Source organism: Micromonospora sp. CP22, from assembly GCF_009712475.1.
In the GTDB taxonomy this organism is placed as follows: Bacteria; Actinomycetota; Actinomycetes; order Mycobacteriales; family Micromonosporaceae; genus Micromonospora.
This window is the reverse complement of the sequence record NZ_VCJO01000005.1, coordinates 304,008-360,406: the sequence shown is the minus strand read 5'-3', so window position 1 is coordinate 360,406 and position 56,399 is coordinate 304,008. Positions and strand designations below refer to the sequence as shown.

The 56,399-nt window shown below is 71.1% G+C and carries 55 protein-coding genes and 1 tRNA gene; 23 read left to right on the top strand and 33 right to left on the bottom strand.

The window, feature by feature from the left end; genetic code table 11:
• Positions 1-141 precede the first annotated feature (141 nt).
• The 4 genes from FF096_RS12475 to pdxH all read right to left on the bottom strand — a co-directional run bounded on the left by FF096_RS12475 (position 142) and on the right by pdxH (position 3,763).
• Entirely contained in the window at positions 142-744 is a 603-nt protein-coding gene (locus FF096_RS12475) for a nitroreductase family protein (RefSeq protein ID WP_309223191.1), read from the bottom strand.
• A gap of 72 nt (positions 745-816) precedes the next feature.
• Positions 817-1,746, bottom strand: coding sequence for an aldose 1-epimerase family protein (locus FF096_RS12470; RefSeq protein ID WP_155217466.1), 930 nt, complete (start codon positions 1,744-1,746; stop codon positions 817-819).
• 11 nt (positions 1,747-1,757) lie between these two features.
• A complete protein-coding gene (locus FF096_RS12465; RefSeq protein WP_309223171.1) occupies positions 1,758-3,098 on the bottom strand; it encodes an MFS transporter in 1,341 nt (446 codons plus the stop codon).
• Complete coding sequence (pdxH, locus tag FF096_RS12460) at positions 3,095-3,763, bottom strand: pyridoxamine 5'-phosphate oxidase (RefSeq protein WP_155217464.1); 669 nt, start codon at positions 3,761-3,763, stop codon at positions 3,095-3,097. The genes FF096_RS12465 and pdxH overlap by 4 nt, the downstream gene beginning before the upstream one ends.
• A gap of 239 nt (positions 3,764-4,002) precedes the next feature.
• Between pdxH and FF096_RS12455 the strand changes: the two genes are divergently transcribed.
• The 3 genes from FF096_RS12455 (at position 4,003) to sepH (ending at position 7,956) form a co-directional block, all read left to right on the top strand.
• A complete protein-coding gene (locus FF096_RS12455; protein WP_155217463.1) occupies positions 4,003-5,109 on the top strand; it encodes a citrate synthase 2 in 1,107 nt (368 codons plus the stop codon).
• A 329-nt stretch (positions 5,110-5,438) separates the two neighbouring features.
• On the top strand, positions 5,439-6,566 hold the full coding sequence (gene serC / locus FF096_RS12450; protein WP_309223170.1) for a phosphoserine transaminase: 1,128 nt from the start codon (positions 5,439-5,441) through the stop codon (positions 6,564-6,566).
• A 307-nt stretch (positions 6,567-6,873) separates the two neighbouring features.
• Complete coding sequence (gene sepH / locus FF096_RS12445) at positions 6,874-7,956, top strand: septation protein SepH (RefSeq protein WP_155217459.1); 1,083 nt, start codon at positions 6,874-6,876, stop codon at positions 7,954-7,956.
• Here sepH and thpR read toward each other — a convergent pair.
• The 5 genes from thpR to FF096_RS12420 all read right to left on the bottom strand — a co-directional run bounded on the left by thpR (position 7,948) and on the right by FF096_RS12420 (position 12,577).
• On the bottom strand, positions 7,948-8,577 hold the full coding sequence (gene thpR / locus FF096_RS12440; RefSeq protein WP_309223169.1) for an RNA 2',3'-cyclic phosphodiesterase: 630 nt from the start codon (positions 8,575-8,577) through the stop codon (positions 7,948-7,950). The genes sepH and thpR overlap by 9 nt on opposite strands.
• Before the next feature lie 17 nt (positions 8,578-8,594).
• Positions 8,595-9,092 carry a hypothetical protein gene (locus FF096_RS12435; RefSeq protein ID WP_309223168.1) on the bottom strand — a complete coding sequence of 166 codons (498 nt, stop codon included), beginning with the start codon at positions 9,090-9,092 and terminating at the stop codon, positions 8,595-8,597.
• A gap of 64 nt (positions 9,093-9,156) precedes the next feature.
• The gene (locus FF096_RS12430) at positions 9,157-10,434 is read right to left on the bottom strand and encodes an MFS transporter (protein WP_309223167.1); all 1,278 of its coding nucleotides are present in this window, start codon (positions 10,432-10,434) and stop codon (positions 9,157-9,159) included.
• 81 nt (positions 10,435-10,515) lie between these two features.
• On the bottom strand, positions 10,516-10,965 hold the full coding sequence (locus FF096_RS12425) for a MarR family transcriptional regulator (RefSeq protein ID WP_309223166.1): 450 nt from the start codon (positions 10,963-10,965) through the stop codon (positions 10,516-10,518).
• Between the two features lie 133 nt (positions 10,966-11,098).
• Positions 11,099-12,577 carry an NCS2 family permease gene (locus tag FF096_RS12420; RefSeq protein ID WP_155217455.1) on the bottom strand — a complete coding sequence of 493 codons (1,479 nt, stop codon included), beginning with the start codon at positions 12,575-12,577 and terminating at the stop codon, positions 11,099-11,101.
• Positions 12,578-12,666: 89 nt separating this feature from the next.
• On the opposite strand from FF096_RS12420, the gene FF096_RS12415 reads away from it, so the two are divergent.
• A complete protein-coding gene (locus tag FF096_RS12415) occupies positions 12,667-12,909 on the top strand; it encodes a DUF2530 domain-containing protein (protein WP_309223165.1) in 243 nt (80 codons plus the stop codon).
• A 22-nt stretch (positions 12,910-12,931) separates the two neighbouring features.
• Here the strand turns inward: FF096_RS12415 and FF096_RS12410 are convergent, their stop codons facing one another.
• On the bottom strand, positions 12,932-13,768 hold the full coding sequence (locus FF096_RS12410; RefSeq protein WP_155217451.1) for a DUF3027 domain-containing protein: 837 nt from the start codon (positions 13,766-13,768) through the stop codon (positions 12,932-12,934).
• 87 nt (positions 13,769-13,855) lie between these two features.
• Between FF096_RS12410 and FF096_RS12405 the strand changes: the two genes are divergently transcribed.
• The 3 genes from FF096_RS12405 to FF096_RS12395 all read left to right on the top strand — a co-directional run bounded on the left by FF096_RS12405 (position 13,856) and on the right by FF096_RS12395 (position 17,121).
• On the top strand, positions 13,856-15,472 hold the full coding sequence (locus FF096_RS12405) for an MFS transporter (RefSeq protein WP_155217449.1): 1,617 nt from the start codon (positions 13,856-13,858) through the stop codon (positions 15,470-15,472).
• Positions 15,469-16,119 carry a futalosine hydrolase gene (locus FF096_RS12400; RefSeq protein ID WP_309223164.1) on the top strand — a complete coding sequence of 217 codons (651 nt, stop codon included), beginning with the start codon at positions 15,469-15,471 and terminating at the stop codon, positions 16,117-16,119. The genes FF096_RS12405 and FF096_RS12400 overlap by 4 nt, the downstream gene beginning before the upstream one ends.
• A gap of 153 nt (positions 16,120-16,272) precedes the next feature.
• Entirely contained in the window at positions 16,273-17,121 is an 849-nt protein-coding gene (locus FF096_RS12395) for a 1,4-dihydroxy-6-naphthoate synthase (RefSeq protein ID WP_309223163.1), read from the top strand.
• On the opposite strand, the gene FF096_RS12390 is transcribed toward FF096_RS12395, so the two are convergent.
• Together FF096_RS12390 and FF096_RS12385 are read right to left on the bottom strand one after the other, a co-directional pair.
• Entirely contained in the window at positions 17,082-17,468 is a 387-nt protein-coding gene (locus tag FF096_RS12390; protein WP_309223162.1) for a cold shock domain-containing protein, read from the bottom strand. The two genes, FF096_RS12395 and FF096_RS12390, sit on opposite strands and share 40 nt — an antisense overlap.
• Before the next feature lie 31 nt (positions 17,469-17,499).
• Positions 17,500-18,120: an HAD family hydrolase gene (locus tag FF096_RS12385; protein WP_155217447.1), complete on the bottom strand. Its 621-nt coding sequence runs from the start codon at positions 18,118-18,120 to the stop codon at positions 17,500-17,502.
• Positions 18,121-18,203: 83 nt separating this feature from the next.
• Between FF096_RS12385 and FF096_RS12380 the strand changes: the two genes are divergently transcribed.
• Positions 18,204-20,672, top strand: coding sequence for a helicase-associated domain-containing protein (locus tag FF096_RS12380; protein WP_155217445.1), 2,469 nt, complete (start codon positions 18,204-18,206; stop codon positions 20,670-20,672).
• 13 nt (positions 20,673-20,685) lie between these two features.
• Here FF096_RS12380 and FF096_RS12375 read toward each other — a convergent pair whose 3' ends face one another.
• Complete coding sequence (locus tag FF096_RS12375; RefSeq protein WP_155217443.1) at positions 20,686-20,925, bottom strand: hypothetical protein; 240 nt, start codon at positions 20,923-20,925, stop codon at positions 20,686-20,688.
• 467 nt (positions 20,926-21,392) lie between these two features.
• Between FF096_RS12375 and FF096_RS12370 the strand changes: the two genes are divergently transcribed.
• The gene (locus FF096_RS12370; RefSeq protein ID WP_309223161.1) at positions 21,393-23,072 is read left to right on the top strand and encodes a DNA repair helicase XPB; all 1,680 of its coding nucleotides are present in this window, start codon (positions 21,393-21,395) and stop codon (positions 23,070-23,072) included.
• A gap of 177 nt (positions 23,073-23,249) precedes the next feature.
• Here the strand turns inward: FF096_RS12370 and FF096_RS12365 are convergent, their stop codons facing one another.
• From FF096_RS12365 to ligD (FF096_RS12345), 5 genes are all read right to left on the bottom strand, one after another.
• Positions 23,250-23,969 (bottom strand): PaeR7I family type II restriction endonuclease, encoded by a 720-nt coding sequence (locus FF096_RS12365; RefSeq protein WP_155217441.1) that lies wholly within the window; start codon positions 23,967-23,969, stop codon positions 23,250-23,252.
• A complete protein-coding gene (locus FF096_RS12360; RefSeq protein WP_309223160.1) occupies positions 23,950-25,698 on the bottom strand; it encodes an Eco57I restriction-modification methylase domain-containing protein in 1,749 nt (582 codons plus the stop codon). Before FF096_RS12360 ends, FF096_RS12365 begins: the two co-directional genes overlap by 20 nt.
• A gap of 227 nt (positions 25,699-25,925) precedes the next feature.
• Positions 25,926-26,678 carry a TIGR03089 family protein gene (locus tag FF096_RS12355; protein ID WP_155217439.1) on the bottom strand — a complete coding sequence of 251 codons (753 nt, stop codon included), beginning with the start codon at positions 26,676-26,678 and terminating at the stop codon, positions 25,926-25,928.
• Between the two features lie 60 nt (positions 26,679-26,738).
• Positions 26,739-27,668, bottom strand: coding sequence for a non-homologous end-joining DNA ligase (gene ligD / locus FF096_RS12350; RefSeq protein ID WP_155217437.1), 930 nt, complete (start codon positions 27,666-27,668; stop codon positions 26,739-26,741).
• Positions 27,658-28,599: a non-homologous end-joining DNA ligase gene (gene ligD / locus FF096_RS12345; protein ID WP_309223159.1), complete on the bottom strand. Its 942-nt coding sequence runs from the start codon at positions 28,597-28,599 to the stop codon at positions 27,658-27,660. The genes ligD (FF096_RS12350) and ligD (FF096_RS12345) overlap by 11 nt, the downstream gene beginning before the upstream one ends.
• An 85-nt stretch (positions 28,600-28,684) precedes the next feature.
• On the opposite strand from ligD (FF096_RS12345), the gene FF096_RS12340 reads away from it, so the two are divergent.
• From FF096_RS12340 to FF096_RS12320, 5 genes are all read left to right on the top strand, one after another.
• Positions 28,685-29,683 (top strand): Ku protein, encoded by a 999-nt coding sequence (locus FF096_RS12340; RefSeq protein ID WP_155217435.1) that lies wholly within the window; start codon positions 28,685-28,687, stop codon positions 29,681-29,683.
• A gap of 200 nt (positions 29,684-29,883) precedes the next feature.
• On the top strand, positions 29,884-30,510 hold the full coding sequence (locus tag FF096_RS12335; RefSeq protein ID WP_309223158.1) for an FKBP-type peptidyl-prolyl cis-trans isomerase: 627 nt from the start codon (positions 29,884-29,886) through the stop codon (positions 30,508-30,510).
• A gap of 213 nt (positions 30,511-30,723) precedes the next feature.
• Entirely contained in the window at positions 30,724-31,548 is an 825-nt protein-coding gene (locus tag FF096_RS12330) for a hypothetical protein (RefSeq protein WP_155217716.1), read from the top strand.
• 78 nt (positions 31,549-31,626) lie between these two features.
• The gene (locus tag FF096_RS12325) at positions 31,627-32,283 is read left to right on the top strand and encodes an HAD family phosphatase (protein WP_309223157.1); all 657 of its coding nucleotides are present in this window, start codon (positions 31,627-31,629) and stop codon (positions 32,281-32,283) included.
• A gap of 41 nt (positions 32,284-32,324) precedes the next feature.
• Positions 32,325-33,335, top strand: coding sequence for an NADPH:quinone reductase (locus FF096_RS12320; protein ID WP_155217433.1), 1,011 nt, complete (start codon positions 32,325-32,327; stop codon positions 33,333-33,335).
• A 189-nt stretch (positions 33,336-33,524) separates the two neighbouring features.
• Here FF096_RS12320 and FF096_RS12315 read toward each other — a convergent pair whose 3' ends face one another.
• Positions 33,525-35,159, bottom strand: a complete 1,635-nt coding sequence (locus FF096_RS12315) for a fatty acid--CoA ligase (protein ID WP_196222520.1) — start codon at positions 35,157-35,159, stop codon at positions 33,525-33,527.
• A gap of 70 nt (positions 35,160-35,229) precedes the next feature.
• Here FF096_RS12315 and FF096_RS12310 point away from each other — a divergent pair, with 70 nt between their 5' ends.
• The gene (locus tag FF096_RS12310) at positions 35,230-35,721 is read left to right on the top strand and encodes an NUDIX domain-containing protein (RefSeq protein WP_309223156.1); all 492 of its coding nucleotides are present in this window, start codon (positions 35,230-35,232) and stop codon (positions 35,719-35,721) included.
• 50 nt (positions 35,722-35,771) lie between these two features.
• Here FF096_RS12310 and FF096_RS12305 read toward each other — a convergent pair whose 3' ends face one another.
• On the bottom strand, positions 35,772-36,320 hold the full coding sequence (locus tag FF096_RS12305) for a type 1 glutamine amidotransferase domain-containing protein (RefSeq protein WP_155217429.1): 549 nt from the start codon (positions 36,318-36,320) through the stop codon (positions 35,772-35,774).
• Between the two features lie 146 nt (positions 36,321-36,466).
• Here FF096_RS12305 and rfaE2 point away from each other — a divergent pair, with 146 nt between their 5' ends.
• Positions 36,467-38,386 (top strand): D-glycero-beta-D-manno-heptose 1-phosphate adenylyltransferase, encoded by a 1,920-nt coding sequence (gene rfaE2 / locus FF096_RS12300; protein ID WP_155217427.1) that lies wholly within the window; start codon positions 36,467-36,469, stop codon positions 38,384-38,386.
• Positions 38,383-39,249, top strand: coding sequence for a glycosyltransferase family A protein (locus FF096_RS12295; protein WP_309223155.1), 867 nt, complete (start codon positions 38,383-38,385; stop codon positions 39,247-39,249). The genes rfaE2 and FF096_RS12295 overlap by 4 nt, the downstream gene beginning before the upstream one ends.
• Before the next feature lie 68 nt (positions 39,250-39,317).
• Here the strand turns inward: FF096_RS12295 and FF096_RS12290 are convergent, their stop codons facing one another.
• Genes FF096_RS12290 through FF096_RS12280 form a run of 3 tightly spaced genes read right to left on the bottom strand, consistent with a single transcriptional unit; the run spans position 39,318 to position 41,466 of the window.
• Positions 39,318-40,421 (bottom strand): glycosyltransferase family 9 protein, encoded by a 1,104-nt coding sequence (locus FF096_RS12290; RefSeq protein ID WP_309223154.1) that lies wholly within the window; start codon positions 40,419-40,421, stop codon positions 39,318-39,320.
• A gap of 8 nt (positions 40,422-40,429) precedes the next feature.
• A complete protein-coding gene (locus tag FF096_RS12285) occupies positions 40,430-40,963 on the bottom strand; it encodes an Hsp20/alpha crystallin family protein (protein ID WP_155217425.1) in 534 nt (177 codons plus the stop codon).
• Positions 40,960-41,466, bottom strand: coding sequence for a DUF2231 domain-containing protein (locus FF096_RS12280; protein WP_155217423.1), 507 nt, complete (start codon positions 41,464-41,466; stop codon positions 40,960-40,962). Before FF096_RS12280 ends, FF096_RS12285 begins: the two co-directional genes overlap by 4 nt.
• Positions 41,467-41,692: 226 nt before the next feature.
• Between FF096_RS12280 and FF096_RS12275 the strand changes: the two genes are divergently transcribed.
• Positions 41,693-42,175: a hypothetical protein gene (locus FF096_RS12275; protein ID WP_230462527.1), complete on the top strand. Its 483-nt coding sequence runs from the start codon at positions 41,693-41,695 to the stop codon at positions 42,173-42,175.
• A 25-nt stretch (positions 42,176-42,200) separates the two neighbouring features.
• Here the strand turns inward: FF096_RS12275 and FF096_RS12270 are convergent, their stop codons facing one another.
• The 3 genes from FF096_RS12270 to FF096_RS12260 form a co-directional block, all read right to left on the bottom strand.
• Positions 42,201-42,884: a GPP34 family phosphoprotein gene (locus tag FF096_RS12270; protein WP_309223153.1), complete on the bottom strand. Its 684-nt coding sequence runs from the start codon at positions 42,882-42,884 to the stop codon at positions 42,201-42,203.
• 81 nt (positions 42,885-42,965) lie between these two features.
• A complete protein-coding gene (locus FF096_RS12265) occupies positions 42,966-43,685 on the bottom strand; it encodes a hypothetical protein (RefSeq protein ID WP_230462526.1) in 720 nt (239 codons plus the stop codon).
• Positions 43,686-43,707: 22 nt separating this feature from the next.
• The gene (locus FF096_RS12260; RefSeq protein ID WP_155217421.1) at positions 43,708-44,589 is read right to left on the bottom strand and encodes an ABC transporter ATP-binding protein; all 882 of its coding nucleotides are present in this window, start codon (positions 44,587-44,589) and stop codon (positions 43,708-43,710) included.
• A 174-nt stretch (positions 44,590-44,763) separates the two neighbouring features.
• Between FF096_RS12260 and FF096_RS12255 the strand changes: the two genes are divergently transcribed.
• The 4 genes from FF096_RS12255 to FF096_RS12240 all read left to right on the top strand — a co-directional run bounded on the left by FF096_RS12255 (position 44,764) and on the right by FF096_RS12240 (position 47,997).
• Positions 44,764-45,852, top strand: coding sequence for a sensor histidine kinase (locus tag FF096_RS12255; RefSeq protein ID WP_230462525.1), 1,089 nt, complete (start codon positions 44,764-44,766; stop codon positions 45,850-45,852).
• Positions 45,849-46,451 carry a response regulator transcription factor gene (locus FF096_RS12250; RefSeq protein ID WP_155217417.1) on the top strand — a complete coding sequence of 201 codons (603 nt, stop codon included), beginning with the start codon at positions 45,849-45,851 and terminating at the stop codon, positions 46,449-46,451. Before FF096_RS12255 ends, FF096_RS12250 begins: the two co-directional genes overlap by 4 nt.
• A 213-nt stretch (positions 46,452-46,664) precedes the next feature.
• Positions 46,665-47,168, top strand: coding sequence for a DinB family protein (locus FF096_RS12245; RefSeq protein WP_309223152.1), 504 nt, complete (start codon positions 46,665-46,667; stop codon positions 47,166-47,168).
• Between the two features lie 202 nt (positions 47,169-47,370).
• Positions 47,371-47,997, top strand: coding sequence for an NADPH-dependent FMN reductase (locus FF096_RS12240; RefSeq protein ID WP_155217415.1), 627 nt, complete (start codon positions 47,371-47,373; stop codon positions 47,995-47,997).
• 291 nt (positions 47,998-48,288) lie between these two features.
• Here FF096_RS12240 and FF096_RS12235 read toward each other — a convergent pair.
• A tRNA-Thr gene (locus FF096_RS12235) sits at positions 48,289-48,362 on the bottom strand.
• A 128-nt stretch (positions 48,363-48,490) separates the two neighbouring features.
• On the opposite strand from FF096_RS12235, the gene FF096_RS12230 reads away from it, so the two are divergent.
• The gene (locus FF096_RS12230; RefSeq protein ID WP_155217413.1) at positions 48,491-50,278 is read left to right on the top strand and encodes a metallophosphoesterase; all 1,788 of its coding nucleotides are present in this window, start codon (positions 48,491-48,493) and stop codon (positions 50,276-50,278) included.
• A 61-nt stretch (positions 50,279-50,339) separates the two neighbouring features.
• Here FF096_RS12230 and FF096_RS12225 read toward each other — a convergent pair whose 3' ends face one another.
• From FF096_RS12225 to tmk, 6 genes are all read right to left on the bottom strand, one after another.
• Positions 50,340-51,188 carry a regulatory iron-sulfur-containing complex subunit RicT gene (locus FF096_RS12225; protein ID WP_155217411.1) on the bottom strand — a complete coding sequence of 283 codons (849 nt, stop codon included), beginning with the start codon at positions 51,186-51,188 and terminating at the stop codon, positions 50,340-50,342.
• A 65-nt stretch (positions 51,189-51,253) separates the two neighbouring features.
• The gene (locus FF096_RS12220; protein ID WP_230462524.1) at positions 51,254-51,952 is read right to left on the bottom strand and encodes a hypothetical protein; all 699 of its coding nucleotides are present in this window, start codon (positions 51,950-51,952) and stop codon (positions 51,254-51,256) included.
• Positions 51,952-52,257 carry a hypothetical protein gene (locus FF096_RS12215; RefSeq protein WP_155217409.1) on the bottom strand — a complete coding sequence of 102 codons (306 nt, stop codon included), beginning with the start codon at positions 52,255-52,257 and terminating at the stop codon, positions 51,952-51,954. The genes FF096_RS12220 and FF096_RS12215 overlap by 1 nt, the downstream gene beginning before the upstream one ends.
• A gap of 1 nt (position 52,258) precedes the next feature.
• On the bottom strand, positions 52,259-52,588 hold the full coding sequence (locus tag FF096_RS12210) for a YbaB/EbfC family nucleoid-associated protein (protein ID WP_155217407.1): 330 nt from the start codon (positions 52,586-52,588) through the stop codon (positions 52,259-52,261).
• A 153-nt stretch (positions 52,589-52,741) separates the two neighbouring features.
• A complete protein-coding gene (locus FF096_RS12205) occupies positions 52,742-53,956 on the bottom strand; it encodes a DNA polymerase III subunit delta' (RefSeq protein ID WP_155217405.1) in 1,215 nt (404 codons plus the stop codon).
• The gene (gene tmk / locus FF096_RS12200) at positions 53,956-56,043 is read right to left on the bottom strand and encodes a dTMP kinase (RefSeq protein WP_309223190.1); all 2,088 of its coding nucleotides are present in this window, start codon (positions 56,041-56,043) and stop codon (positions 53,956-53,958) included. The genes FF096_RS12205 and tmk overlap by 1 nt, the downstream gene beginning before the upstream one ends.
• Between the last annotated feature and the right edge of the window lie 356 nt (positions 56,044-56,399).

The following is a 56,399-nucleotide window of genomic DNA, read 5'->3' as shown; positions in this document are numbered from 1 at the left end:
CGCGTCGCGGCACAGCGCCGCGACCTGCGGCGCCGATGACCGTGCCAGCGTAGCCGGACCTCGCACCCCACGTTCTGCTCCCTGATGCCAGTTTCACCACCGGTCGTCCGGTTCTCAACCGGACGAAACCACCGGTTCGGGTCAGCTCCACCGCCCTCGCCGGACAACCTCACTCACCGGACGGCGACCCCGACGCAGCGATGGTGACCGGTGGTCGGGGGCCCGATAACCGATAGTGAGGGCACCGATCGGGTGGTACGCCTCCGGCACGCCGAACGCCGCCCGGTAGGAATCCAACCGTTGCGGCGGGATGCCGAAGAAGCAGGAGCCGAGCCCCTCGTCCACTGCGGTGAGCATCATCAGCAGCGCGGCGAAGCCGGTGTCGACGTACCAGTAGGGCACCGGCCAGCGATCCGTGGACCGGTCCGCCCAGCCCTTGTCCGGCTCCGCGTACCGCTCAAGGTAGACCGAGCGGTTGGCGTGCGGCACCACGATCAGCGGTGCCCGACGCATCCCGGCGAGCCACCGCCCCCGGCCGCCGCCCTCGGGGGTACTGGCCGACCAGAACAGCTCCCGGTCCTCCGGCGACTCCAGCACCAGGAAGCCCCAGCCCTGCGAGAACCCGGCCGACGGGGCCCGCACCGCGTGGTCCAGCAGCCGCTCCAGCACCTCCGGCGGGACCGGTCGGTCCGGGTCGTAGTTGCGCACCATCCGGCGTCGCCGGACCACCTCCGCGAACTCCACCGCTTCCTCCACACTGCCCACCCGGCCGGTCGCCCGGGTGCCGTTGCCCACCCGGGCGGTGGCCCGGAGTACTCAGACGCCGGGTTGGATGCCCCATTCGCCGCGCCAGGTGTCGCCCGGGGCCAGGGTGATGAGGTCCCGGCCGGACCGGAACGCGTCCGGCGGGCAGGTCATCGGCTCCACCGCCACCGAGCGGCGGAACCGCTCGCCGGTCAGCGTGTCACCGGTGTACACCTGCCACCAGCCGAACTGCTCGTCGGCCCAGAGCCGCAGCCCGGTCGAGGTGTCCGGCCCGGTCAGCGTCACCGAAGAGCCGCCGTCGGCGTCCCGGATCACCTGCCCGAAGGCGAGATCCAGCACCGCTTCACCGATGCGGCGCGGCTCGGTGTAGTCGTACTCGGTGCCGGCCACCGCAGCCGCGCCGACCGGCAGCAACCGACCGTCCAACACCAACCGGGTCCGGCCGGGCACCCGCAGCGCGATGTCCTCCACCGGCACCCCCGGCAGCTGCAGGTACGGGTGGACGGAGAAGCCGAAGGGCACCGCCTCGGTGCCGATGTTGGTCACCTCGTGCTCGGCGCGCAGCCCGTCGGCGCCCACACTCCACCGGGTACGCAGCCGCAACGGCCACGGGTACCCGGGCTGCGGCAGCAGGTCCAAGCCGACCGTGACCTCGTCCGGTCGCTGCGCGATCAGGTGCCAGGAGGCCCAGTTCACCAGGCCGTGGATGGCGTTGTGCCGCTCCGGTTCGGTCAGGTTCAACTGCCTCGACTGACCGTTGAAGGTGTAGACGCCGTCGCGGATCCGGTTCGGCCAGGGCGCGAGCACCTGCCCCGCAGAGCCCGGGCACATCTCGTCGGTGGCGTACCCGTCGAGATGCTCGACCCCGTCCTGACGATAGGCGCGGAGCCCGCCACCCACCTCGACGATGACCGCCTCGTGACCGGCGGCTGAGATACTCCACTGCGCTCCCGACAGGGGAAGCGGATCACGGCTGTCCATGTCGCCAGACCCTAGCCGCCGATGCCGTCCTTCGCTGGACGCGGTCCGTCGCTGTCCTGAGGTCCGGACCTGTCCTCCCCGGTCGGCGGGCGGTAGCGGGCCAGCGCCGGGAAGGCCACGGCGAGCAACACCGCGAGCAGCGCCGCCGCGATACCGCCACCGACCCAGGCCACCCCGCTGCCGAACCCGGTCGCCATCGCCCCGGCCCGCAGATCGCCCAGGCGCGGACCACCGGCCACCACGACGGTGTTGACGCCCTGGAGTCGACCCCGCATCCGGTCCGGTGCGTAGATCAGCAACATCGACTGCCGTAGCACGGCGCTGACCAGGTCCGCCGCACCGGCGACGGCGAGCAGCAGCACCATGAGCCACAGTTGTCGGGCCAGTCCCGCCGCCGCGATGGCGAGCCCCCAGCCCACCACGGCCACCACCAGCACCAGGCCCTGCCGACGGAGCCGGCTGATCCAACCGGAGGTGAGCCCACCGAGCATCGCGCCGATCGCGATGGCGCTGAACAGCCAACCCACCGCCCCGTCCCCGCCGAACCGCTCCTGCGCCACCTCGGGGAAGAGCGCCCGGGGCATCGCCAGGATCATCGCGATCAGGTCGATGGCGAAGGACAGCAGCAGCACCGGCGTGGTGGCGAGGTAACGGAAACCGTCCACCACGCCGCGCAGCCCGCCCCGGCGCGCCTCGCCGTCGACACTCGACTCGGGCGGCATCGCCGGGAGCCGGACGGTGGCCACCACCAGCGCGGTGAAGAGCACCGCGTCCATCGCGTACGCGATCGGCAGGCCCCGGTCGGTCCCGAAGGCCGCGAAGATCAGCCCGGCGGCCAGCGGCCCGACCACCGACGCGCCCGTGAAGGTCGTGTAGTTGAGGGTGGCGCCGGCCGGCACGAGTTCCATCGGCAGCAGTCGGGGCAGGATCGCGCTGCGCGCCGGTGAGCTGATCGCGAACGCGATCGAGTGGAGGGTGACCAACGCCAGCAGCAGCACCGGGCTACCGATGTCGAACAGTGCGTGCCCGAGCAGCCCGAGCATCGACGCCCAGAGCAGCGCCGAGCCGCCGAGCAGCACCCGCCGCCGGTCCCAGGCGTCGGCCACCGCCCCGCCCCAGAGCCCGAAGACCAGCAACGGCACGAAACCGGCGACCCCGAGCAGGCCGACCCAGAGCGAGTCCCGGGTCAGCGCGTACATCTCCACCGGGACGGCGACTGCGGTCAGCTGAAAACCGAACATCGCCACGGTGTTGCCGAACCACATCCGCCGGTACGCCGGCACCCGCAGCGGACGCAGGTCGATCGCCCAGCGGCGCTGCTCGCGCTGCCGGTTGGCTGTGTCGACGGTCACGGAGCCAACCGCTCCACACGCCAGTCCGCGCCGGTACGCCGGAACCGCAGCCGGTCGTGCAGCCGACTCGCCCGGCCCTGCCAGAACTCGACCGAGTCGGGGCGCACCCGCAGCCCGCCCCAGTACGGCGGCGCGGGGATCGGGTCGACGTCGGCGAACCGCTCCGCAGCGGCCCGGTACGCGTCGTCGAGGGCGGCCCGGTCCGGCAGCACCGACGACTGGGCGCTGGCCCAGGCCCCCAGCTGCGAGCCTCGCGGGCGACTGGCGAAGTACGCCTCCGTCTCCGCCCGGTCGACGCGTTCCACCCGTCCGGCGACGATCACCTGCCGCTGCATCGGGAACCAGGGAAAGAGCAGGCTGGCGTACGGGTTGGCGGCCACCTCGACGCCCTTGCGGGAGTCGTAGTTGGTGAACAGGACGAAACCCTCCGGGTCGTACCCCTTGAGCAGCACCGTCCGCGCGCTCGGCCGCCCGGCGACGTCGGCGGTGCCGAAGACCATGGCGTTCGGCTCGGGCAGCTCGGCGGCCACCGCGTCGGCGAACCACCTGTCGAACTGGGTGTGCCAGTCGGCGGCCAGTTCGCTCTCCGTCAGACCGGAATCGGCGGCGTACTCGTGCCGCATCCCGGCCGGTACCGGTGTGTCCCCCATCACGTCCCCGCTCATGTCCCGTCGGGCCGATAAGCGCCCGGCGACCAGCCCGTCCGGCCCAGTCTTATCGGTGTACGGAGGGGCCCGGCAAGCGGGATGTCGCCAGCAGCACATCGACAGCGTCTCGCGTACCCGGTCACCAGCAGGCAAGATGTCACGAACACATCCCTGAGGGTCGCCTAAGGCGCTCACCCGGCCGGGGCCGGGACACCGAGCCCGGGCGGGCGCACCGACCACACACCAGGAGTAGTGAGATGGCCGACTTCAAACCCGGACTTGAGGGCGTCGTAGCCTTCGAAACCGAGATCGCCGAGCCCGACCGCGAGGGCGGTGCGCTGCGGTATCGCGGGGTCGACATCGAGGACCTGATCGGCCAGGTCTCCTTCGGCAATGTCTGGGCGTTGCTGGTGGACGGCCGCTTCGGCCCGGGCCTGCCCCCAGCCGAGCCGTTCCCGGTGCCGGTGCACTCCGGCGACATCCGGGTCGACGTGCAGTCCGCCGTCGCCATGCTCGCCCCGTACTGGGGCCTACAGCAGATGCTGGACATCTCCGACGAGCAGGCCCGCGAGGACCTCGCCCGGGTGTCGGTGACGGCGCTCTCCTTCGTCGCCCAGTCCGCTCGCGGCCTCGGGCTGCCGGCGGTGCCGCAGAAGGAGATCGACAAGGCGGAGACGATCGTCGAGCGCTTCATGAAGCGGTGGCGCGGTGAGCCCGACCCCCGGCATGTCAAGGCTGTCGACGCGTACTTCATCTCGGCCGCCGAGCACGGCCTGAACGCCTCCACCTTCACCGCCCGGATCGTCGCCTCCACCGGCGCGGACGCCGCCGCCTGCATCTCCTCGGGCATCGGCGCGCTCTCCGGCCCCCTGCACGGCGGCGCTCCGTCGCGGGTGCTGAGCATGCTGGAGGCGGTCGAGCGCAGCGGTGACGCGGAGGGATACGTCCGGGGGGTCCTCGACCGGGGTGAGCGGCTGATGGGCTTCGGCCACCGGGTCTACCGGGCCGAGGACCCGCGCGCCCGGGTGCTCCGTCGCACCGCCAAGGAACTCGGTGCCCCGCGCTTCGAGGTCGCCGAGGCCCTGGAGCGGGCCGCCCTCGCCGAGTTGCAGGCCCGCCGGCCGGACCGGGTGCTCGCCACCAACGTCGAGTTCTGGTCGGCCGTGGTGCTCGACTTCGCCGAGGTGCCAGCGCACATGTTCACCTCCATGTTCACCTGTGCCCGGATGGGCGGCTGGAGCGCCCACATCCTGGAGCAGAAGAAGCTCCAGCGGCTGGTACGCCCCTCGGCCCGCTACGTGGGTCCGGGCACCCGCAAGCCGCACGAGGTCGACGGCTGGGACGCCGTCCCGCACGACGTCTGAGGTGTAAGGAAGGGCACCTTTATAACGCCTGCGGTATAGGAAGGTGCCCTTCCTTACATCCACCCGCCGACCCGAGCCGGCTGCCGGGGCGGCGGGCGGGTAACGGGTGGCGGCGGATGTGGGCGACGCCACGGGCTGTGGCGGACGCCTCACGGTTCAGGGTGGGACCAGCACCCGGACCGGCCGTGACTGGTGCGAGGATGAAGTCCGGCAGCGCTGCCGGACGGGCTTTGACCCGGCAACGCCGTGCGACTACGCACGCGCCCGCCATCGGTCCACGCCCATTCTGCTCACCCGGGCACCGACCATGCGGAAGGATCTTGAACACCGTGGCTGACGCACCGACCATCCGGATTCCCGACGAGATCAAGCCCGCCGACGGCCGATTCGGCTGCGGGCCGTCCAAGGTCCGTCCGGCGGCGGTCTCCGCGCTCGCCGAGGTGGCCACCAGCTACCTGGGCACCTCGCACCGGCAGAAGACCGTCCGCGACCAGGTGGCGCGGCTGCGCTCGGGCATCGCTGAGTTCTTCTCCCTCCCCGAGGGCTACGAGGTGGTCATCGGCAACGGTGGCACCACCGCCTTCTGGGAGGTCGCCACGTTCGGGCTGATCCGCGACCGGGCCCAGTTCGCCAGCTTCGGCGAGTTCGGCGCGAAGTTCGCCAAGGCCGTCAAGGATGCTCCCTTCCTGGGCGAGCCGACGATCCGCAAGTCCGACGCGGGCAGCGCACCGACCCTGGTCGCCGAGGCCGGCGTGGACGTCTACGCCACCCCGCACAACGAGACCTCGACCGGTGTGGCGGTGCCGATCGAGCGGGTGGCCGGTGCCGACCCCGGCTCGCTGCTGCTGGTCGACGCCACCTCCGGTGCCGGTGGGCTTGAGGTCAACGTCGGTGAGACCGACGTGTACTACTTCGCTCCGCAGAAGTGCTTCGGCTCCGACGGCGGGCTCTGGCTGGCCCTGATGTCGCCCGCCGCGCTGGAGCGGGCCGCCGCGATCAAGGGCTCGGGGCGGTACATTCCGGCGTTCCTCGACCTGGTCACCGCGATCGACAACTCGCGGCTGGAGCAGACGTACAACACCCCGGCGCTGGCGACCATCTTCCTCGCCGCCGAGCAGACCGACTGGATGAACTCCCAGGGCGGTCTGGCCTGGGCGGCCAAGCGCACCGCCGAGAGTGCCGCGATCATCTACGGCTGGGCCGAGCGCTCCGCCGTCGCCACGCCGTTCGTCACCGACCCGGCGCTGCGCTCCAACGTGGTCGCCACCATCGACTTCGCCGACGGGGTGGACGCCACCGCGATCGCCAAGGCACTGCGCGCCAACGGCATCGTCGACACCGAGCCGTACCGCAAGCTGGGCCGCAACCAGCTGCGGGTCGCGCTCTTCCCGGCCGTGGAGCCGGCCGACGTCGAGGCGCTGACCGCGTCCATCGACTACGTCGTCGAGCGGCTGTAGTACCGCCGACAGTCGTCGCGGCCCGGGTCCGGCATCCCGATCGGGTGCCGGGCCCGGCCGGACGAACGTCGGGGATGGACCTCCGGTACCCCGGGGACCGGGGCGACACCGCAGCACGTCGGCCTGTGCGCCACACCACTGTCCGCCGTCGACAGCTGACCCGCCGAACAGCGGCGGAGCAGCGGATCTGCCGCTTACCCGGGCGTGGCGTCTCCCACCCGGGGACGGATGGGCGTACCGTGGAGCGCAACGCCCCGGGTGGTCGGCTCGTGGCGTACGGCCAGCGAAGCGGGACGGAGGCAACGCGATGCGCCCAGTACGCTTCGTCGCCCTCTCCGAGGACGGCCAGGCCCTGGTGCTCGCCGACGAGGTTGGGCGACTGCTCGCCCTGCCGTTGGACGAGCGGGTCGCCGGAGCGCTGCAAGCCGAGCCGGGCACGCCCACGCTCGCGGTGGCAGCCGCCACCGCCGACCCGGTGCCCTCCCTGTCTCCTCGGGACATCCAGGCCCGAATCCGCTCCGGCGAGTCCGCTGAGGACGTCGCCCGGATCGCCGGCGTCCCGGTCGACCGGGTGCTCCGCTACGCCGGGCCGGTGCTCCAGGAGCGTGCGATGCTCGCCCAGCACGCGCGGCGGACCCGGCTCAAGGGTGCCGAGAAGCCGACGCCGCTGGCCGAGGTGGTGAACGGTCGGCTCGCGCAGCACGGGATCGACACCGAGAAGATCTCCTGGGACGCGTGGCGTCGCGACGACGGCACCTGGCGGATCGTCGCCACCTGGCCGTCTGGCAAGGCCACCGCCCAGGCGGCCTGGGATCTGGACAAGACCCGGCAGACGGTCACCCCGCACGACGACATGGCGCAATACCTATGCGCCGAGCGTCCGACACCGATCCTCGGTCAGGAACCAGCACCGGAGCGGGGCGGCCACGCCCTGCCCGGCCCGTCGCGTGGCGAGCCAAGCCGGGGTGGGCACGGGCTGCCGTCGCCCGCCGAGCCGGGGCGCTCGGGTCGTGACCCGATCCGGGCCGGTCGTGACGCCCTGCTCGCCTCCCTCGACCGGCCGCTGGGTTCGACCTCGGGGCGCGGTCTCGAATCGCGCTCGCCGGCCGCGCTCGCGGGTGGTTCGGAGTCGCAGCGTCAGCGGGCGGTGTCCGGGGGTGCTGCGGCGCTGCTCGGGGGTGGCCAGGGTTCGGCCTTCGACGACGACGCGGACGCACCCAAGGAGGTTCCGGCCGTGCCCTCGCTGGCGGTGCTGCGGCCCCGCCGGACGAACGCGCCGACCGGTGGTGCCACCGAGTCCAGCGAGGCCGGCGGCAAGCCGCGCAAGCGGCTCCCCAGCTGGGACGACGTCCTCTTCGGCAGCGGCCCGGCGGCGCGCGAGTCATCCTGACCCGTGGCCGCCACGGCCAGCCGTCGGCCTTCCAAGCGGCCAGGCGGCGAGCCGGTGGTAACGCGACGGGGATCCGGGTCGGCTCTGCGCCAGCACCAGTTCCGTTGCTGGCCAGGGCGGCCCGAGGTAGCTGTCGAGTGCCGCCAGGTCCGTCTCGATGTCGTCGTGCGTCATCCGGTCACCGGGGCGGGCGATGGTCAGGTGCGGGCGGAAGGGCTTGTCGTCGTACGGTACCCGGGCCGTGGCCAGTGCGGCGCGTACGACATCAGCCAGCGCCACCAGGCCGGAGACGTCGCCGCGTACGTCGACCCAGAGCACGGTGCCACGGCCCCAGCCGAACCGGCCGCCGCCACCCAGCCGCAGGACGGGTGGGCCGCCCTGTCCCGCCGCCACCACGGCACGCGCACCGTCGACAGCGAGCCCGAGGGCCTGCCGTACGTCGCTCAGCCGCGCCGGATCGACCTCACCGAGGAAGGCGAGCGTGAGGTGGGCATGGGTCGGATCGGCCAGCCGTACGTTGGTGCCGGCCGCCGAGGCCGCCGCCAGGCGTAACCCGGCCACCCGCGCGGTCAGGTGCGCGATGGCCTCGGCCGGCGGGTAGATCGCGGTGAAGAGTCGCACCTGTCACAGGATGACAGTCAGCGGTTCCGTTCGGGTTGCTCGGGGCGGTTGACCGGCAGCCGTAGCCCGGCCGCGTCCAACTCGGCCTCGATCCGCACCCGTTCGATCTGTCGGTCGAGGCCGGTCAACTCGGCGAGATGTTCGCTGATGCCCAAGGCCCGGCAGGCCAGGCTGAGCCGGTGGTCGTACGCGTCGAGTACCTCGCTGTGCCACAGGACTGATCGGCTGCCACCGACCCGGTCCCGACGCAGACACCGCAGGTCGGCGGCGATCTGCTCCAGTGGTCGCCGGTCGGTGCGGTCGAACGCCTCGAGGTCGATTCGCCCGGCGATCGCCTCCGCGTCGGCGGCCTCGTCCAGCCGGGCGATCAGACGCCGCTCCTGACGCTGTCTTCGGCGCCCGCCGGTCAGTCGGTCGACGACCCCGTCGATGCCGATGGCCAGCGCGATCAGCACCGGCACGAAGACCACGGCGACGAGCGCCAGAGCCAGCAGCAGTACGCGTAGGACCTCCACCCGTTGAAGCTATGCCGATGCGCAGCGTAACGTCACCGAGTTTTCGTATCCGGCCGCGCCCGGCTCACACCTCGGTGACGTAGAAGCGGGGCAGCGGAAGGACCTGGAACCGCAGCCGGGCTCCGGCCCGGCGCAGTTGCCAGGCCAACGCGAGCAGTGCGGTGGTCAGCGAGAGCAGGCCACCGGCCCAGATGCTGGCTCCGGCGCCGAAGGTCTCCGCGACCCAGCCGATGATCGGTGCGCCGACCGGATTGGTACCCAGGAAGACCAGCACCCACAGGGCCATCACCCGGCCCCGGAACGCGGCGTCGGTGCCGAGCTGCACCCGCTGGTTCGCGGCCTGGGCGAAGTAGACCATGAAGAAGCCGGTCAGCGGCAGCAGGGCGACCACCATCCAGTACGCCGGGGCGAGCCCGACGAGCGTGCCGAAGGTGGCGCAGCCGATCGCGGCACCCAGCACCAACCAGACCGAGGGTCGGCTACGCCGTCCGGTCCCGGCCAGCGCACCGATCAGCGCGCCGACCGCCAGCGTGGTGCTGAACAGGCCGAACGACGCCGCTCCGGTGTTGAAAACGGTCTTCGCCAGGGCCGCGAGCGTCAACTGGAAGTTGAACAACGACATCCCGATCACCGACATCACCACCATCGGCAGCAGGAGGTCGGGGCGGCGACCGACGTAGCGCAGCCCGTCGAGCACGGTCGCGGCGGCCCGTTCGTCCCGTGATGGCAGCGGATCCCGATGCAGTTCGGCCGGACGCATCCGGATCACCGTGACCAGCGGTGCGATCGAGCTGAGCGCGGTGAACAGGAAGACCGGCCCGACGTCGAAGACGGCGATGGCCAGACCCGCCACGGCCGGACCGACGATCCGGGCCGAGTTGAACACGGCCGCGTTGAGCGAGAGCGCGTTGGGCAGCAGCGACATGCCGACCAGTTCGGAGACGAACGCCTGCCGCACCGGGGTCTCCACCGCGTTGGCCACACCGAGCAGCGCGGCGAAGACGAAGACGTGCCAGAGCTGAACCAGGCCGGTGAGCACCAGCACGCTCATCGCCAGCGACAGCACGGTCCAGAACGCGTTGGCGATGAACAGGAGCATCCGCTTGTCGTACCGGTCGGCGAGCCGGCCGGAGAGCAGCGTGAGCAGCAGCACCGGGGTGAACTGGAGCGCGACGACCACGCCGAGCGCGGTCGCCGAGTCACCGGAAAGCTCGAGGACCAGCCAGTCCTGGGCGATGAACATCATCCAGACACCGATCAACTTGACCAGTTGCCCGAATGCGAAAAGCCGATAGTTGCGGACCTGTAACGACTGGAACATCGTGCTCAGCCTTGCCTGCACTCTTGGTGCGCCTCCTCGCGGTCGTACGCGTCGTCAACGACGGACGGCACGGCGCGGGGCGCACACCATGTGTGCGCGGCGTCAGGCGTGGGAGATTCTCTGCAGGATCTCCGCAGCTTGGTGCAGCGTCTTCCGGTCTGTGTCGCTCAACTCGGCCAGCCTGCGGGCCAGCCACTCGTCCCGGACCCGCTCGAACTGGTCGAGCACGGCCCGTCCTCCCTCGGTCGTCGCGAGGATGACCTGCCGACCGTCGGTCGGGTGTGGAGTGCGTTGCACGAGGCCACGCTCCTCCAGCTTCGCGACGATCTTCGTCATCGTCGGTGGCTGGACCCGTTCGACGTCGGCGAGTTCCCGCGGCGTGAGCGCGCCCGCCAGCCGAAGGCTGGTGAGCGCGGACAGTTGGGTGACCGTGAGGTCACCAACCGGTCGGGCCTGTCGAACCCGCCGGTTCAACCGGGTGATCGCATCACGCAGCTGAAGGGCCAGCTGCGCCGGTGGCATGCTCTGAGCCGTCACCGTCCGCTCCGTCACGATAGTTAGCCTAACTAAGTAGCTGACCGAACCGCAGCTGATATGAGCATGCTCACCCTGACGTTTCCCCTGCTCCGGGCCGGGCGCGCCGATCTGCGTTCGGTGGATCACACACGCCCGGCCCGGTGACAAGTCAGAAGAGCAGCGCCTCGATCGGACCGCGAAGGAAGTACACCACGAACAGCGCCGCCACCGCGTACAGCAGCGGGTGAACCTCCCGCGACTTGCCCTTGGCCAGCTTGACCACCACGTACACGATCAGGCCGGCTCCGATCCCGTTGGAGATCGAGTAGGTGAACGGCATCAACACGATGGTGAGGAAGGCCGGGATGGCGATCTCGTAGTCGGACCAGTCGATGGTCCGCACCGCCGTCATCATCAGGAAGCCGACCACCACCAGCGCCACGGACGCCGCCTCGAACGGTACGACCACCACCAACGGCGCCAGGAACATGGCCAGCAGGAAGAGCACGCCGGTGACCAGGTTGGCCACCCCGGTCCGGGCGCCCTCCGCGACACCGGCGGCACTCTCGATGTACGACGTGTTGCTGGAGACGCTGGCCGCACCACCACTGGCCGCCGCGATCGAGTCGACCAGCAGGATCTCCTTGGTGCGCGGCGGGGTGCCCTCCTCGTCGAGCATGCCGCCCTCCTGACCGACGGCGACCATCGTGCCCATCGTGTCGAAGAAGTCGGTGATGAGCAGGGTGAAGATGAACATCAGCACGACCAGCCAACTGGCCCGCTCCCACGAGCCCAGCACGTTGAACTGCCCGAGCAGGGACAGGTCAGGCACGTCGACCGGGTTGCTCGGCAGCGTCGGGACGTTCAGCGACCAGCCCTTCGGGTTCGGCGCACCGTCGACGAAGGACGGGCCGATGTTGCCCACCGCCTCCACCACCATGGCCAGCGCCGTGGAGGCGAGGATGCCGACCAGGATCGCGCCCTTCACCCGGCGTACCACCAGCACCAGGGTCACCAGCAGGCCCACCACGAAGACCAGCATCGGCCAGCTGACCAGCTTGCCGCCGATGCCGAGGCCGACCGGGACGGTGGTGTTCGCCTCGTCCGGGATCCGCCGGACGAACCCGGCGTCCACCAGACCGATGATGGTGAGGAACAGGCCGATGCCGACCCCGATCGCCGTCTTCAGCTGGGTGGGCACCGAGCGGAACACGGCGGTACGCAGCCCGGTCAGCACCAGCACCGCGATGATCAGACCTTCGATCACCACCAGGCCCATCGCGTCGGCCCAGGTCATCTCGGGGGCGATCTCGTACGCCACCAGAGCGTTGACGCCGAGGCCAGCAGCGACCGCCAAGGGGAACCGGCCGACCACGCCCATCAGGATGGTCATCAGACCCGCGACCAGAGCGGTGGCCGCCGCGATCGCGGGAATCGGCAGGGTGTTGCCGTCTCCGTCGACGGCGCCGCCGAGGATGAGCGGATTGAGCACCACGATGTACGCCATCGTGAAGAAGGTGGCCAGGCCACCGCGTAGCTCGCGGGTGAGCGTGGAGCCGCGGGCTGTGATCTCGAAGTATCGGTCGAAGCCGTTGCGTGGCTGACCGGAGCCGGGTGGCGTGCCGTTATCGGGCGGCGCTACTGCCATCAGGAACCTCACAGCGAATCATCGGGTTGTCGCGCGCATCGTCGCAGATGGCCGGCCTGGCAGGAAACGGGGTCACGTACCCTGGTCAGGTGTCCGCCCCACCACCCCGCCCCGAGCCGCTCGACCCGCCGATGGTGCCGTTCGCCCTCGCCGGGATGGCGATCTGGGCCGTCACCGGGCTGGTGTTGCTGATCTTCCGCGAATGGCTGGTCGCCCACGGTCACGAGAACTGGCTCTGGGTCTGCCTGGCCGGATTCCTGTGGGGTTTCCCCGGTTTGGCGGTCATGATGCGGCACGACGCCAATCGCCGCCGCCGTCGCGGCACCGCCTGAACCGGCGGCAACGGCCCCACGATCAGGAGTGGCCGTACGGCTCCGCCGGCTCGCCGTCTTCGACGGACCCGGGCGCCCGGCTGACCGGCACCGGCTCCACCGCGCTGTCGTCGTAGACGGTGGGCATCTCGTCGACCGCCGTGTCCACCTCGACCAACGTCTCCGAGTGGGCGCCGCAGCCGTGGTCGGCGCTGACCACCCGGCCGTCGTCGGGCGCGTAGAAGTTGCCGCAGACGCCGAAGCACTGCCGCAGCTTGCCGGCGAGCGGCAGGTAGAAACCGCAGGTGCCGCAGCGGGCGGCGGCGGGCGCGGAGGTGGAGATCGGCGCCGAGGGGCCGTGATCGCCGTCGTACCAGCGCTGAGCCGTCTCGATCCGCCCCTCCCGCGACATGACCCGGGTCCGACCCAGCCCCAACTCCCAGGCGGTCTCCTCGACCGCCGGGTCGTCGGAGAGCAGGTAGCCGGGTTGCAGGCGCTCGTCGTCCGACGGGGTCGGCAGCAGATCGCCGGGGCCCAGGTCACCGGGCTTCAACCGCTCCTGCCAGGGCAGCCAGCCCGGGGCGAGCAACGCGTCCGGCCCGGGTAGCAGGACGGTCTCGCAGATCGTCACCGTCCGGCTGCGCGGCACCCGGGTCACGGTGACCGCCCACCGCCAACCGCGGTAACCGGCCAGCCGGCACTCGAAGTAGTGGGTGACGAGACGGTCACCCTCGGCCACGGCCTGGAGGTGATCGCCGACGTCGTCGGGGCCCACCTCGGTGATGCCGGCGCGGGCCACCTCGACGGCGGCGGCGCAGACCTGGTCAAGGCGAGCGGCACGAGCGGAGACGGGCCTGGTCACCCGACCATTGTTCCCCATCGGGTGGGCCGCCTGTGAGGCACTCCCCAGAGGTGTTCTCGGCCGGTGGCGCAGCATCGCCCGAGCCGATGGTTCAGGATGGGTGCCATGCCGCTGTTCTCCCGCGCTGAGCGGTCCCTCCTCGGGCGGACCGTCGGCACCGGCATCCGCGCCACCCGGCTGATGCTGCGTGGCTCACTGACCAGCGGTCGATGGGTGACCCGCAGTGCCGCTCGGGCCCGGGCCAGGGGCGCGGGCGGCGAGACCGGCATGGTCCGCCTGTTCGACCTGCACGCGGTCTCCTGCGCCGGTGACACGCTGATCGCCATCGGGCTGGCCGGGACGATCTTCTTCAACGTGCCGCTCGGCGAGGCACGGAGCAAGGTCGCGCTCTACCTGCTGGTGACCATGGTGCCCTTCGCCATGCTCGCTCCGGTGGTCGGGCCACTGCTCGACCACTTCCGGCACGGTCGGCGGTACGCGTTGGCCACGACCATGCTGGGGCGGGCGTTCCTGGCCTGGATGATCTCCGACTACATCCACGGCTTCGGGCTGTACCCGGCCGCCTTCGGGGTGCTGGCGCTGTCCCGGGCGTACGGGGTGGCACGTTCCGCCGCCGTACCCCGGCTGCTGCCGGAAGGGCTCGGCCTGTCCCAGGTCGGTGCGCGGGCCAGCGTCTATGGCACGGTCGCCGGGGCGCTGGTCGCCCCGATCGGGCTGGCTGCGTTCTGGTTCGGCCCGCAGTGGCCGTTGCGGGTCGCGTCAGTGATCTTCCTGGTCGGCATGGTGATCTCCCTCCGGCTGCCGCCGAAGGCCGATTCCGAACCGCCGGAACGGGTGCCGCGACCCCTGCGAGCGCTGCGTCGGGCCACGGACGACCGGCCACTGGGCCGGGGGCGGCCCGCCGGACGCCTGGTGATCTCGACGCTGGTCGGCGCGGCCACGTTACGCGCGATCTACGGCTTCCTGCTGCTGTTCCTGGCCTTCACCATCAAGGCCGGTGACCTGACCACCGTGGTGTTCGGCCGGGACCTCGGTGACGAGGGAGCACTCGGCCTGGTCGGGGGCGCGCTGGCCATCGGCACCTTCCTCGCCACCGCGATCGGCACCCGGCTGCGCATCCACCGGCCCGCCGCCCTCCAGTCCAGCGGCATCGTGATCGTCGCCGGGGTGGCCGTACTCACCGTGGTGAACTTCTCGCTGCCGATGGTCGCCCTGCTCTGCGTGGTGGCGGCCATGATGAGCGGCATCGCCAAGCTGGCCGTGGACGCCTCGATCCAGGAGCGCATCTCGGAACGCCTTCGGGCCAGCTCCTTCGCCCACTCCGAGACCGTGCTGATGCTCGCCTTCGTCGCCGGTGGCGGGCTGGGGCTCGTACCCTTCGACGGCCGGATCGGCATCGCCGTCGCCGCTGCCGTCGGCGCGCTCGCCGCCGCTCGCGGCCTGGTGATGGCTCGGCGACTGCGCGCCGAGCGGCTGCGTGGACGGCCGCTGACCGACGACGAGTTGCACGCCGAGAAACAGGCCGAGGAGGAAGCGGCCGACGAGGACCACGTCGCCGAGGCCACCCCCATGTCGCCGGCCCCCGTCCAGGGTGGCCGGGACCCTGAGGAATCGGAGATGGCACCGCCCGGCTTCCACATCTACCGCCCCTCCTCGACGGTCACCGGTTCCGCTGGCGGCGAAGACGAGACGCGGCGCAGTTCACCGGGCCCACTGTCGTGAGCGGTCTGCTCGTGGTGACCGCGGTACCGGCCGAGGCGGAGGCGATCCAGGCCGGGCTCGCCGACCCGGCCGTCGCGGTGCTGCCGGTGGGGGTCGGCCCGGCGGTCGCCGGTGCGGCGACCGCCCGTTTGCTGGCGCTCGCCGAGTTGGCCGGCCGCCCGTACCGGGCAGTGGTCAGTGCGGGGGTCGCCGGTGGCTTCACCGATCGGGTCGCCGTCGGCGACACCGTGATCGGCACCCGGGCCGTCGCCGCCGACCTGGGCGCGGAGTCACCCGAGGGCTTCATTCCGATCGACGAACTCGGTATGCCGGCTGAGCTACTCGGCGGCGGTCCGGCCCTCGACGCCGACCCGGCGTTGCTGGACGCCCTGCGCACGGCGCTGCCGACCGCGACCGTGGGGCCGGTGCTGACGGTCAGCACCGTCACCGGCACCACCGCCGGCACCGACGAACTGGTCCGGCGCTACCCCGACGCGGTGGCCGAGGCCATGGAGGGATACGGCGTCGCGGTCGCCGCCAGCCAGGCCGGAGTGCCCTTCGTCGAGCTGCGCACCGTCTCGAACCCGATCGGCCCCCGCGACCGCGCGGCCTGGCGGTTGCGCGACGCCCTCACCGCCCTCACCGCCGCCGCCGTCGCCCTACGCTGACCCGCCGACCCATCCAAGATCCGCGCAACTTCGGCGATGTTGCTGGCTCAGGCCGAGCTGAGGCAGCAACATCCGGGAAGTTGTCCGGATCTTGGATGGGGTGGGGGGTGGCGTGCTGGGGGCGGGTCAGGTGGGCCGGGCTACGGTGGGGGGGTGGCGCTCTCGCTGGCGATCTCGCCCTGCCCCAACGACACGTTCGCCTTCCACGCCCTGGTGCACGGACAGGTGCCCGGCGCACCGCCAGTCGAGGTGACGTACGCCGACGTCGACGTCACCAACACGGCCGCCGAGCGTGGCGCTTTCGACCTGGTGAAGGTCAGCTACGCGGCGCTGCCGTGGCTGCTGGAGAAATACCACCTGCTGCCCTGCGGGGGCGCCTTGGGTCGGGGGTGCGGCCCGTTGGTACTCACCCGGGCCGGTCACGGCGGCGCGCCGGACCGGGCCGACCTCACCGACGCCACCGTGGCGGTCCCCGGCGACCGGACCACGGCCTACCTGCTGTTCCGGCTGTGGGCGGCCGGACGGACACCGCGCCGCATCGAGGTGGTCCCGTTTCACGAGATCATGCCGGGCGTCGCCGCTGGGCGGTACGACGCCGGCCTGGTGATCCACGAGGCCCGGTTCACCTACCCACGGCACGGTCTCACCGCCCTGGTCGACCTGGGCGAGTGGTGGGAGTCCGACACCGGCCTGCCGATCCCGCTCGGTGCCATCCTGGCCCGTCGGGGCGTGGTCGACCCGCACCAGGCCGCCGATTGGATCCGGGACTCCGTCCAGCGGGCCTGGGCCGACCCGGCGGCCAGCCGGGCGTACGTGCTGGAGCACGCCCAGGAGATGGAGCCCGACGTGGTGGACCGGCACATCGGTCTCTACGTCAACGAGTTCACCGCGGACCTGGGTGACGCGGGTCTCGCTGCCGTCGAGGCGCTGCTCGGCCGGGCCGCCGACGCCGGGCTCGTGCCTCAGACCTCCAGCTCGCGGGCGACCGCGTGGACCAGCTGAGCGATCTTCTGCGCGGTCCGGCGGTCCGGGAAGCGACCCCGACGCAGGTCGGGCTGAACCTTCGCCTCCAGCACCTTGATCATGTCTTCCACCAGGCCGTGCAGCTCCTCGGCGGGACGGCGGCGCAGCTCCGCCACGGACGGCGGCGCATCCAGGAGCTTCACCCCCATCGCCTGCGCGCCTCGCCGGCTGTCCACCACGCTGAAGTCGACCCGTTGGCCGCCCTTGAGATCGGTGACCCCCACCGGTAGCGCGCCCTTCGGCAGGAACACGTCGCCACCCTCGTCACTGGTGACGAACCCGTATCCCTTGGCCGCGTCGTACCACTTCACTCGACCCGTAGGCACCTGAGAACCTCTGCTTCGCTTGAACCGTCTACTACCTCAAGGCTAGCCGGATCATCCCGTCGAGCGCCGCTGGGAATCCGGTGAGATCCGCCAGCACCACCGCCGCCCCGGCGGAGCGCAGTTCATCCGCCGAACATGGGCCCGTGGCCACCGCGATTCCGGGCACCCCGGCCGCCTCGGCGGCCACCATGTCCGCCACATGGTCGCCGACGTAGTGGGTCGCCCCGTGTGCCCGCAACGCGGTCGCCTTCTCCTCGGCGAACAGGTCACCGGCCAACTCGTCCACGACCAGCCCCAGATGGTCCAGATGCAGCCGCGCCAACCTACCGATCTTCGAGGTGACCACCAGCACCCGGCCGCCCCGCTCGCGGACCGCGGCGAGCGCCGCCTCCGCACCGGGCAACGGCACGGTCGGCGTGATCGCGTACGCCGGGTACAACTCGCGGTAGACCGACACCGCCTCCTCGACCTGCTCCGGCGGGAACCACCGGGCGATCTCGGTACGCAGCGGCGGGCCGAGCCGGGACACGGCGGCGTCGGCGTCGACGGGTACGCCGGTCCGCTCGGTCAGGGCGCGGTAGGTAGCGGCGATACCGGGGCGCGAGTCGACGAGCGTCATGTCAAGGTCGAATCCGACGGTCAGCGAGGACATGTGGGAAAGCTACCCGGCCAGCCGGAGCGGCCGGGACGTCCGATGGGCGAGAGTGGCCCCCACCGGGCTAGCGTGGAACGACGATGAGCACCTCACTCGCCGACCACCTGCGGTCGCTGTCCGACGAGTCCCTCGCCGCGCTCCTCCAGCTGCGGCCCGACCTCGTCGTGCCGGTCCCCGCCGACGTGGCCGCCCTCGCCATCCGGGCACAGTCCCGCGTCTCGGTGTCGCGCGCCCTCGACGGGCTGGACCAGTTCACGCTCCAGATCCTGGACGCCGCCCGGTTGACCCGTGACCCGGCCGACGGCACCACCTCGGTCGACGGGGTGCTCGCCCTGGCCACCGCCGGGCCCAACCCGCCCGCGCCCACCACCATCCGGGCCGCCGTCGACCGGCTACGCGCCCGGTTCCTGCTGTACGGCCCGGACAACGCCCTGCGACTCGTCGGTGGCATCGACGAGATCTCGCCGTACCCCGCGGGCCTCGGCCGACCGGCGACGGAGCTGGACGCGCGCACGGCGGCGCTCTGCGCGGACCCGGCGAAGCTGCGGCGGACGCTGCTGTCCGCGCCACCGTCGGCCCGGGCGATCCTGGACCGGCTGGCCGCCGGTCCGCCGGTCGGCAGCGTGCCGCCCGGCGCGTTGCAGGCACCGGCGATCGGCGCGGACGACGACCTGCCGCCGGACGACACCAACGGCGGGGCACCGACCGGGTCGCCGGTGCGCTGGCTGGTCGACCATCGGCTGCTGGTGCGGGTCTCCGGCGGTAAGAACGGCACCAACGGGATGGTCGAGCTGCCCCGGGAGGTCGGGCTGCTGCTGCGCCGGGAGACCGGGCCGCTGGGGCCGCTGCGCAGCAGCCCACCCCAGGTCACGGCCACTGTGCGCGAGCCGAAGGCAGCCGACTCCGCCGGAGCCGGGCAGACCATGGAGGTGGTACGTCACACCGAGGCGCTGCTGGAGCAGTTGGCCGCCGAACCAGCGCTGGTGCTGCGCTCCGGCGGGATCGGCGTGCGGGACCTGCGCCGGCTGGTGCGGGCCACCGGGCTGGACGAGCCGACCGCCGCGCTGCTGCTGGAGGTGGCGTACGCGGCCGGGCTGGCCGGTGAGCTGGAGTTGCCCGGCGTCGCCGGGCGTTACGGTGCCGACCAGCAGGTGCTGCCCACCGCCGGGTACGAGGTGTGGCGGGCCGGGTCACTGGCCCAGCGCTGGGAGCAGTTGGCCCGGGCCTGGCTGACCATGACCCGACAGGTCGGACTGGTCGGCCAGCGGGACGACCGGGACCGCCCGATCACCGTGCTGTCGGCGGAGGCGGAACGGGCCGGTGCACCCGCCGCCCGGCAGGCGGTGCTCGGCGTACTCGCGGATCTGGAACCGGCCAGCGCCCCCAGCGTCGACGAGGTGCTGGCGCTGCTGGACTGGCGAGCGCCGCGCCGCAGCCGTGGCCGGGAGAACGCACACCGGGAGGTGCTGGCCGAGGCGGCCACGCTGGGAGTGACCGGGCTGGGTGCGCTCACCTCGTACGGGCGGCTGCTGCTGGCCGAGGCGACGGCGGGCGAGGAAGGCGCGACGGACGACCCGCTGGGTCTCCGGGCCGACGCCGAGGACGGCGGCAGTGCGGTCCGGGTGCTGGACACGCTGCTGCCCGCCCCGGTGGACCACTTCCTCGTCCAGGCCGACCTGACCGTGGTGGTACCCGGGCCTCCGGAGCCGGCGCTCGCCGCCGAACTGGAGCTGATCGCCGAACCGGAGTCGGCAGGCGGGGCGAGCGTGCACCGGATCACCACGGCCAGTGTGCGGCGCGCCCTGGACGCCGGCTACTCCGCCGACGACCTCCAGGAACTGTTCCGTCGCCGGTCCCGCACCCCGATCCCGCAGGGTTTGACGTACCTGGTCGACGACGTTGCCCGCAAGCACGGCGGTCTGCGGATCGGCTCCGCCGGGGCGTACCTGCGCAGCGACGACGAGGCTCTGCTGGCCGAGGTGCTGGCCGACCGGCGGGTCGAGGCGTTGACGCTACGGCGGCTCGCGCCGACCGTGCTGGTGACCCCGTTCCAGGCCAATCGGCTGATCAGCGTGCTACGGGAGGCCGGGTACGCCCCGGTGGCCGAGGATGCCACCGGCTCGACGGTGCTCACCAAACCGAAGACCCGACGGGCACCGGCCAGGGTGACCGGGGCCACCCGGACCCTCGACCCGCTCGCCACGCCACGTCTGCCACTGCCGCGCCTGCTCGGCGTGGTGGAGCAGATCCGGCGCGGCGACGCGGCGGCACGGGCCGCGCGACGGGCCCCGGCGGTGGTGCGGGGAGCGTCGCCGGACGGTCCGGTGTCCGCGCACAGTCACCAGGACGCCATCGCCGTGCTGCAACAGGCGGTACGGGACAAGGCGCTGGTCTGGGTCGGCTACGTCGACGCGCACGGGGCGACCGCGTCCCGCCTGGTGCGGCCGGTCTCGCTCGGCGCGGGCTACCTGCGCGCCGAGGACGAACGCACCGAGATGCTGCACACCTTCGCGCTGCACCGGATCACCGCGGCGGTGCTGGAGAAGTAGGGCTCGGCCGCGCTCAGCGGCGGCTGCGCCGTACCGACCCGACGATCGCCACCAGCAACAGCAGGGCGAACCCGGTGCCGGCGGCCTCACCGACCGAGTCGACGAAGCCCTGCTGGAGCACCAGCCAGCCGAAGAGGAACCATCCGAACAGGACGACACCGACGATCGCGTACGCGATCACCGTGGCGGTGGAGACGGGCTCGGTCGACTCTGCCTGCTCGCGCTCGGGGACAACTTCCTGGTCAACAGTCATCTACCCTCCCCCGTACGATCCGTGCCTGGACGTCAAGGGTGTCATTCTCGACGGCTGTCGACCAGCACCGTCACGTACCGATCCGGCTCGGATCCACCCGCCGGGCCGCCGGTAAGGGGTTCGCCGGTACGGCCCGGGGCGCGCCGCTCGCCCCCGTTGGCTTGCCCACGGCGACGGGAAGGGCCCCCGCTTCCTGGCCCGTCGGACCGTGGATCGAACGCGCTACGCACCGGAACCGACCGGCATGACGACCGCGAGGACGTACGGTGGCCCGTCCGCGACTGACCGACCGTCGACCTCGACAGCTCGTCCCCTACTGCTAGACGCACATGACTACCAGCAAGGTTGCGCAAAAGTGAGCACATTCTTGGCAACTGCCACCGCGTGCAACACTGGATGGTCGCCCGGTGCCAGGTCAGCTGCGTGCTCAGGCGGCCGGATCAGCCGTACGGACGAGAGGATTCGGCGTGAGTGGTGGACCCCTTATCGTGCAGTCGGACAAGACCCTCCTGCTGGAGATCGATCACCCCGACGCACAGTCCTGCCGGATGGCCATCGCCCCCTTCGCCGAGTTGGAGCGCTCGCCCGAGCACGTGCACACGTACCGGCTGACGCCGCTCGGGCTGTGGAACGCCCGCGCCGCCGGCCACGACGCCGAGGGCGTGGTGGACGCCCTGCTCAAATATTCGCGGTATCCGGTGCCGCACGCGCTGCTGGTCGACGTGGCCGAGACCATGGACCGCTACGGTCGCCTCCAGCTCGCCAACGACCCGGCGCACGGTCTCGTCCTGCGCGCCCTGGACCGGGTGGTGCTCGTCGAGGTGGCCAAGAGCAAGAAGCTCGCCGGGATGCTCGGCAACCGCATCGACGACGACACCATCGCGGTGCACCCGTCCGAGCGGGGGCGGCTCAAGCAGGCCCTGCTGAAGCTCGGCTGGCCGGCGGAGGACCTCGCCGGATACGTCGACGGGGAGGCGCACCCGATCGAGCTGGCCGAGGCCGGCAAGGACGGCGGAAAGCCGTGGACGCTGCGGTCGTACCAGCGGGAGGCGGTCGAGGCGTTCTGGGCCGGCGGATCGGGCGTGGTGGTGCTGCCCTGTGGCGCCGGTAAGACGTTGGTGGGGGCGGCGGCGATGGCCGAGGCGAAGGCCACCACGCTGATCCTGGTCACCAACACGGTGGCGGGGCGGCAGTGGAAGCGGGAGTTGATCGCCCGTACCTCGCTGACCGAGGAGGAGATCGGCGAGTACTCGGGCGAGCGCAAGGAGATCCGCCCGGTCACCATCGCCACCTACCAGGTGCTGACCTCGCGTAAGAAGGGTGTCTTCACCCACCTGGACCTGTTCGGCGCCCGCGACTGGGGCCTGGTCGTCTACGACGAGGTGCACCTGCTGCCCGCGCCGATCTTCCGCTTCACCGCCGACCTCCAGGCCCGCCGCCGGTTGGGCCTGACCGCCACCCTGGTCCGCGAGGACGGCCGGGAGGGCGACGTGTTCAGCCTGATCGGCCCGAAGCGGTACGACGCGCCCTGGAAGGACATCGAGTCGCAGGGCTGGATCGCCCCCGCCGAGTGTGTCGAGGTGCGGGTCACCCTGACCGACGCCGAACGGATGTCGTACGCGACAGCCGAGGCGGAGGAGCGGTACCGGATGGCGGCCACCGCCCGCACCAAGCTGCCGGTGGTACGCGCCCTGGTCGACCGGCATCCGGACGAGCAGACGCTGGTCATCGGCGCGTACATCGACCAGCTGCACCAGCTGGGGGAATACCTGGACGCCCCGATCGTGCAGGGCTCCACCACCAACAAGGAGCGTGAACGCCTCTTCGACGCGTTCCGCACCGGGGAAATCCGCACGCTGGTGATCTCGAAGGTGGGGAACTTCTCCATCGATCTGCCGGAGGCGGCGGTGGCGATCCAGGTCTCCGGCACGTTCGGCTCCCGCCAGGAGGAGGCGCAGCGCCTGGGGCGGGTGCTGCGCCCGAAGGCCGACGGTCGGCAGGCGCACTTCTACACCGTGGTCTCCCGGGACACCATCGACACCGAGTACGCCGCCCACCGGCAGCGCTTCCTCGCCGAGCAGGGGTACGCGTACACCATCGTCGACGCCGACGACGTCCTCGGCCCGACGCTGCCCACGGTCGACTGAGCGACGCTTTGGTCGACCCGACAGCGGTCTCTCTCCGCCGCCGTTATCCGGCATCAGGCTCCGGCTACGGGTCCGGGCTTATGCCGCCACGAGTGTCGTCGGCGTGTTTGAGCAACCTGGTGATGCGTGGGCGGTGTCCACGCCATCCCAACACCGCCACATTCCGCATAGGTGGGTTCAGTTGAGCCTCGGCCGGGGTACGCCGACCTTCTCGATGCGGGCGGCGATGGATCCGACGAAGGCGACGAACCCGATCTCCGGGTCGGGTTGGCGGATGGGTGCGTCCGGCTCCCGTGAAGATGTAACGAGGCACGTGGCGTCGTACAATCCTGCGTCTATCAACCGCTTGCAGAGGATCGCGTAACGGTCCAGGTAAGAGGTGTCGGAGAAGACAGGGTCGATAGGCAACGTACCGCTCCTTGGTTTGCCCTTGCGCGTCGACCCGTTCGCCTCTTCGACCAGGAGCACGTAGCCGAGCCACGGCCGCAGCCGGCCGAGTAAACCATGCTCATAGGCTCGCCACAGATCGACGGCGCTACCGATCGCCTCCTCGTTGCGGTTGTTGAAGTTGTTGCCGAAAGACGGGCCGACATGCGACTTCAGCTCGATGGCCGCAACCAGCTCCTCCTCGTGAAGCACGACGAGGTCCCACTGCTTTGTGGGCCGGAAATAGCCGGGCAGCTCGATGCCGGACTTGCAACGCACCGCGTCGGGCGGGAAACCAGCATCGCGGAAGACGTTCGCCAGCAGTTCAGTCAGAGCGTCGAGATGCGCACCACCGGTGACTGCGCCACGTCCTCCGGTATCGGCTCTGCCCGACAGCAGCTTCTTCGCGGCCTGCGACTCTCGAACCACCCAGGAGCTACGGATTGCCTCCTCAAACGCCCGCTGGTCCATCGATCAGGTCTCCCGGCTCGTCGATCCCGTACACCCGTAGGGCAACCTCCGTCGCCGCCCGGCTGTTCCGCTTGTCGAAGGCGGCGGCGAGCGCAGCCCGGTCCGCAGCGGAGATGGCCTCGGGTCGGGGTACGCGGATCCGGCGCAGATACTGGGCTTGGAATCGAAGGGTGCCGCCACGCATTTTAACGGCGTAAGCCTCCACGAAGGCTTGTGCGACACGAGAAAGCAGGAGTCCACCTAGGACCCGGAGATCCCAGGTGTCGGAAACGATGTAGTACAAGTTGTGGTGCGGATAGCAGCCACCCTCGTCCAGGACGGGATGCATGGCGTTCTTCATGTCGGGAAACAGCAGTTTCGGACGCTCGATGAGGGAGTGGTCGACCTTGTCGATCGTCCGGTACCAGTGGGCGGGTTGTTTGCCGGCAACGTGCCGCCGTTTGAGGGCCGCCGCGTGCCTCTGGTAGTAGGCCCGCAGGCGAGGCAGGGCATCCAGGTCGACGAGTTGCCCGTCCGTATTCCACGGGTTGACCAGGTAGTGACCGGACCATCGCAGGGTTCCCGATGTCGTGTCACGCACCATCGACAGCGGCAGCAGCCGCTCCGGCTCGACGTCCGCGTCGGTGGTGATGAAGACGCTGTCGGCACCGGTCGCTACCCCGATTCCGACCCGAGTGCCGGTCGCCGCGTCTTGCAGCGGCGGAAAGCGGTCGTTCAGGTCCTCGATCAGCGCCAGCCGTGAGGGCGACCCTGCCGGCCAGGAGTCGCCGCCGTCGAACCAGTGGGGTAGCCGTGCAATCTCGTACCGGTCGTCCGCCCCCGGCCTCGACTCCCGATCGGCGACCCACTTCAACAACTCCGGGGCATCCGGAGCCGCGAAGCCTCGCCGGGCATCGGCCACCACTGCCGCACCCTGGGAGGCATGCCGAAGCACGGTGATCGCTGGATAGGCGGAGACCTGCTCCTCGAACGCGTCGACATCGTGCATGGTGACCGTCACGTCGACGCTGTAGCCGGCAGCAATAAGCTCTCGCAACTGCCGCCCGTACTGGTTGCGCATCCACCGGTCGGCGCAGATGAACGCCAGCACCCCGCCCGGCTTCAGGGAACGCAGCCCCCGCTCGTAGAAACCGACATACAGATCCGACCTGCCGGTCATCGTCGGGCACGCGGCGCGGTAGGCCAGCATGCGGTCCGCCGGCACATCCTCCAACCGGACGTACGGCGGATTGCCCACCACCAGATCGACACCGACATCGACGTACGCATCCAGCAGGTAGTCACCCTGCCGTACCCATGCCGTTGCCACCTCGCGGGCCTCGGGTAGCGGCCAGCCGTCCTCGACGAACACGTCCCGGGCGACCTGGCGGCTCGCCGCCACGTTGGGCGCCAGCAGGTCGAAGGCACGCACCGCGTGCTTCGCGTCCAGCAGAGACCGGTCATGCTTGCGACACGAAGCACTGACCCGGGCAGCCATCGAGGCCAGAAAAGCTCCCGCCCCGCAGGCCGGCTCGACCGCCACCAGCAATGCAAGATCACGATCAGCGGTGTACCCGGCTAGGTCCAAAATCAGATCCACCACCCAACGGCGAGTGAAAACCTCGCCGTGCTCGACGGATTCCACCGGAATCGCCGTCGGCGGCGCAAGGATCTCACCGAGCATGAGCTGCCCTGTCTGCCGCGCCACCGCACTCACGCAGCGAGCATAGGGCACCCCGCCGACAGTCACCCCACCAGCACGCTGCGAGAACCTGGCCCGAAGTGGCACGACGCACCCCGAAGGGTATCGGAGCTCAGGACTGGATCGCTCCGCCCGAATGCATCGAAGGACGCGTCCACGCTCACCAGGGCGCACGTCATGAGCACCTCGACAACAAGGGGCAAAGCAGCCATGCGAGCCGCCGTCGACCTGATCAACAGGGTCGACGAGGGATGACGGACCGGATGCCTGGTGGGTCAGAGGATCCGGGTCACCTGCTCGGCGGCGGCGACCGCGTCCCGGTCGGCGGGGTCGAGGTTGGCACAGAGCACCACCGACGCACCGGCCGCCAGTGGCGCGAGCAACCATTTCAGCGGCTGATCGTGCTCGGCGACGTCGACCAGCAGCCGGTCGCCGACCCGCAGGTCGAGCTGCTCGGCGACGACCTGGGCCACCTGACCCCACTCGTGGTAGGTGGTGCCGTCCGGGCTGGCCGGGTCGGTGGCCCGCAGCGTGGGGCGGTCGGCCGGGGCGGCACCGTGCCGCAGCACCTCCACCGACCAGTCGAGCCAACCGGCCGGCACGGCGGCCAGCGGCTCCGGCCCGGCGCCGACGAGGTAACGGTGCAGCCCGTCGGGTACGTCCTCCAACCAGTCGTCGAGCCGTTCCGGGGTGACCAGGACAACGTCGTACGGTCGATCGCCGCCGGGCTCCAGCACCGGCAGCCCGGCGGTGGCGCGCGGCCGGAACGAAACCTCCAGCCCGACCGCCCAGGCGCCCAGCAGAGCCGCAGCGGTACGGCAGTGCGGCGGCAGCAGCACCGCCACCCGGCTGCCCGGTGTCAGGCCGCAACCGTCCCGCAGCAGCCCGGCGGCCCGCGCCGACCATTCGCCCAGCTCGGCGGCGGTCACCTGATGGCGGTGTCCGCTCCGGTGGTCGAGGTAGGTGATCAGTGGCTGATCCCGCTCGGCAGGGCGGACGGCGGAGAGCACGGGCAGCTCGACAGGCATGGAAACTGTCCTACCTCCCTGCTGCCCGTACTGTCGAGCGGGCCGGCGTGTCGCTGCCGTTCACCGTCGTGTCGGTGCGCGCGGCGGCAGTTCGGGGCCGCCGTCGAGGAGCGGGGCGAGGAGGTCGCCGTGCTCGTCGACGCGGGCGAGGACCTCGGTGGCGGTGTACGGCTTCGTCGCCGGCCGTTCACCTGCCGCACCGGCGGCGACCTCGTCCCAGGTCAGCGGCGTCGACACCGACGGGAGGGGTTGCGCGCGCAGTGAGTACGGCGCGACCGTGGTCTTCGCCGCGCTGTTCTGGCTCCAGTCGATGAAGATCTTTCCGGAGCGCAGGTTCTTCGCCATCTTGGATACGATCAGCTTCGGGTGTCCGCGCTCCAACTCCTGGGCGACGCCGCGCGCGTAGTCGGAGACGTCGTCGGCGGACTGGGTGCCGGAGATGGGGCAGCAGAGCTGCATGCCCTTCTTGCCGGAGGTCTTCGGGTAGGCGTCCAGGCCGTCGGCGGCCAGCCGGTCCCGCAGCAGCAGCGCCACCTGGCAGCACTGCTTCAGCGCGGCCGGGGCCCCCGGATCGAGGTCGACCACCATCAGGTCGGGATGCGCACCGATCTTCCACTGCGGGGTGTGCAGTTCCAGCGCGGCGAGGTTGGCCAGCCAGACCAGGGTGGGCAGGTCGTCGGCGACCACGTAGTCGATGGTCTCCCGCCCCTTGCTCGATCCGGGGGCGGGCAGCGTCTCGGTGCGTACCCACTCGGGGGTGGCGGCGGGGGCGTTCTTCTCGAAGAACGAGTTGCCGTCCACGCCGTTGGGGTAGCGGATCCGGGTCAGGGCACGATCCGCCAGGTGCGGCAGCAGCACCGGGGAGATGCGGGTGTAGTAGTCGATCACCTCGCCCTTGGTGAAGCCCGCCTGCGGATAGAGCACCTTGTCGAGGTTGGAAAGCTCCAGCGTGCGGCCCTGCACCTCGACCTGGACCCGGTCAGCTGGCATCGTCGACCTCCTCGGCCGGTTTGTCCGGGCGGATCCGCAGGAGCCGGGGGAAGCGCAGTCGCCCGTCCGGGGTGCGCTGGCCGTACTTGACCTCCACCACCACCCGGGGAGTTACCCAGATCGCGCCCCGGGCATCCTCGCGTGGCACATCTCCGGAGAACGGCGAGGCGGTGGTGCGCAGCGGCTCCAGCTCACGCAGCAACTCCCGCTCCAGGGCCGCCCCGATGCCGCCACCGACCCGACCACGGTAGACGAGTCGGCCGTCGGGGCCGGGCACGCCGACCAGCAGCCCGCCGATCTTCCGGGCCCCGGGTCGCCAGCCGCCGACGACGAAGTCGCCGGTCACCTCCAGTTTGACCTTCACCCAGTCCGGTGAACGCACCCCCGGCCGGTAGGTCGACTCGACACGCTTGGCCATCACCCCTTCGAGCCCGTGCTCACCCGCCGCCTCGTAGGTGGCCGGGCCGTCGTAGAAGACCGGGGGCACCGCCCACCGCGCCGCGCCCAGCCCCAGGCCGTCGAGGGTCTCCCGACGCCGGGCGTACGGCCAGCCGGTGAGGTCCTGCCCGGCCAGCCGCAACACGTCGAAGATCATGTACGTGACCGGGACGGTGGCCGCCAGCCGGGCCGCCTTCGCGGCGTTGCGCACGTGCATCCGCTCCGCCAGTGCGGTGAACGACGGCCGCCCGGCCTGGTCGAACAGCACCACCTCGCCGTCGATCAGGGCGTCGTCGACCTGCTCCCCGAGCGGGATCAACTCGGGATAGGCGGTGGTGATCTCCACCCCGGAGCGGGCGTACAGGCGCGGCCGTCCGGCGGCGATGTCCGCCAGGGCGCGTACGCCGTCCCACTTGAACTCGTACGCCCACCCGGGACCGGTCGGAAGCTGCCCGGTCACCGCGAGCATCGGCTTGAACGGCGCGCCGGGCACAGAACGACTGTAGTAGCAGGCAGAACACCTCGCGCCCGGTTCGCTGTGATGCGAGCATGGTCGATACCGGGGAAGGGAGCGCAGCATGCGGGCCATCTGGAAAGGTGCCGTGTCGTTCGGCCTGGTCTCGATCGCGGTCAAGCTGTACTCCGCAACCGAGGAGAAGGACATCCGTTTCCACCAGGTGCACCGGGCCGACGGCGGGCGCATCCGGTACAAGCGCACCTGTCAGGTCTGCGGCGAGGAGGTCAGCTACGACGACATCGCCAAGGGCTACGACCTCGGCGGCGGCGAGATGGTCATCCTCACCGACGAGGATTTCGCCGAACTGCCGTTGAGCACCTCCCACGCGATCGATGTGCTGGAGTTCGTGCCGGCCGAGCAGGTCGACCCGATCCTCTACAACAAGGCGTACTTCCTGGAGCCGGAGGGCACCGCGACCAAGCCGTACCTGCTGTTACGGAACGCGCTGACCGACTCGGAGCGGGTGGCGATCGTCAAGGTGGCGCTGCGCCAGCGGGAGCAGTTGGCCACCCTGCGGGTACGCGACGGCGTGCTGCTGCTGAACACGATGCTCTGGCCCGACGAGATTCGGAAGCCGGATTTCGGGTTCCTCGACGAGGATCTGAAGATTCGGCCGCCGGAGTTGGCGATGGCCACCTCGCTGATCGATTCCATGGCCGGAGACTTCCATCCGGACGAGTTCACCGACGACTACCGGGCGGCGTTGCAGGAGGTCATCGACGCGAAGGTGGAGGGCCGCGAGGTGGTCCAGCCGGAGGAGGCGGAGGAGGCCCCCGCCGCCGCGGTCGACCTGATGGCCGCACTCAAGGCGTCCGTGGAGCGGGCGCGGGCGGCCCGCGGCGAGGCACCGGCCGGTGGGGGCGCGGAGCCCACCCCGATCTCGTCGGCGCGCTCGGCCCAGAAGAAGGCGGCGGAGAAGAAGGCCGCCAAGACACCGGCCAAGAAGGCGCCCGCGAAGAAGCCCGCGGAGAAGAAGACCACCGCCAAGAAGGCCCAACCGGCCAAGAAGACCGCGGAGAAGAAAACCACCAAGAAGGCCACTCCGCGCAAGTCCGCTTAATCCCGGCGATTCCCTACCTCGGCCCGCGCGAACACGACTCCCGGCGGCCCCGGAGTGACCCGGACGTCACGATCGACGCGACCACCGCCTATCCGTGGGCCATCGATGGTCGGAAGTGCGTCCGATACCAGGTACCGTGTGTCGGCGACGGCTGCCCGTGGCCGGACCACCCCCACACCTCTCAGCAGGGAGTCGAGGACGTGAGCGAGCAGGAGACCAAGTCGCGGCGTCGACTGGCCGAGCAGTTGGCGGCTCAGAAGGCAGCGGAGGCGAAGCGCCGTCGGCAGGCCTGGGCCGGCGCGTTCGCCGCGATCGCAGTCGTGGCGGTGCTGATCACCGTGTTCGTGATGGTGGGCCAGCGCGGTGGTGACGAAGCCCCCGAGCAGGCCGCCGGCACGCCGTCCACTCCCACGGAGACCGCCAACGAGCCACCCGCGCCGCAGTTGCCGGAGGGCGCGGACCCGGCCCTGGGCAGCAAGCCGACCGTCACCGGCGGCGAGGGCAAGCTGGCCAAGCTGACGGTGACCCCGCTGATCGAGGGCACCGGGCCGAAGGTCCAGGCCGGTCAGTCGATCACCACCAACTACGTCGGGGTGTTCTACGAGAGCGGCGAGGAGTTCGACTCCTCATGGGAGCGCGGGCAGCCGGCCACCTTCCCGATCGGGGTCGGGCAGGTCATCCCCGGCTGGGACAAGGGCCTGGTGGGTGTGACGGTGGGCAGCCGGGTGCAGCTCGACATCCCGGCCGAGGACGCGTACGGAGAGGGTGGCGGCGGCCGTCCGGCGGGCCCGCTGCGCTTCGTGGTGGACGTGCTCGGCGCCGAGTGACGCTCGACCCGAGGCCTCCGTGGCCCGTGGCCTCCGTGGCCCGAGGCCGGGGTGCCAGAAACATCGATGCCGTTCACCACAGATGGCTTCCGGACGGTCACCGACCGGCAGTAGGTTCGACCGGCGTCCCGGGCATCGACCCGGGCGCTGGTCGAAGCGAACGCGGAGGTGCACGTGACGGCAGAGGACGCCGAGGGGCGGACCGCCCGGTCGATGTGGACGCACTACGAACCGGTGCACGCCGTCACCTATTTCCATCCGCGCGCCCGTGCCGCCTACGAGGCGGTCGGGCTGCGCGGCTACTGGCGAGGATACTTCGCCGGTCGAGCCGCCCCGCTCGGGCCGACCGGTCCGGCTCCGGTGATCGCCGCCTTCTACAGCTTCGCCCCGCACATGGTGAGCCGGGCGCTGCCAGCGGTGTGGCAACTGGCCGAACCGGACCAGGCGCTGCGTGCCCGGCTGACCGGGGCGGTGCAGGCACTCGCCGAGTTGACCTACGAGCTGCCGGAACGGCACCTCGTGGAGGCCGCCGACCTGCTTGAGGCGGCGACCGACGGGCTCGCGACGGCCGGTCGGGTGCTCGGGGCGGCGAATGCGGCACTGCCGCGCGGTGAGTACCCGCTCGCCCGGCTCTGGCAGGCCGCCACGACGCTGCGCGAGCATCGGGGCGACGGGCACGTGGCGGCACTGGTCGCCGCCGACCTCGACCCGGTGGAGACGCTGGCCTGGCGGGTCGCGGTCGACATGTCCCCGGCCAACCTGCTCGGCCGGGGCTGGTCGGAGCAGGAGTGGGCGCAGGCTCGGGAGCGGCTGACCGCCCGTGGTTGGCTGGACGCCGACGAACAGCCGACCGAGCATGGGCGGGCTGCCTTCCAGGCGATCGAGGACGCCACCGACCTCGCCGCCGCCCGCCCCTGGGTGGCGCTCGGCCCCGACCGGACGCGTCGCCTGCGCGAGCTGCTCGACCCGATCGCCCGCGCCGCCCACACCGTGATCCCGCCGGGCAGCCCCATCGGCCTCCCACCCCTGACAAGTTGACCAAGAAGTTTTCGTCATTTTTGATCGCTGTCCCCGACGCAAACTTCTTGATCAACGCGGGCGGGGGAGGATGGGGGTGTGACGGTGGACGGGGTGGTTTTCGACCTTGACGGTGTGATCGTCGATTCCGAGCCGGTGTGGGAGGAGGTTCGGCGGGCGTACGTCGCCGAACACGGCGGCGTCTGGCAGGACGACACCCAACGCCGCTTGATGGGGATGAGCACCGGCGAGTGGGCCCGGTACCTCAGCGACGAGTTGGGGGTACGGCGCACCGCCGACCAGGTCGCCGCCGAGGTGGTCGAGGAGATGGCCCGCCGGTACGCCGCCCGGGTGCCGGTGATCGACGGCGCGGTCGACGTGGTCCGCAGGCTGGCCGAGCGGTGGCCGCTGGGGTTGGCCAGTTCCTCGCCGACCCGGCTGATCGCTGCGGCGCTGGCCGCCACCGACCTCACCGACGCCTTCCGCACCACCCTGTCGACCGAGGAGACCGAGCGGGGCAAGCCGGCACCGGACGTCTACCTGACCGTGGCGCGGCGGCTCGACCTCGACCCGACGCGCTGCGTGGCGGTGGAGGACTCCTCCAACGGAGTGCGTTCGGCGGCTGCCGCGCAGATGGCGGTGGTGGCGGTGCCACACGGGGCGTACCCGCTGGATGCCGACGCTCGACGGCTGGCCGCGACGGTGCTGGAGTCGATCGACGAGTTGACCCCGGAGGTCGTCGACCGGCTGGGCTGAACCGCCACCGGACGGTCTCCGGCCCGCCTACGGTCGGTGGCATGAAGGCGATCGTGTACGAGCGCACCGGTGACCCTTCCGTGCTCCAGTTGGTCGAGCGGCCGGTGCCGCAGCCCGGTCCGGGTGAGGTGCTGGTGCGGATCGCGGTGGCCGGGGTGAATCCGACGGACTGGAAGTCGCGGCGGCAGGGCCCACTGCCGGCCGGTTGGCAGACGCCCGGCCAGGACGGCGCCGGGGTGATCGAGGCGGTCGGCACCGGCGTCGACGAGGAGTTGATCGGCGAGCGGGTCTGGCTCTGGGAGGCCGCCTGGCAGCGTCCCTGGGGCACCGCCGCCGAGTACACCGTGGTGCCGGTCCGTCAGGCGGTACGCCTCGGCGGCGCCTCCTTCGAACTGGGGGCCTGCCTGGGCATTCCGTTCCTGACCGCGCACCGGTGCCTGACCGCCGGGGAGTATCTGCCGAAGAGCCTGCGCCCGGGTGCGCTCAGCGACCACACGGTGCTGGTGCAGGGCGGAGCCGGTGCGGTGGGCAACGCGGCGATCCAACTGGCGGCCTGGGCCGACGCCTGCGTGATCGCCACGGTGAGCAGCCCCGAGAAGGCTCAGCTGGCTGCGGCGGCCGGTGCCACGGCGGTCTTCGACTACCGCGCACAGGACGTGGTGGAGGAGGTCCGCAAGATCGCACCCGACGGGGTGCACGGGATCGTGGAGGTCTCGCCCGCGCGTAACGTCGCCACCGACGTCCAGTTGCTGCGCCCGGGTGGGGTGGTCTGCGTCTACGCCGACGACGGTGGCGACGAGGTGACGTTGCCGATCCGCCCGCTGATGGCACCGAATGCCCGCTGGCAGTTCGTGCTGGTCTACACCATGCCGAAGGCCGCCAAGGCGCAGGCGTTGGTGGACGTCGCGGCGGCTGCCGCACAGGGCGGGATCCGGGTGGGTGAGGAGGCCGGTCTGCCGTTGCACTGCTACCCGCTGTCGGCGACCGCCGACGCGCATCAGGCGGTGGAGGACGCGGCGGTGGGCAAGGTGCTGCTCAACGCCGCCGGCTAGGCAGGCGGTTTGACCTGGGAGTTTTTCGCCGTCCGCCGGACAGAGGCGAACAAGTTTCGCAATACTGGCTTTGCGGGTCGCCCCGCAAAGGAACGGGCGGCCCCGGCGCGGTGCGAACGCCGGGGCCGCCCACCGGAGAGAGGTCTATGCAGGCCACTACTCCCAATGGCGATGATGCGCCGAAAAACGTTACGGCGTGGCCAGTTCCCGCACATCCAGGTCACCCTCGGCGTATCGGGCGCGCACCACCTTCTTGTCGAACTTGCCGACACTGGTCTTCGGCACCGCCTCGATGAACGCCCACCGCTCCGGCAACTGCCAGCGCGCCACCGACCCGGCCAGGAAGTCGCGCAGCTCCTCCGGGGTCGCCGAAGCGCCCTCCCGGAGCACCACCGTCGCCAGCGGCCGTTCGTCCCACCGCTGGTCCGGTACGCCCACCACGCAGGCCTCCAGCACCGCCGGATGGGCCATCAACGCGTTCTCCAACTCCACCGAGGAGATCCACTCGCCACCGGACTTGATCACGTCCTTGGCGCGGTCGGTGAGGGTGATGTACCCGTCCGCCGAGAGGGTCCCCACGTCCCCGGTCCGCAGCCAGCCGTCGCGGAACTTCTCCGGGTCCGGCGCGTCGTCACCGACGTACCGCTCGGTGACCCACGGCCCACGGACCTCCAACTCGCCGACGGAGGTGCCGTCGGCGGGCAGCGGCTCCCCGGCCGGACCCACGATGCGGGCCCGCACCCCCGCCGGCACCCGACCCTGTGTGTAGCGGTAGCGCCAGGCGTCCTCCCCGACCGCTCCGGCCGGTGGGCGTGCCACCGAACCCAGCGGCGACATCTCGGTCATCCCCCACGCGTGGATCACGTCGATGCCGTGTCGCTCGTCGAACGCGTGCATCAACGACGGCGGACAGGCCGACCCACCGACGATCACCTCCTTGAGCGAGGAGACGTCGGTGCCACTCTGGTCCAGGTACGCCAGCAGGTCGGTCCAGATGGTCGGCACCGCCCCGGCCAGGGTCGGCCGCTCGGCGGCGATCATCTCGGCGATCGGCGCGGCCTGGAGGAAGCGGTCCGGCATCACCAGCGACGCGCCGGAGAGGAAGGCCGCGAACGGCAGCCCCCACGACATGGCGTGGAACATCGGCACGATGGCCAACTCGCGGTCGGTCGGTGCCAGCCCGAACCCCTCCGGCAGGCAGATCTGCAACGAGTGCAGGTAGATCGAGCGGTGCGAGTAGGCGACGCCCTTGGGGTTGCCGGTGGTGCCGGAGGTGTAGCAGAGGGCGGCGGCGTCGCGCTCGTCCACCTCAGGCCAGTCGTACGTCTCCGGCCGCCCGGCCAGCAGCGCGTCCCAGTGGTGCACGGTGATCCGGTCACCGGCCGCCGCGACCAGCGGTGCGGAGTCGCCGCCACCGACCACCACCACGTGCCGCACGCTGGTCATGGCGCCGAGGGACTTCGCCAGCAGCGGGATCAGCGTCGAGTCGACCAGCACCACCCGGTCCTCGGCGTGGTTGGCGATGTAGGCGACCTGGTCGGGGAAAAGCCGGATGTTCAGCGTGTGCAGCACCGCGCCCATGCTGGGCACGGCGAAGTACGCCACCAGATGCTCGGTGTTGTTCCACATGAAGGTGGCGACCCGCTCGTCACCGGTCACCCCGCACTCCGCCCGCAGGGCGTGGGCGAGCCGGGCGGCGTCTCGGCCGACCTCCGCGTACGTGCTGCGTCGTGACTCGGCGCCGGTCCACGTCACCACCTCGGCCGTGCCGTGCACGGTGGCGCCGTGTTCGAGGATCCGGGAGACCTGAAGGGGGGCGTCCATCATCGTGCTACGCATGGGTAACAAAGTAGTGTCGCCGGTCACACGTTGGGAACCCCCGTAAATTGTCCGGGTGAGCATCTCCTGGGCTGATTCGTACGTCGGGCAACTGCGTGCCCTGGCCGGCGACCGGACGCTGATGTTCGTCGGTGCGCGGGCCGTGGTGCGGGACAACTCGGCACGTGTCCTGCTGATCCGCCGCTCCGACAACGGCCAGTGGGCGCTGCCCGCGGGCGCGATGGAACTGGGCGAGTCGATCGCGGACTGCGCCGTGCGGGAGGTACGCGAGGAGACCGGGCTACGGGCGCTGCGGGTGAGCGCCTTCGCGCTCTACACCGGCCCGGACCGTACCCACACCAACATGTACGGCCACACCTACCAGATCTTCACCACCGCGTTCCGGGTCGAGGAGTGGGACGGTCGGCTGACCAGGGTCACCGACGAGACCATCGACGCGGGCTTCTTCCACCGCGAGGCGTTGCCCCAGCCGCTCTCGGCCAGCGTTCCGGAAACCCTGGCCGACCTCGACGTCTTCGAGCAGACCAACCGCCTGATCCTGAAGTGACGCCGCAGCCGCCGGTGGCTTCACCCAGGCGGGCGAAGCCACCGGAGGACTCAGTGCCGTCCCTCGGCGAACTCCTCGACGATCTTGGCGCAGAAGGCCGGCAGGTCGTCGGGCTTGCGGCTGCTGACCAACCCGTTGTCGGTCACCACCTCCTCGTCGACCCACTGCGCACCGGCGTTTACCAGATCGGTGCGTAGGCTGGGCCAACTGGTGATCCGGCGACCCCGCACCACGTCCGCCTCGACCAGCGTCCACGGGCCGTGGCAGATCACCCCGACCGGCTTACCGGCATCGAAGAAGGACCGCACGAACCGGACCGCGTCGGCGTCGGCACGCAGGAAGTCCGGATTGGCCACCCCGCCGGGCAGCACCAGCGCGTCGTACCGCGCGGGGTCCGCGTCGGCGGCGCTGACATCCACCTCGTACGTGGTGGACGGGTCGAGGTGCTCGAAGGAGGTGATCTTTCCGGGCTTGATCGACACCAGTTCGACGGTCGCGCCGGCCTGCTCGACGGCCTGACGCGGCTGCACGTACTCGACCTCCTCCACACCGTCGGCGGCCAGGAAGGCGACCCGCTTACCCTGCAACGTCGCTGCCATCTCGTACTCCTCTCCGGGGGTTCGTCCACAACCGTTCCCGCCGCCGACGTCACGAAACGCGGCGCGGCGGTGGCCCACCGCACGTCGCGGCCAGCAGGTGCCCGGTCGGCAGGTTTGACCCCGCCGACCGGAGGGGAACCGCCGGCATGGCACGAGCAGCAGCGGAACAGGTCCGGCTCGCCGACGTCGTGCAGAGCTGGCTCGGGCGTCCGGTCCTGGTGATCGGCGACGCCATGCTCGACGAGTGGCGGTTCGCCGACTCCGACCGGTTGTGCCGGGAGGCCCCCGCCCCGGTCCTCACCCTGCGTCGCCGCATCTCGGCGGCGGGCGGCGCCGCCAACACCGCCGTCAACATCGCCACCCTGGGCGGACGCTCGGTGCTGGTGGCACCCGTCGGCGCCGACGCCGCCGGTGACGAGTTGCACGACTGTCTCGACCGGGCCGGAGTCTGGGACCGTACCGTCAGCCAACCCGGACGCCCGACGCCGGTGAAACGCCGAATGCTGGCCGACGACCAGATCCTGCTGCGGGAGGACTCCGGCGACCCGGACGACCCGCTCAGCGACGTGGGAGTGGACTGCCTGCTGACCGCCCTGGACTGCGCGAGCGAGGAACTGCGGGCGGCCAGTGGAGGCGAAGTCCCCGCCCTGGTGGTCTGCGACTACGGCCTCGGTGCGCTGCCCGCGCCGGTCCGCGCCTGGCTGGTCGAGAACCGGCACCGGTACGCCACGGTCGCGCTCGACGCCCACGACCTCGCCGACTGGCGAGGGCTCGCGCCCACCGTGGTGACGCCGAGTTTCGCGGAGGCCACCCGGCTGCTCGCCCACGCGGGCACCGTCGCGTCGACCACGCAGCCGGTCGCTCCCGCCGACCCGGCCGGTGCCACCGCCTCGCCGACCGACGACAGCACGCCGACCGATGGCCATGAGCTGCACCTGGAACATCCCGAGGTCGACCCGGCCGACGGGCCCTCCGAACTGACCGTGGGAACCGCCCCCGGCGGGGCCGGGATGCGGCGTACCGACGGGCCCATCGGTGAACCCACCCCCGGCGAGAGCCGGGTGGCGCTGACCCGCGACGGGCTCAGCGTGACCGGCACCGGGGTGACCGTGAACGCCGAGGCGGGGGCGGGCGTGGACCGGGCCGTGCTGGCCGAGTCCCGGCTCGCCGAACTGCGCGCCCACACCGGCGCGGACGTGGTGGCGGTGACCCTGGACACCGAAGGGGCGGTGGTCGGCGGTGCCGACGGTACGCCCGCCCGCAGCCACAGCACACCCGTGCCGGCCAGCCACACCGTCGGCGCCGGTGACGCGTACCTGGCGGCGATGACCCTCGCGTTGGCCGCCGACGCTCCGTTGTCCACCGCCGCCCAACTGGCCCAGCTCGCCGCGACGAGCACCGTCGCCGGCACCGGCACCTGCGTCTGCCGCCGCGAGGACCTGCTGGCCGCGCTGGGCCGCCCGACACCCGACGGCCGGCAGGTGCTGGTCGACACCCGGTCCCTGACCGAGATCGTCGCCGAGCACCGGCGAGCCGGACGCTCCATCGTGTTCACCAACGGCTGCTTCGACGTGCTGCACCGGGGGCACGTGCGGTACCTGGAACAGGCCCGCGCGCTCGGCGACCTGCTGGTGGTGGCGGTCAACTCGGACGGCAGCGTACGCCGGTTGAAGGGAGCCGACCGGCCGGTGAACCCGATCGAGGACCGCACCGCCCTGCTCGCCGCGCTGGCCTGCGTCGACCACGTGGTGGTGTTCGAGGAGGACTCGCCAGCCACCCTGATCGAGGCCGTCCGGCCGGACATCTACGTCAAGGGCGGCGACTATCCGCCCGAGTTGGTGCCGGAGGCACCGCTGGTGCAGCGGCTGGGCGGCCAGGTACGCACCCTGGGATACGTGCCGGACCGCTCCACCTCGGCCATCATCGACCGGATCCGCGCCCACGGTCAGGACGGCGTGACCGGTACGGAAACCGGGCCGACGGTGCCCGCGTCCGGGGTGCAGATCCCCGGCACGACAACCACGACCGGTGCGGACACGCCACCGCTGACCGGCAAGGCACCGTGAACCGACCCCTCGACGCCGGTACGCCCGCGCAGTTCCGCGTAGACCGACAGGTCGACGTGCTCGTCCCCACCCGCAACCGCCCCACCGAACTCGCCGTCACCCTCGCCGGGCTCGCCGCCCAGGAGGGGGTGCCGGGGTTCGGTGTGGTGGTCAGTGACCAGTCCGACGGCGAACCCGGGTACGCCCACCCGGCGGCGGCCACCATGGTCCGGGCGCTGCGGCACCGAGGACATCCGGTGCTGCTGACCCGGCGGCTGCCCCGACGAGGGCTCGCCGAACACCGCAACTTCCTGCTCACCCACTCCGCCGCCCGGTACGTGCTCTTCCTCGACGACGACGTCTGGTTGGAACCGGGGACACTGCGCCGAATGGTGACCGCCATCGACGAGCTGGGCTGCGGCTTCGTCGGCAACGCGGTGCACGGGCTGTCCTACCTGCACGACGTACGGCCGGAAACGCACCGGCACTACCAGGAGTGGGTGGGTCGGCCCACGCCGGAACGGATCCGACCGAGCACCCCCGAATGGGACCGGGCACAGATCCACTCCGCGGCGAACCTGCTGCACGTGACCGCGTCGCTGCGCCTGACGGCGGGCGAGTGGCGGGCGTACCGGGTCTCTTGGGTCGGCGGCTGTGTGCTCTACGACCGGGCCAAGCTGGTCGACTCCGGCGGCTTCGACTTCTGGCAGCGGGTGCCGACCCGGCATCAGGGCGAGGACGTCGCCGCACAGCTCGCCGTGCTGGCGCGCCACGGTGGTGCCGGCGTACTGCCCAGCGGCGCGTACCACCTGGAGTCACCGACCACCGTCACCGAACGCGACGTGGAGGCGTGGGAGGTCGTCCTCGCCGACCCGGACGCCTGAGCACGCGGGCGCGTTGGTTAGCAAGGGCCCCTTCCTATACACCAGGCGTTAACAAGGTGCCCTTCCTTTCAACGGAGCAGGAGTTCGCGGGCGGCTTCGAGCACCTCGGCCAGCGGCACGTCGGTGACGAAGGAGTCGCGGTGCGGGCAGTCGCCGTCACCCGGGCGGTGCGGGTAGATGCCGGGGGTGCAGTCCACGCCGCAGACCGGGCAGTGCACCGTCCACGAGGTGATCGGCCGGTGCCGTCCACGCAGGACGGGAGCGGTGGTGATCAGGTTGCCGACCCAGAAGACGCCGACGGTGGGGGTGCCGACGGCAGCCGCGAGATGCAGCGGGCCGGTGTCGTTGGAGACCACCAGCTCACAGCCCGCGTAACAGGCGGCCAGCCCACCCAGGCTGAGCGTGCCCACCTGCGGCCGGACCGGCACACCGGCGGTCGCCACGACCTGGTCGACCACGTCCTGCTCGGCAGGGGTGCCGGTGACCAGGATTTCGTACCCGTCGGCGTGCAGCGTCCGGGCCACCTGCCCGAAGCGGTCGGCGGGCCACCGACGACGGGTGTCGGTCGCGCCGGGATGCAGGGCCACCCGGGGCCGTTGCGGCTCGCCGAGCACCGTCCGCGCCTCGGCCCGGTCGGCGTCGGTGACCGTGAGCCTCGGGGTGATCGTGGTGGCGGCGGCACCCACCAGAGCCACCGTCTCCAGGTAGCGGATCACCTCGTGCTGGTAGTAGACGTAGCGCAGCCAGCGGTCCAGCGGCGGCGCGTCCTCGGCCCGCAGGCCCGCGGTGACCCGGGCGCCGAGCGCCGCCACCAGCGGGTTGGAGTTGGCACCGCCGCCGTGCAGTTGCAGCGCCAGGTCGAAGCGTTCCGCGCGGGCGGCGGCCAGGAAGTCGACCATGCTGGACTCGGACTCACCCGAGGTCGCCGTCCGGATCCCCGGGGCGGGCGGCACCACCAGAACCCGGTCCACCGGGCCCGGCCGATCGCGCCACAGCTGCGCGTGCCAGGGCGCGCCGAGCAACACGATCTCCGCCCGGGGGTACGCGGCCCGCAGCGCCTCCAACGCGGGCAGTACGAAGATGAAGTCACCGAGCGCGTTGGCCCGCAGCACGGCGATCCGGGCCACGTCGGGCACCCGCTCGGCAGCCTCCTCCAGCAGTGCCGGTGCCACCGGAGGCGCTACCTGTCGGAGCCGTCGGCGACAACGTCCGGCTGGTGCAGTTCCCGGTCCGCCGCCGGGTCGAGGCCGCCCCGCGTACCGCCGGAACGGTCGGCGGAGCGCGGCCCGGTGCGGCCGACGGTGATGGTGCGCGGCGCGGGCTGGTGCGCCCGGGGCAGACGTACCCGCAGCAGACCGTGATCCATCACCGCGTCGATGCCATCGGGGTCCACCCGCGACGGCAACTGCACGCGGTACTCGAAACCCCGGGTCTCGAACCCGCCCGGAATCCCGTGGTCGGCGTTGACCTCGGCCTCCGTCCGCGCCCGTACGCACAGCTCGCGGTCGTCGAGTTCCACCGCGACCTCCTCCGGGGCGACACCGGGCAGCCGGACGATCGCCTCCCAGCCGTCGTTGGTCTCACCCAACTCCACCTCGGGTGGGCCCGGCCGACCGCCGACCAGCCGACTCAGCTCGGCCCGCAGCGACTGCAACTCCCCCATCGGATCCCAGCCCTGCTGCCCGCCCCGCCAACCGCGTCCCGGCTTGGTCATCGCAGATCTCCCATCCGTTGACTGGCGGCCGCCGGCCGCAGTGAACTCGACGCGTCAAGGCCCGCGTCGCGGTCGACCCCGACACCGAGGCGGTCGACGAGTTCACCGCCCAGCCAACCGCTGACGCCGAGGATGCCGATCGCCACCACCTCGATCGCGATCAACGCCCCGCCCGCACCCCGCGAGTCGGCGTTGAGGCGTACCGCCCAGACGGCGGCGAAGAGCAGGATCACCGCGACGTTCGCGGCGGCGTGGGTGAGGGCCACCCGCTTGGCCCTGGTGCCCGAAGGGATGGCCAACAGGTCGAACGTGCCCGCTGCCGCCGCCAGCAGACCACCGATCAGGCCGACGGTGAGATTCCAGTACGCCACCTCGCCGAGGAAGTCCGGCCCACCTACCGTGTCGATGACGTCGAAGAGCACGGCGGTGACGAGCAGGGCGAACGGAAACATCACCAGCATCGGATGGACGGGGTGCCCCAGGATCTTGAGCCGACTCTCCATCTCCGGGCCTCCACTGCTCTCCGACGCTCGGTGGGCGGTACCCGGGTCGCCGGGGGACAAACCTCACGAGTGACCGCGACCGCACTGCCCGTGGCGGTCTTCTGCCCGGGTGCCGTCCACCACGGTCAACTCCACGGGAAGCCACCCAGTGACGGTGGAGATGGCACCCGCTGCCCAGCCGGGCGGGCCGGACAGGCCGTTGCCACCTGGACCTACGATCCCCGGCATGGAGCTGTCCCGCGCCTGGCTCGTGGCCTGTCTCGTCGTGCCACCCCTGACCGGGTGCGTGACCGTACGCACCGAGACACCGATGGCTCCGCCGGTGACGTACACCTGCTGTGAGACCGCAGACATCGACAGGCTGTACGCCCCGGGGCAGATGTTCACCCTGCACTGGATCGTCGAAGAGTCGGGTGAGCAGTCCACGGCGCCACCACGTCCGGTCGACCTGGAAGCGGAGCTGACCGGACCGTTCGCGACAGTGGAGGCGCTGAAGGCCGCGATGGAGTCGAGCGCCGGGCCCGCCGGACCGGCCACCTTCAAGGCCGAGACGGTCCGCGCCTCCAGCGAGCCCGGCCATCGCCCCGTCAGCACCATCGCGATCCCCACCGACGCCGGGACAGGCTTCTACAACCTGGTCACCACGGTGACCGACGGCGACCTATCGAACACCGGGATGAGCGTCGTCGAAGTGGTCCCCGCCCGCTGACCCGCCCACGGCATCGGCAGACGTCCTAGCTACGAGGGGTCACCGAGGTGGCGGCGACGACACTGTTGACGACCGTGGCGGTCATGGTGCGTGTCACGGCTTCCGCTGCGGCACCGGCTCCCCAGTTGCCCTGCTCCAGTTCCTTGGCGCGGGTGACCACGCGTGAGGTCCAGGGGATGTCGCGGTCGAACTCGGGCAGAGTTCCGCTGCTCGACAGCAGCGCCGCGAGCGCGGCCACCCGGGCCGACGGTTCCGCGCCGGCCACGAGGACCTGCCGGACCTGCTCCAGCAGGCGCGCGCGGCGTCCGCTGCCACCGTCGCGCAGCGCTGTCGTACGGAACAGGCCGAGCATCTTACGTTCCTCTCGGGTGATGTCGCCGCGTTCGATGAGCCGCTCCAACACCGGCTTGCGCAGCTCGGGGCCGATCGCGGCGAGTACCGTCTGCACGCCTCGGGGTTTCTCGGAGAGGTAGTCCCACGCCGACCGGAGCAGGTCATCCGACGGCGCACGACCCTCGACGACCCTCACCTTGCGCCGGTCCGCCATTGCCACCTGACCGTCGAGAGCAAGATCCGCGAGTACGGCTCCAGCGAGGACGTAGAAGAGGGTGTTCTCTCCGGCGATACTGCCCGACCTCGGCTGGAACAGCAGCAGCAGGAGGTCATCCACCAGAGTCGGCGTGCCGGTTTGCTTCGTCTCGGTGGTCACCGCAGCTCCTTCGTCGTACGTCTTCGGGTCATGTGTCTGGTTGAACGGACGGTCGAGGTCAACGGCGACGCGCCTGTCGCCTCAGCGGCGGGGTTCCCAGCTGAACAGGCGGCTGGCCAGCACGACGGCGACGATCACCCAGCCCAGGGTCGGTGCCAGCAGGCGCAGGGAGTCGGTCACGGCGACACCGCCGTTCCAGGCGTTCATCGCCAGCTCGGTGGCGGAACCACCGGGCAGCAGTCGCTTGAGCACGGTGAGGTTCTCGGTGCCGCTGATGCCGACCCAACTGGTCACGGCGATCACGCCGAGGGTGACCGGCAGGGTGGTGACCTGGGCGTGCTCGGGCGAGTTCGTCAGGCCGGCGGTGGCCAGGCCCAGACCGATCATCATGGCCAGGCTCGCCAGCACCGCCACCACCAGCAGGGGAACGTTGGCCGGTCCGCCGGCCACCATGGCCAACGCGGTCAGGATCGCGACCACCTGCACCACGGCGACGACCGTGGCGGGCAACAGCAGCCCGGCGACGATGCCGGAGTCCCCGATGGCCGTGGAGCGCAGCCGCTTGAGGAAGAGGTTCTGCCGGCGGGACGCCAGGGTGGTAACGGTCGTCGTGTAGAGCCCGAACGCGGCCACGGTGAACAGCACGATCGCCGCGATGTAGCCGAGGCTGCCGAGGTCGGCGAAGGTCTCGTGCTGGCGGACGAAGTACGCGGAGACCACGACCGGGATGACGAAGCTGGTGATCAGCACCAGCCGGTTGCGGAAAAGCTGGATCAACTCACTGAAAGCGATGGAAAACACGGCAGATCCTCTCGGAGACGAGTCAGCTGCTGATCGAACGGAACACGTTGTCGAGTCGGGTGGCTCCGGCCTCCAGGTCCCGCAACTCCACGGCGTGCTCCTGCGCCCAGGAGAGCAGGGTGTGCAGGTCCTTCTGGAGGCCGAAGGTCTCGATCGCCACCTTGCCGTCGCCGTCCATGACGTAGTGCAACGGCAACGCCGGTGCCGCCGGTGGCAGCGCGAAGCGGATGACGGCCGGCAGGGTACGGGTCAGTTCGGAGACCGTTCCCTCGCGGTAGAAGGTGCCGTCGTGCATCAGCCCGATCCGGTCGGCGCGTTGCTGCGCCTCCTCCAGATAGTGCGTGGTGAGCACGATGGTCGAGCCGTTCTCGCGGAGCCGGTCCACGGTCGCCCACAGGTGGTCCCGTGACTGGATGTCCAGGCCGGTGGTCGGCTCGTCCAGGAAGATCAGCTCCGGGGTGCCGTAGACGGCGGTGGCGAAATCCAACCGCCGTTTCTCCCCGCCGGAGAGCTGGGCAACCTTCCGGCCGGCCCGGCTGGTCAGGTCGACGAGGTCGAGCACCCGGTCGACGTCGTCGGTACGCCGGGTAAGTCTGCCGATCAGACGGACCGACTCACGCACCGTGAGATCCGGGGAGAAACCACTCTCCTGGAGCATCACGCCCATCCGGGGACGTACCACGTCGCGTTCGACCGGGCTGCGCCCGAAGACGCGCACGGTGCCGGAGCTCGGTCTCCGGTGCCCCTCGATGGTCTCCAGAGTCGAGGTCTTTCCCGCTCCGTTCGTGCCGAGCAGCGCGTACAGTTCGCCGCGCCGAACCTCGAAGGAAAGATCCTTTACGGCGTGGAAGTCGCCGTACTTGACGTTGAGACGTTCGACTTCGATGACTGGTGTGGTGGACATGCCCCAATGACAGCAGCGGTCGCGCCGGTCGTTCAGGGGCGTCATGTCATGACCCCATGTGACGTGGTGTCACTGCCTGCCGAGCCCGATCGGCAGAATACTGGGCAGGTGACTTCGAGTTCACCGGCCTTCACCAAGACGACGCAGAGTCGCCTGCGCCGGCTCAATCTCGTGATGTCACTCCCGCCGGTCGTGTTCGCCTCGGTGGTCCTCCTGGCCGTCGACGTGCACACCTGGTGGCACCTCATCGTCCTGGCACCCGGTGCCGTGGCCGCGCTGGTGGCCTTCGAGCGTTGGACGGCGGACGACCTAGCCCGGGTCGCCCGACCATGCCTGATCGTCGCTGCCGTGGTGTGGCCGCTCGGGGTTCTGCTGACCGGCAGCCCCAACGCCTACTGGGGTTTCTGCGCGGTGGGGTCGCTCGCCCTACGCCAGGTACCGCGCCGTCGGGCGCTGGCGGCGGCCGGGATCTTCGCCTACGTCGCCACCGTCGGCGCGACACGGTTGCTGGTGCAGCAGGACGACGTACGCGGCGTCCTGATCAGCTACGTCCTCGTCCCGACGGCCCTCACCATCGCGGTGACCGTGCTGACGGTCGTCGGTGAGCGCTTCTACGACCTCATCCGGGAACTCGATCACGCCCGGGAACGCGAGGCGGAACTCGCGGTCATCCGCGAACGTGTCCGCTTCGCCAGCGATCTGCACGACATCCAGGGCCACACGCTGCACGTGGTCAAGTTGAAGATCGCGCTGGCCCAGAAGCTGGTACTCCGCGACGCCGAGCAGGCCGAGAAGGAACTACGTGAGACGTACGCCCTGGTCAGTGACACCATCACGCAGACCAAGGAGTTGGCGTACGCGCAACGCCGGCTCAACCTCTCGGCGGAGATCGAGAACGCGAAGAACCTCTTCGAGGCCGCCGGTATCCGGGTCCGGGTGACCCGGGAGGCCGAGGTGGGTCCGCGCAACAGTGAACTGCTCGGTCAGGTCCTCCGCGAGACCACGACGAACATCCTGAGACACGCGCAGGCCACCCAGGTGCAGATCACGCTTTCCGAGTCCGGCATCGCCATCGTGAACGACGGTGTACGCGGCGACGCGCTAAGCGGGCTCAAAGGGCTCTCCGTACTCCGGCAACGGGTGGCAGGTGAGGGCGGCGAGCTGACCGTCGAACAGCAGGACGGACGGTTTCTGACGGCGGCCAGCTTCCCGCCGTCCCGGGCCGAGGTGCCCTCCGGCGGGCAGCGGAAGGACGATCGATGACCAACATCGTGCTCGCCGACGACGAGGCACTACTCCGCAAGGCGCTGGCCGCGTTGCTGCCACTCGAAGGCGACATCACCGTCGTCGCCGAAGCCTCGAACGGTGAAAGCGCCGTCGAGGCAACCCTGCGCCTCCAGCCCGACGTGTTGGTCATCGACCTGGAGATGCCCGGTGTCGACGGCCTGGGCGCCATCACGCAGATCCGCCATGTCCGACCGGAGCAGGTGGTCCTCATGCTGACCCGACATGCCCGGCCGGGCGTGCTGCGCCGGGCGTTGAAGCTCGGTGTCCAGGGCTTCGTCAGCAAATCCGCGGAACCGGCGCACATCGCCACGGTCATCACCACCCTGCACCAAGGCCACCGGTGGATCGACCCGGACGTCTCCGCGCTCGCCATCATCGACGACTGCCCACTCACCGAGCGGGAACTCGACGTGTTACGGGTGACCGGCGAGGGCTACTCGGTCGCCGACATCGCCGCCCGGCTCCACCTCGCGCAGGGCACCGTGCGCAACTATCTCTCCAGCGCGATGCAGAAGACGCAGACCCACACCCGCCACGAGGCCGCGCGCTACGCCCGGGAACACGACTGGCTGTGAGTCGCCGCGCACCGAACTGCGCCAGCGTGCGCTGCTGCCGCCATGCCTAGTCGTATGTGGGCGGAGGTTTTCGCCCTGTCGAGGCGATCACGTGGGGCCGCGACACGGATCGGCTACGTGGACGCCGCGCCCGGCCGTTCGACCTCGTCGTACGGCGGCGTCCCGGCGGCACAGACCCGGCAGGCGTGGCTCCCGTGAGCGTAGGGTTGGCGAGTGCCAGCTTCTGCACCCCGGGGCGATCTTCGCCCGCCGAGCATCGAAGCCGACGAGAAAACCACCCTGGTCGCATTTCTCGACTACCTGCGCGAGGCCGTGGTTGCCAAAGCGCTAGGTGTCGATGACCAGCAAGCCCGCCGGGCCGGGGTCAAGTCCGGCACCAGCCTGCTCGGCATCGTCAAACACCTCACCGCTGTGGAACGCAACTGGTTCGTCTGGGCCTACCTCGGTGAGGGCGTGACCCTGGCAGACGACCAGGCACCACCGGACGCCGCGGAAACCGCAGCGGAACTCATAGCCGCCTATCGAGCCGCGGTGGCCCGATCCAACGAGATCGTGCGCGGTTGTACGGACCTGTCCCGTCCGGGGGCACGTTCCCTTCGCGAGACCGACCCGCCAACCATGCGTTGGGTGCTCGTGCACATGGTCGAGGAGACGGCCCGGCACGCCGGCCACGCGGACATCCTTCGGGAACAGATCGACGGTTCCACCGGCCGCTGACAGCCCGTAACCGGACCGAGGTCGGAGGGGCGCAAACTTGTCTGGGACTGATTTGTCGCAACCTCGCAGCCGTGCCCGCAATAGACCTTGGCCGATTCTCACAGGGGAAGTGGCAGCCATGCGGCAGGGGCACAAGACCTTTCTTTGGTGGCCCACCTAGCGACTTGACTTAAACATATGTTTAAGGCCGAGCATGGCCGGCATGACCGATCTGACGTCCCAGTACAGCCCTTCGCCCGAAACCGCGTCGTCGGCGGCCGACCAGTTGGAACAGCCGCCGCTACGGCTAACCGTCATCGCCGCCAGCGTCCGTAAGGAACGGCTGAGCCGGGTACTCGCAGAGTGGGCGGCCGGCAGGGCGTCCGGCATCGCCGACGTCGACCTGATCGACCTGGCCGAGTGTGAACTGCCCGACGACGAACACCTGGTGCCGGGCGGCGGTCCCCGCTCAGCGATCGCCGACCGCATCGAGCGCGCCGACGGGTACGTCATCGTCACCCCCGAGTACAACCACAGCTACCCGGCCGGCTTGAAGCGGGCGATCGATTGGCACTACGGCGAGTGGATGTTCAAGGCGGCCACCGTGCTCTCGTACGGGGTGCACGGCGGCCTGCTGGCCACCGAGCATTTGCGCGGCGTCTTCGCCGAGCTGCATGTGGTGACCACCCGGCGTGCCGTCGGCTTGCGTGCCCCGTGGAACGACATCGGCGACGACGGGTTCACCCCGCCGCCGGGCACGGGAGAGGCCTTTGACGGGGCGTTGCGCGAACTGGCCTGGTGGGCGTCGACGCTGCACACCGCCCGCCGCGACCGCCCGTTCCAGCGCTGAGCGTGACCGGGACGCTCCATGGACAATCGCGCACGTGTCATCGGCCTGGTGCTCGGCATCGGCGGGCTGGTGGTCACCACCGTCACCCTGGTGGCGGTACCCGCGATCGTCGCCGGCCTCGACTCGAGCCTGCCTGCGGTGCAGTGGGTGACCAGCGGTTACCTGCTCGGCGTCGGGCATGATCGATGCGCGACGGGCCAGCGCGCGGGATGCGGACTGGCACTTCCGGCGACGGTGTCGTTGATCTCGGAAAATGGCGAAGCCCAGGTCGGTGACCTGGGCTTCGTGCCGAGCCGCCTGACGGAATCGAACCGTCGACCTACGCATTACGAGTGCGTCGCTCTAGCCGACTGAGCTAAGGCGGCAACGGTGGTCAAGTGTACGACACGCGCCGCTGCGTGGCCGAGCGGGATTGCCCCGACACGAACGGACCGGGACGCTCGGGTCGTTTCCGGGGTCGTCGGCTCATGCGGGCAGCACTACGCTGCGGCGAATGACCGACGATCACACCTCTCGCGACGAACCGGTCGATGTCGGGTCACCGGCGCGTGGCCGGGCGCAACCGCTGGGCCCGTACGCCGAGGAGGCCGCCGGAGGTCGGGCGGCCCGGCGGCCCCGCAGTACCGATCCGCTGGAGTTGGGCTTCACGCCCCGCAAGCCGGTGCCGTGGCTCGCGCCGTTCCTGCTGATCAGCACCGGCCTGCGTACGCTGCTGGCGATGTTGTTCGGGGCGTACCTGGACAAGCGGGAGTTGCAGAAGGCGCTGGACGCGGAGATCTCCCGGCAGGTGGGGCCGGACGGCGGGCTCTGGCTCGACTACGTGGCCGACCTCGGTGACGGTTTCAACGCCACCTATTCCGTCGCGTACCTGCTCGCCCAGCGGGAGATCACGGTCGACGGGCACCGGCTGCCCCGGGCGCAGACCCTGGTGATGGGCGGCGACCAGGTGTACCCGTCGGCGGAGTACGCGGCGTACGAGGACCGGTGCAAAGGGCCGTACCAGGCGGCGCTGCCGGCCACCCCACCCGAGCAGCCGACGATCTTCGCGGTGCCCGGCAACCACGACTGGTACGACGGGCTGACCGCGTTCCTGCGCCTGTTCGTGCGTACCCGGGACCGGCACTTCGGCGGCTGGCGTACCGGCCAGTCCCGGTCGTACTTCGCCGCCGAGCTGCCGGCCGACTGGTGGTTGCTCGGGCTCGACGACCAGTCCGGCTCGTACGTCGACGACCCGCAGCTGACCTACTTCGACGCGGTGGCGAAGCGGCTCGGACCGCAGAGCCGGGTGATCCTGGCGGTGCCGGCTCCGGCCTGGGTGAAGGCCGTCGACCAGCCCAACGCGTACGACTCGATCGACTACTTCGTGCGGACCATCGTCGCGCCCACCGGCGCCCAGGTCCGGCTGCTGATCTCCGGCGATCTGCACCACTATGCGCGGTACACCGGACCGGACGGGCGGCAACTGGTGACCAGCGGGTGCGGCGGCGCCTACCTGTACCCGACGCACAAGTTGCCCGAGCGCATCGAGGTGCCGCCGCGCGACACCCTGGCGCGGCGGTCCAGCCCGTCCCGGGAGTACGAGTTGGCCGGACGCTACCCCGACGCCGCCCGCTCCCGCCGGTATGGCTGGGGGGTCTTCGCCTGGTTGCCGCGCCGCAACCCGGGTTTCTCCGCGTTGCTGGGCGTCCTGCAAACCCTGTTGATGCTCTCCATGGCCGGGGTGACCGACTTCCGGTCGGAAGCCTCCGAGCAGCGGCTGTTCAGCGTGCCGTTGGTGGCGATGGTGCTGGTGACGGTGCTCGCGGCGGCGATGTTCGCGAAGCCGCCCAGTTCCGGCGGCAAGCGGCAGGCCCGGCACTGGATCCTCGGCATCGGGCACGGGTTGGCGCACGTCGGGCTGGCCGCTCTCGGCACCTGGGTTTGGCTCACTCTGCCGTTCCACGGCTGGTCCTGGCCGCTGCCGGCGGTGGCGGCGGCAGTGCTCTACCTGCCGGTGATCGGGCTGGTGGCCAGCCAGTTGGTGGCCGGGTACCTGCTGGTCGCGAGCGCTTTCGGGGTCAACGTCAACGAGCTGTTCGCCGGGCAGGGCATCGAGGACGCCAAGGGGTTCGTCCGGATGCGTATCGATCCCGACGGGACACTGACCCTCTATCCGGTCGTCGTCGACCGGGTCTCCCGCGACTGGCGGGTCAATTCCGACCAGTCGCCCGAGTCCTCCTGGCTGGTCCCCGCCACCCCGCTGGTCCCCCGCCTGGCCGAACCTCCCATCACCGTCACCTGACCACGCCGCCGTGATCAAGAAGTCTGTGCCCTCGAACAGTTCGAGGGCACAGACTTTTTGATCAGCTCGATTTGGGGGTGTAGTGCTGGTCGTGCGCCTGGCGGGGGGCGCAGACGGAGGCACGGGAACAGGAGCAGCGGGAGCCGTCGGCGTCCAGGCGGACTGTCACCGCGTCTCTCGGGACGCTGTGGCCGACCACGCGGCCCTCCCCCTCGGGGGTGGTGACGCGGGTGCCGATCGCCGGGGCGGACTCGGTGAACTTGGCGTACAGCGGATGTTCGTACTTCAGGCAGCACATCAGCCGACCGCACGCGCCGGAGATCCGCAGCGGGTTGAGCGGTAGATCCTGGTCCTTGGCCATCCGGATGGTGACCGGCTCGAAGTCGGTCAGGAAGGTGGCGCAGCACAGATCGCGCCCGCAGGAGCCGATGCCGCCCTGCACCCGCGCGGAGTCGCGGGCCGACAGCTGCCGCAACTCGACCCGGCAGTGCAGGGTCGCGCCCAGGTCACGGACCAGGGAACGGAAGTCCACCCGGTGCGGGGCGGTGAAGTAGATGGTGCTGCGCTCACCACCACCCTCACCGTTGCCGAGCACGTGGTCGACCGCCACCACCTTCATCGGCAGGCCGTGCTCGCGGATCAGTCGTTTGGCCGCGACCTTCGCCTCGGCCTTGCGTCGCCGCAGCGCCTCGTCGCGGCGCAGGTCCTCCTCCTGCGCCAGCCCGGCCAGCCGGGGAAAGCCATCGGTCTCCTCGGTGACCCACTGCGCCGCCCACACGCACTCCGCCACCTCGGGGCCGTCGTCGGTGGGCACCAGCACCTTGTCGCCCACCTGCGGCCGGAGGTCGCCGGGGTCGAGATAGTAGAGGCGCCCGTACCGCTGGAAGCTGACCGCGCAGAGCATGCCCATTCCCTCACCCTACGTCGCGCGTGCCGGATCGCCGCCCGTACTCCGCCCGCGCCTGTGGGCGGACCTCACCAACCGACGCGGGTCGTCCGGCCACCCGCCGGGCCACCGGTGTCCGGGCGGAAGCGTCCACCACCCGGTCGCCACGGGGACTCGGCCAGACTCGGTGACCACTGCCGCAACAGGGTCTCCGCTCCGTCGTACGCGACGCAGAGCACCGCCAGCACCCGGGCGCCGATCTCGGCGGCGGCGTTCGCGCCCGCCCTGGACGGCCCGGCGTCCGGCGGCTGGCGTACCGAGGTGGCGGCAAGGACGGTGACCGCCTCGGCCGACCCGATCACCTCGGCCAGTGCCCGCGCGACGGCGAGCCGGCTGCCCTCCACCCAGTCGGCGAGCGCGTCGGCGTAGCCGGCGGTGGCCTCCAACCGCCCGACCAGGCTCTCGGGGCCTTCGTCCAGGTGGCGGGAGAGCGCCGCCCGGGACTGGCCGTACGCCATGGCGGCCGAACCGGACCAGAGCACCGGATCGGTCAACGCGGCGCAGGCGTGGTCGTAGCCGTGCACGTGCCGGCGCACCGCGTGCCCGGCGGTGGCCAACGGCCCCGGCCGTAGGTCGAGGAAGCCGCGCAGCGCGTCACCGGGCAGCACCTGCATCCGGCGCAGCAGGGGCCACACCCGGTGCCCCTCCGGAGCACCTGCCGCGAGCAGCGTGTCGACCCGCCCGAGCAGGTCGAGGCCGGGCTCGGCGAGCCGGTCGAGAGGATCCATCACGCCTCACCGACGAGCCGGCGGGACACGGCGGAGTCGGTGTCGGCGTAGCGGTCCGCCGCTTGGCGCAGCGCGGCGGCCACCGACGCCACCTGGACGGCGGCGGTGTGCGCCTCCCGGGCCCGGTCACCGGTCGCGGCCACCCACTGCCGGTGCAGTGCCCGACCCACCTCGCCCGGACGGCCCGGTGCGTCGGCGCCGAACGCCACCTGCGCCGGGTCGCTGGCGGTGACCGATCGGGAGAGCGCGGTCAGCGTGGCGCTCGCCTCGTCGAGGCGGCTGGCCAGGGCGCGAAGGCTGTCCATCTCAGGCCCCCGTCAGCGGTCGGTACGCGGTGAATGTCTCGTTGTGCAGCTTCTCCTTCGCCCACTCCGCGGCGTCGGCGGCGGCGGCCACCGCGGCCCGGACGGATGCGGCCACGTCTCGCGGGGCCCGGGTGTGCAGCGGGCCGAGGAACCGCACGTCGGTGATCCGGCCACCTGCGGTGACCACCACCTCGACCAGACCGTCCGGTGACCGGACGGTGACCTCGACCGTCGCCACGGCCTGGTCGAACTCGGCCTGGAGAGACTCGATACGGCGGTAGCGCCGGACCGCCTCCTCAATCCACGCCTCGTCGATCTCACCCCGCGGCATCGCCGGACTCCTCCCGGATTCATCACTGTGCGTGCCGCCACGGTCACCGCGGCACACCGGACCGTACCGCACGCGAATTGCGCCTGTCGATGGCTCTGGGCAACGGTCCGGCTACGGTCGCCGGGAGCGCCGGTGCTGCCGGTTGGTGGCGGGTCAGCCCTTCCAGAGGGCGAGCATCATCGCCTCGACGGCTATCCGGGGCTTGACGTTGGACTCGATCGCGGCGCGACAGGCCAGCACCGCCTCCAGTCGGCGCAGCGCCCCCTCCGCCTGCCAGCTACGGGCACCGGCCTCGGCCACCTCGGCGGTATCGGCGTGCACCGGCGACACCGGCGCACCCAGCGCGATGGCCAACGCGTCCCGGTAGAAGGCGGCGAGGTCCACCAGTGCCCGATCCAGCGCGTCCCGCTGCGCCCGGGTCGCCCGCGACTTCTGGCGTCGTTCCAGGTCCTTCAGCTGCCCGGCGACCCCCCGGGCGGCACCGGCCGCGCCCCGGCCGGTCCCACCGGCACCGAGCGCCGTCTCCAGCGCGGCGCGCTCCGCGGCGTCAACCTCCGCGACCGACGCCTCGGCCTCCGCCTCGGCGGCCTCGATCAGCGCGGACGCCGCGTCGAAGGCGGCACCCACCCCGGTGAGCCGACGCGGCACCGCGAGCACCGCCTCCCGGCGGGCCCGCGCCTGCGGGTCGCGGGCCAACCGTCGGGCCCGCCCCACATGGCCCTGCGTGGCGGCGGCCGTCCAGCGGGCCACGTCGGGGGCGATCCCGTCCCGACGGACGAGCACCTCGGCCACCGCCTCGGCGGCCGGCTGACGCAGCGGCACCACCCGACACCGCGACCGGATGGTGACCGAGATGTCGTCCGGGTGGGTGGACGGCGCGCAGAGCAGGAAGACGGTCCGCGGCGGCGGCTCCTCCACCGCTTTGAGCAGCGCGTTGCTGGCCGCCTCGGTCAACCGGTCGGCGTCGGTGACGATGACGACCTGCCAGCGCCCGCCGGACGGGGTACTGGCCGCGCGAAGCACCAGCGCCCGCATCTCGTTCACCCCGATGGAGAGCCCCTCGGGCACCACCAAACGGACATCGGCATGGGTTCCGGCGAGGGTGGTGTGGCAGCCGGGACACTCGCCGCACCCGGTGCCGTGTACGCACTGGAGGGCGGCGGCGAAGGCCCGTGCCGCGACCGATCGGCCCGAGCCGGGCGGGCCGGTGAAGATCCAGGCGTGGGTCATCCCCCCGCCCGGGTCGACACCTGCGGGCACCTCGGCCTCACCGGCGGTACGCAGCATGGCCGCCGCAGCGGCGGCGGCCCGGCGCAACGTCTCCACCGCCTCGTCCTGCCCGACCAGGTCGGCAAAGGCGTCCGGCATCAGGTCCGCTCCGTCGTCACCAGCTCCGACGGGGATAACTCAGGCTGCACCGAGGTGTCCGGCCCCTGTGCCGGACCCGGGTGGTCGATCCCGTCGGGGCTGCCGAGCAGCTCGTCGACCCGGCGGGCGACCCGCTCGGCGATCTCCTCGACCGGGCGGGCGGCGTCCAGCACCAGGTAACGCTTCGGATCGGCGGCGGCGAGGTCGAGGAAGGCGTAGCGGACCCGCTCGTGGAAGGCGACCGACTCGCCCTCCAGACGGTCGGCGCTCGCCGCGCGGGCGGCGACCCGGGACAGCCCGGTACGCGGATCGACGTCCAGCAGCACCACCAGGTCGGGCTTGAGCCCGCCGGTGGCCCAGGACGAGAGCCAGGACACCTCGTCGACCGGAAGTGTCCGACCGGCACCCTGGTACGCCAGGGACGAGTCGACGTACCGGTCGCTGACCACCACCGCGCCCCGGGTCAGGGCGGGCCTGACCACGGTGGCCACGTGATGCGCCCGGTCGGCGGCGTAGAGCAGCGCCTCGGCGCGCGGGGACGGTGCCTCGTCCGGCGTGGTGTCCAGCACCAGCGACCGGATCCGGGCACCGACGCCGGTGGCGCCCGGCTCCCGGGTGACCACCACGTCGCGCCCCTGGCTCTTCAGCCGCTCGGCCAGTTCGCGGAGCTGGGTCGACTTGCCGGCACCCTCGCCACCCTCGAAGACCACGAAGAGTCCGGCCGAGACGAACGGCTCGGCCGGCATCAGCGGACGGCCCCGGATCGACCCCCACAGGTCGGCCAGGACCGGGACGCCCTTCTTGTCGTCCATCTGCCCGAAGGCGCTGATCCCGGCGAAGATCCCGGCCGCACCGGCGGCGAGCAGCAGCAGACGCGTGGAGGAGATGGAGATGCCCAGGTCGGCGATGTTGAGCGTGCGGGAGCCACCGACACCGGCCAGCAGGCTGCCGAGCGCGATCGCCAGGATCAGCACGAGCCGGGTGCCGATCTGCACCACGGCGAAGACCCGGCCGCGTACCTCGTCGGCGACCTCGCCGCCGAGCAGGGTGGTGCCGGAGAGGAAGGCCATCCCGGCCCCCGCGCCGACGAAGACCGCACCGACCAGCGCCATGGACAGGTGGATGGCGAAGGCCAGCGTCATCACCGAGGCGCTGGCCAGCACGATGCTCATGCCGAACCAACGACGTCGGGACATGTCCCGCACGATCATCGGGCCGAGCCCGATGCCGATCGCCAGACCGATGAAGATCGCGCCGAACAGCAGGTAGAAGGCGGCGTCACCGGCGCCGAGCGAGTCGGCGAAGAACCGGGCGGTGCCGATGACGATGCCGCCTCCGGCGAAGGCGCCGAGGATGCCGAGGACCAGTCCGCGCACCAGCGGAGTCTGTCCGATGAACCGCCAGCCCTCGGTGAACTGGCGCATCATGCTCTGCTCGGTGCGTTCCCGTTCGTCGGTCTGCCCCTGGCTGATCTCCTTGATGCCGAAGGCCACCACGACGGCGGTGGCGAGCCGGGAGAAGGCGTTGAACCAGAGCGCGAGTTGGGCCGGCTGGGCCCAGTCCGGCATCTCGCCGCCGGTGGCGCCCCGGATGATGCCGTCGAGCGAGGAGAGCACGATCGCGGCGAAGACCGGGGTCAGGCCGTACGTGGTGATCAGGGTGAGCTGGTTGGCCGTCTCCAGGCGCGCCCGTGGGATGAGGTTCGGTACGGCCGCTTCCTTGGCCGGGATCCAGAGCAGGGTGACCGTCTCGATCAGGAAGGTGGCGATGGCCGCCCAGCTGACCACCCGCGCGCCGCTGGCCCCGGTCAACGCGTACAGCGGGATCGAGGCGAACAGCACGAACCGCAGCACATCGCAGATGACCATCGTCCAGCGCCGGTCGAACCGGTCGGCGAGGACTCCGGCGACCGGGCCGAGCAGCAGGGCCGGGAGCAGTCGGATGGCGATCACGCCACCGAAGGCCGCGCCCTTGGCGGTGCTCCCCTCCACCTGGGCGGCGGCGAAGACGCTGGTGGCGAGCAGGCCGAGCCAGTCGCCGAAGGAGGCCGCGCCGAGCACGATCCAGAGCCGGCGGAACGGGCGGATACGCAGGACCGAGCGGATCGCACCGTATCCGCTTAGGTCGGGTTGCCCGCCGGAGCCACCTGGTGGACCCTGCGTGCCGGGCTGCTTGCGGGCGCCCTCGGGCTGGCCGGTCGCGTCGCGTCCGGCGGCGGGCTGTCCGGCCGCAGCTGTGCCGGCAGGCTGGTGGGCGGACGGCGACACGCCGGGCGACTCGCCGTTGAACTCGCTTTCGATGGCCGTACCTCCACGTGCCGGCCCATCGCTGGGCACCCCCGGTGGAACACTCTAGACCCGGTAGGGACGTCCTTCCGTCCTACACCGCCTGTTCGCCGAGCCTAGGCGGCCGAGGCCAGCCCGAGCCCAGGCGACACAGACGC

What these genes read in the sequence shown, in the direction of transcription:
- FF096_RS12210 (WP_155217407.1), bottom strand. Translation starts at nt 52,588, where the DNA reads ATGCCGCGGGGTGAGATCGACGAGGCGTGGATTGAGGAGGCGGTCCGG.
- rfaE2 (WP_155217427.1), top strand. Translation starts at nt 36,467, where the DNA reads ATGGCACGAGCAGCAGCGGAACAGGTCCGGCTCGCCGACGTCGTGCAG.
- FF096_RS12380 (WP_155217445.1), top strand. Translation starts at nt 18,204, where the DNA reads ATGAGCACCTCACTCGCCGACCACCTGCGGTCGCTGTCCGACGAGTCC.
- FF096_RS12320 (WP_155217433.1), top strand. Translation starts at nt 32,325, where the DNA reads ATGAAGGCGATCGTGTACGAGCGCACCGGTGACCCTTCCGTGCTCCAG.
- FF096_RS12420 (WP_155217455.1), bottom strand. Translation starts at nt 12,577, where the DNA reads ATGGCAGTAGCGCCGCCCGATAACGGCACGCCACCCGGCTCCGGTCAG.
- FF096_RS12470 (WP_155217466.1), bottom strand. Translation starts at nt 1,746, where the DNA reads ATGGACAGCCGTGATCCGCTTCCCCTGTCGGGAGCGCAGTGGAGTATC.
- ligD (WP_155217437.1), bottom strand. Translation starts at nt 27,668, where the DNA reads ATGCCAGCTGACCGGGTCCAGGTCGAGGTGCAGGGCCGCACGCTGGAG.
- FF096_RS12355 (WP_155217439.1), bottom strand. Translation starts at nt 26,678, where the DNA reads ATGCCTGTCGAGCTGCCCGTGCTCTCCGCCGTCCGCCCTGCCGAGCGG.
- FF096_RS12220 (WP_230462524.1), bottom strand. Translation starts at nt 51,952, where the DNA reads ATGGATCCTCTCGACCGGCTCGCCGAGCCCGGCCTCGACCTGCTCGGG.
- FF096_RS12250 (WP_155217417.1), top strand. Translation starts at nt 45,849, where the DNA reads ATGACCAACATCGTGCTCGCCGACGACGAGGCACTACTCCGCAAGGCG.
- FF096_RS12405 (WP_155217449.1), top strand. Translation starts at nt 13,856, where the DNA reads ATGCCGCTGTTCTCCCGCGCTGAGCGGTCCCTCCTCGGGCGGACCGTC.
- FF096_RS12240 (WP_155217415.1), top strand. Translation starts at nt 47,371, where the DNA reads ATGACCGATCTGACGTCCCAGTACAGCCCTTCGCCCGAAACCGCGTCG.
- FF096_RS12205 (WP_155217405.1), bottom strand. Translation starts at nt 53,956, where the DNA reads ATGCCGGACGCCTTTGCCGACCTGGTCGGGCAGGACGAGGCGGTGGAG.
- FF096_RS12365 (WP_155217441.1), bottom strand. Translation starts at nt 23,969, where the DNA reads ATGGACCAGCGGGCGTTTGAGGAGGCAATCCGTAGCTCCTGGGTGGTT.
- FF096_RS12230 (WP_155217413.1), top strand. Translation starts at nt 48,491, where the DNA reads ATGACCGACGATCACACCTCTCGCGACGAACCGGTCGATGTCGGGTCA.
- FF096_RS12385 (WP_155217447.1), bottom strand. Translation starts at nt 18,120, where the DNA reads ATGTCCTCGCTGACCGTCGGATTCGACCTTGACATGACGCTCGTCGAC.
- FF096_RS12275 (WP_230462527.1), top strand. Translation starts at nt 41,693, where the DNA reads ATGGAGCTGTCCCGCGCCTGGCTCGTGGCCTGTCTCGTCGTGCCACCC.
- FF096_RS12260 (WP_155217421.1), bottom strand. Translation starts at nt 44,589, where the DNA reads ATGTCCACCACACCAGTCATCGAAGTCGAACGTCTCAACGTCAAGTAC.
- FF096_RS12255 (WP_230462525.1), top strand. Translation starts at nt 44,764, where the DNA reads ATGTCACTCCCGCCGGTCGTGTTCGCCTCGGTGGTCCTCCTGGCCGTC.
- FF096_RS12280 (WP_155217423.1), bottom strand. Translation starts at nt 41,466, where the DNA reads ATGGAGAGTCGGCTCAAGATCCTGGGGCACCCCGTCCATCCGATGCTG.
- FF096_RS12315 (WP_196222520.1), bottom strand. Translation starts at nt 35,159, where the DNA reads ATGGACGCCCCCCTTCAGGTCTCCCGGATCCTCGAACACGGCGCCACC.
- FF096_RS12455 (WP_155217463.1), top strand. Translation starts at nt 4,003, where the DNA reads ATGGCCGACTTCAAACCCGGACTTGAGGGCGTCGTAGCCTTCGAAACC.
- pdxH (WP_155217464.1), bottom strand. Translation starts at nt 3,763, where the DNA reads ATGAGCGGGGACGTGATGGGGGACACACCGGTACCGGCCGGGATGCGG.
- FF096_RS12215 (WP_155217409.1), bottom strand. Translation starts at nt 52,257, where the DNA reads ATGGACAGCCTTCGCGCCCTGGCCAGCCGCCTCGACGAGGCGAGCGCC.
- sepH (WP_155217459.1), top strand. Translation starts at nt 6,874, where the DNA reads ATGCGCCCAGTACGCTTCGTCGCCCTCTCCGAGGACGGCCAGGCCCTG.
- FF096_RS12285 (WP_155217425.1), bottom strand. Translation starts at nt 40,963, where the DNA reads ATGACCAAGCCGGGACGCGGTTGGCGGGGCGGGCAGCAGGGCTGGGAT.
- FF096_RS12225 (WP_155217411.1), bottom strand. Translation starts at nt 51,188, where the DNA reads ATGGGCATGCTCTGCGCGGTCAGCTTCCAGCGGTACGGGCGCCTCTAC.
- FF096_RS12410 (WP_155217451.1), bottom strand. Translation starts at nt 13,768, where the DNA reads ATGGGGAACAATGGTCGGGTGACCAGGCCCGTCTCCGCTCGTGCCGCT.
- FF096_RS12375 (WP_155217443.1), bottom strand. Translation starts at nt 20,925, where the DNA reads ATGACTGTTGACCAGGAAGTTGTCCCCGAGCGCGAGCAGGCAGAGTCG.
- FF096_RS12340 (WP_155217435.1), top strand. Translation starts at nt 28,685, where the DNA reads ATGCGGGCCATCTGGAAAGGTGCCGTGTCGTTCGGCCTGGTCTCGATC.
- FF096_RS12305 (WP_155217429.1), bottom strand. Translation starts at nt 36,320, where the DNA reads ATGGCAGCGACGTTGCAGGGTAAGCGGGTCGCCTTCCTGGCCGCCGAC.
- FF096_RS12330 (WP_155217716.1), top strand. Translation starts at nt 30,724, where the DNA reads ATGTGGACGCACTACGAACCGGTGCACGCCGTCACCTATTTCCATCCG.